The organism is Rhizobium sp. KDH_Rht_773_N (genome assembly GCF_052946295.1).
Window position 1 is genome coordinate 112,865 of sequence record NZ_CM129525.1, and the last position, 55,940, is coordinate 168,804.

53 protein-coding genes and 3 tRNA genes (1 of these 56 cut by a window edge) are annotated in these 55,940 nt (G+C 61.8%); 23 read left to right on the forward strand and 33 right to left on the reverse strand.

Annotated features, from left to right (window positions below):
- Positions 1–5: 5 nt before the first annotated feature.
- The 3 genes from ACU8HS_RS00610 to ACU8HS_RS00620 all read right to left on the reverse strand — a co-directional run bounded on the left by ACU8HS_RS00610 (position 6) and on the right by ACU8HS_RS00620 (position 1,934).
- Positions 6–90: transfer RNA gene (locus tag ACU8HS_RS00610), tRNA-Leu, on the reverse strand.
- Between the two features lie 153 nt (positions 91–243).
- On the reverse strand, positions 244–834 hold the full coding sequence (locus ACU8HS_RS00615; protein WP_112754329.1) for a GDYXXLXY domain-containing protein: 591 nt from the start codon (positions 832–834) through the stop codon (positions 244–246).
- Positions 831–1,934 carry a DUF2157 domain-containing protein gene (locus tag ACU8HS_RS00620; RefSeq protein WP_112754327.1) on the reverse strand — a complete coding sequence of 368 codons (1,104 nt, stop codon included), beginning with the start codon at positions 1,932–1,934 and terminating at the stop codon, positions 831–833. Before ACU8HS_RS00620 ends, ACU8HS_RS00615 begins: the two co-directional genes overlap by 4 nt.
- Positions 1,935–2,787: 853 nt before the next feature.
- Between ACU8HS_RS00620 and ACU8HS_RS00625 the strand changes: the two genes are divergently transcribed.
- From ACU8HS_RS00625 to trmFO, 3 genes are all read left to right on the forward strand, one after another.
- Entirely contained in the window at positions 2,788–2,934 is a 147-nt protein-coding gene (locus ACU8HS_RS00625) for a DUF1127 domain-containing protein (protein ID WP_112568189.1), read from the forward strand.
- A gap of 293 nt (positions 2,935–3,227) precedes the next feature.
- The gene (locus ACU8HS_RS00630) at positions 3,228–3,371 is read left to right on the forward strand and encodes a DUF1127 domain-containing protein (protein WP_112568191.1); all 144 of its coding nucleotides are present in this window, start codon (positions 3,228–3,230) and stop codon (positions 3,369–3,371) included.
- Positions 3,372–3,569: 198 nt separating this feature from the next.
- Positions 3,570–5,003, forward strand: coding sequence for a methylenetetrahydrofolate--tRNA-(uracil(54)-C(5))-methyltransferase (FADH(2)-oxidizing) TrmFO (gene trmFO / locus ACU8HS_RS00635; RefSeq protein WP_113413900.1), 1,434 nt, complete (start codon positions 3,570–3,572; stop codon positions 5,001–5,003).
- A gap of 29 nt (positions 5,004–5,032) precedes the next feature.
- Here trmFO and ACU8HS_RS00640 read toward each other — a convergent pair whose 3' ends face one another.
- The 5 genes from ACU8HS_RS00640 to yajC form a co-directional block, all read right to left on the reverse strand.
- Positions 5,033–5,500, reverse strand: a complete 468-nt coding sequence (locus ACU8HS_RS00640; RefSeq protein ID WP_112568195.1) for a hypothetical protein — start codon at positions 5,498–5,500, stop codon at positions 5,033–5,035.
- Positions 5,501–5,569: 69 nt separating this feature from the next.
- Positions 5,570–6,418: a phytoene/squalene synthase family protein gene (locus tag ACU8HS_RS00645; protein WP_113413899.1), complete on the reverse strand. Its 849-nt coding sequence runs from the start codon at positions 6,416–6,418 to the stop codon at positions 5,570–5,572.
- A 3-nt stretch (positions 6,419–6,421) separates the two neighbouring features.
- Positions 6,422–6,808, reverse strand: coding sequence for an Mth938-like domain-containing protein (locus ACU8HS_RS00650; protein ID WP_112568199.1), 387 nt, complete (start codon positions 6,806–6,808; stop codon positions 6,422–6,424).
- Positions 6,809–6,812: 4 nt separating this feature from the next.
- Entirely contained in the window at positions 6,813–9,332 is a 2,520-nt protein-coding gene (gene secDF, locus ACU8HS_RS00655) for a protein translocase subunit SecDF (protein ID WP_447015222.1), read from the reverse strand.
- Positions 9,333–9,375: 43 nt separating this feature from the next.
- Positions 9,376–9,723, reverse strand: coding sequence for a preprotein translocase subunit YajC (yajC, locus tag ACU8HS_RS00660; protein WP_007813582.1), 348 nt, complete (start codon positions 9,721–9,723; stop codon positions 9,376–9,378).
- Positions 9,724–9,930: 207 nt separating this feature from the next.
- Between yajC and ACU8HS_RS00665 the strand changes: the two genes are divergently transcribed.
- Complete coding sequence (locus ACU8HS_RS00665) at positions 9,931–10,803, forward strand: ATP-binding protein (protein ID WP_112704891.1); 873 nt, start codon at positions 9,931–9,933, stop codon at positions 10,801–10,803.
- 110 nt (positions 10,804–10,913) lie between these two features.
- Here ACU8HS_RS00665 and ACU8HS_RS00670 read toward each other — a convergent pair whose 3' ends face one another.
- From ACU8HS_RS00670 to ACU8HS_RS00730, 13 genes are all read right to left on the reverse strand, one after another.
- Positions 10,914–12,527 (reverse strand): peptidoglycan DD-metalloendopeptidase family protein, encoded by a 1,614-nt coding sequence (locus tag ACU8HS_RS00670; RefSeq protein WP_447015223.1) that lies wholly within the window; start codon positions 12,525–12,527, stop codon positions 10,914–10,916.
- Positions 12,528–12,689: 162 nt separating this feature from the next.
- Positions 12,690–13,343 carry a protein-L-isoaspartate(D-aspartate) O-methyltransferase gene (locus tag ACU8HS_RS00675; RefSeq protein ID WP_112568207.1) on the reverse strand — a complete coding sequence of 218 codons (654 nt, stop codon included), beginning with the start codon at positions 13,341–13,343 and terminating at the stop codon, positions 12,690–12,692.
- Entirely contained in the window at positions 13,340–14,113 is a 774-nt protein-coding gene (gene surE / locus ACU8HS_RS00680) for a 5'/3'-nucleotidase SurE (protein WP_112568209.1), read from the reverse strand. Before surE ends, ACU8HS_RS00675 begins: the two co-directional genes overlap by 4 nt.
- A 4-nt stretch (positions 14,114–14,117) precedes the next feature.
- Positions 14,118–15,401: a serine--tRNA ligase gene (gene serS, locus ACU8HS_RS00685; RefSeq protein ID WP_447015224.1), complete on the reverse strand. Its 1,284-nt coding sequence runs from the start codon at positions 15,399–15,401 to the stop codon at positions 14,118–14,120.
- A gap of 93 nt (positions 15,402–15,494) precedes the next feature.
- Positions 15,495–16,322: a twin-arginine translocase subunit TatC gene (gene tatC, locus ACU8HS_RS00690; protein ID WP_112568213.1), complete on the reverse strand. Its 828-nt coding sequence runs from the start codon at positions 16,320–16,322 to the stop codon at positions 15,495–15,497.
- Positions 16,319–16,945: a Sec-independent protein translocase protein TatB gene (tatB, locus tag ACU8HS_RS00695; protein WP_112758182.1), complete on the reverse strand. Its 627-nt coding sequence runs from the start codon at positions 16,943–16,945 to the stop codon at positions 16,319–16,321. Before tatB ends, tatC begins: the two co-directional genes overlap by 4 nt.
- Before the next feature lie 51 nt (positions 16,946–16,996).
- Complete coding sequence (locus ACU8HS_RS00700) at positions 16,997–17,188, reverse strand: twin-arginine translocase TatA/TatE family subunit (protein WP_112568217.1); 192 nt, start codon at positions 17,186–17,188, stop codon at positions 16,997–16,999.
- Between the two features lie 183 nt (positions 17,189–17,371).
- A complete protein-coding gene (gene scpB / locus ACU8HS_RS00705; RefSeq protein WP_447015935.1) occupies positions 17,372–18,091 on the reverse strand; it encodes an SMC-Scp complex subunit ScpB in 720 nt (239 codons plus the stop codon).
- Positions 18,092–18,096: 5 nt separating this feature from the next.
- Positions 18,097–18,957: a segregation and condensation protein A gene (locus ACU8HS_RS00710; RefSeq protein ID WP_447015225.1), complete on the reverse strand. Its 861-nt coding sequence runs from the start codon at positions 18,955–18,957 to the stop codon at positions 18,097–18,099.
- Between the two features lie 25 nt (positions 18,958–18,982).
- Positions 18,983–19,996, reverse strand: a complete 1,014-nt coding sequence (nagZ, locus tag ACU8HS_RS00715) for a beta-N-acetylhexosaminidase (protein WP_112758184.1) — start codon at positions 19,994–19,996, stop codon at positions 18,983–18,985.
- A gap of 108 nt (positions 19,997–20,104) precedes the next feature.
- Positions 20,105–23,431, reverse strand: coding sequence for an SPOR domain-containing protein (locus tag ACU8HS_RS00720; RefSeq protein ID WP_447015226.1), 3,327 nt, complete (start codon positions 23,429–23,431; stop codon positions 20,105–20,107).
- Between the two features lie 61 nt (positions 23,432–23,492).
- Complete coding sequence (gene argS, locus ACU8HS_RS00725; protein ID WP_112568223.1) at positions 23,493–25,250, reverse strand: arginine--tRNA ligase; 1,758 nt, start codon at positions 25,248–25,250, stop codon at positions 23,493–23,495.
- Positions 25,251–25,312: 62 nt separating this feature from the next.
- A complete protein-coding gene (locus tag ACU8HS_RS00730; protein WP_112758186.1) occupies positions 25,313–26,530 on the reverse strand; it encodes a deoxyguanosinetriphosphate triphosphohydrolase in 1,218 nt (405 codons plus the stop codon).
- A gap of 220 nt (positions 26,531–26,750) precedes the next feature.
- On the opposite strand from ACU8HS_RS00730, the gene erpA reads away from it, so the two are divergent.
- Entirely contained in the window at positions 26,751–27,083 is a 333-nt protein-coding gene (gene erpA, locus ACU8HS_RS00735; protein WP_112568227.1) for an iron-sulfur cluster insertion protein ErpA, read from the forward strand.
- Between the two features lie 119 nt (positions 27,084–27,202).
- Positions 27,203–27,994, forward strand: a complete 792-nt coding sequence (gene xth, locus ACU8HS_RS00740; RefSeq protein ID WP_112568229.1) for an exodeoxyribonuclease III — start codon at positions 27,203–27,205, stop codon at positions 27,992–27,994.
- 10 nt (positions 27,995–28,004) lie between these two features.
- On the opposite strand, the gene exoR is transcribed toward xth, so the two are convergent.
- The 5 genes from exoR to ACU8HS_RS00765 all read right to left on the reverse strand — a co-directional run bounded on the left by exoR (position 28,005) and on the right by ACU8HS_RS00765 (position 35,862).
- Positions 28,005–28,808, reverse strand: a complete 804-nt coding sequence (gene exoR, locus ACU8HS_RS00745) for an exopolysaccharide production regulator ExoR (RefSeq protein ID WP_112568231.1) — start codon at positions 28,806–28,808, stop codon at positions 28,005–28,007.
- 714 nt (positions 28,809–29,522) lie between these two features.
- Complete coding sequence (locus tag ACU8HS_RS00750) at positions 29,523–30,773, reverse strand: OmpP1/FadL family transporter (RefSeq protein ID WP_447015227.1); 1,251 nt, start codon at positions 30,771–30,773, stop codon at positions 29,523–29,525.
- Between the two features lie 390 nt (positions 30,774–31,163).
- Positions 31,164–34,007: a valine--tRNA ligase gene (locus ACU8HS_RS00755; RefSeq protein ID WP_112758189.1), complete on the reverse strand. Its 2,844-nt coding sequence runs from the start codon at positions 34,005–34,007 to the stop codon at positions 31,164–31,166.
- A 118-nt stretch (positions 34,008–34,125) separates the two neighbouring features.
- Positions 34,126–34,965: a DUF2497 domain-containing protein gene (locus ACU8HS_RS00760; RefSeq protein ID WP_447015228.1), complete on the reverse strand. Its 840-nt coding sequence runs from the start codon at positions 34,963–34,965 to the stop codon at positions 34,126–34,128.
- A 231-nt stretch (positions 34,966–35,196) separates the two neighbouring features.
- Positions 35,197–35,862, reverse strand: coding sequence for a protein-L-isoaspartate O-methyltransferase family protein (locus ACU8HS_RS00765; protein ID WP_377310158.1), 666 nt, complete (start codon positions 35,860–35,862; stop codon positions 35,197–35,199).
- Between the two features lie 468 nt (positions 35,863–36,330).
- Between ACU8HS_RS00765 and ACU8HS_RS00770 the strand changes: the two genes are divergently transcribed.
- Complete coding sequence (locus tag ACU8HS_RS00770) at positions 36,331–36,621, forward strand: hypothetical protein (protein ID WP_447015229.1); 291 nt, start codon at positions 36,331–36,333, stop codon at positions 36,619–36,621.
- Positions 36,622–36,661: 40 nt separating this feature from the next.
- Here the strand turns inward: ACU8HS_RS00770 and ACU8HS_RS00775 are convergent.
- A tRNA-Cys gene (locus ACU8HS_RS00775) sits at positions 36,662–36,735 on the reverse strand.
- A 461-nt stretch (positions 36,736–37,196) separates the two neighbouring features.
- Here ACU8HS_RS00775 and ACU8HS_RS00780 point away from each other — a divergent pair.
- Positions 37,197–37,586 carry a KTSC domain-containing protein gene (locus tag ACU8HS_RS00780; protein ID WP_112754300.1) on the forward strand — a complete coding sequence of 130 codons (390 nt, stop codon included), beginning with the start codon at positions 37,197–37,199 and terminating at the stop codon, positions 37,584–37,586.
- Positions 37,587–37,687: 101 nt separating this feature from the next.
- Here the strand turns inward: ACU8HS_RS00780 and ACU8HS_RS00785 are convergent, their stop codons facing one another.
- Complete coding sequence (locus tag ACU8HS_RS00785; protein ID WP_112704967.1) at positions 37,688–37,981, reverse strand: hypothetical protein; 294 nt, start codon at positions 37,979–37,981, stop codon at positions 37,688–37,690.
- A gap of 118 nt (positions 37,982–38,099) precedes the next feature.
- Between ACU8HS_RS00785 and ACU8HS_RS00790 the strand changes: the two genes are divergently transcribed.
- From ACU8HS_RS00790 to ACU8HS_RS00810, 5 genes are all read left to right on the forward strand, one after another.
- Positions 38,100–38,174: transfer RNA gene (locus ACU8HS_RS00790), tRNA-Asn, on the forward strand.
- A gap of 392 nt (positions 38,175–38,566) precedes the next feature.
- A complete protein-coding gene (locus tag ACU8HS_RS00795) occupies positions 38,567–39,454 on the forward strand; it encodes a helix-turn-helix domain-containing protein (protein WP_447015230.1) in 888 nt (295 codons plus the stop codon).
- Between the two features lie 164 nt (positions 39,455–39,618).
- A complete protein-coding gene (locus ACU8HS_RS00800) occupies positions 39,619–40,023 on the forward strand; it encodes a GlcG/HbpS family heme-binding protein (RefSeq protein ID WP_447015231.1) in 405 nt (134 codons plus the stop codon).
- A gap of 41 nt (positions 40,024–40,064) precedes the next feature.
- Positions 40,065–40,868, forward strand: coding sequence for an SDR family oxidoreductase (locus tag ACU8HS_RS00805; RefSeq protein ID WP_447015232.1), 804 nt, complete (start codon positions 40,065–40,067; stop codon positions 40,866–40,868).
- A 70-nt stretch (positions 40,869–40,938) separates the two neighbouring features.
- Positions 40,939–41,487, forward strand: a complete 549-nt coding sequence (locus tag ACU8HS_RS00810; RefSeq protein ID WP_447015233.1) for a nuclear transport factor 2 family protein — start codon at positions 40,939–40,941, stop codon at positions 41,485–41,487.
- 286 nt (positions 41,488–41,773) lie between these two features.
- Here ACU8HS_RS00810 and ACU8HS_RS00815 read toward each other — a convergent pair whose 3' ends face one another.
- Positions 41,774–42,433: a peroxiredoxin gene (locus tag ACU8HS_RS00815; protein ID WP_113413451.1), complete on the reverse strand. Its 660-nt coding sequence runs from the start codon at positions 42,431–42,433 to the stop codon at positions 41,774–41,776.
- A 285-nt stretch (positions 42,434–42,718) separates the two neighbouring features.
- Between ACU8HS_RS00815 and ACU8HS_RS00820 the strand changes: the two genes are divergently transcribed.
- The gene (locus ACU8HS_RS00820; RefSeq protein ID WP_447015234.1) at positions 42,719–43,516 is read left to right on the forward strand and encodes a creatininase family protein; all 798 of its coding nucleotides are present in this window, start codon (positions 42,719–42,721) and stop codon (positions 43,514–43,516) included.
- Here ACU8HS_RS00820 and ACU8HS_RS00825 read toward each other — a convergent pair whose 3' ends face one another.
- Positions 43,517–44,467: a LysR substrate-binding domain-containing protein gene (locus tag ACU8HS_RS00825; protein ID WP_447015235.1), complete on the reverse strand. Its 951-nt coding sequence runs from the start codon at positions 44,465–44,467 to the stop codon at positions 43,517–43,519.
- A 183-nt stretch (positions 44,468–44,650) separates the two neighbouring features.
- Here ACU8HS_RS00825 and ACU8HS_RS00830 point away from each other — a divergent pair, with 183 nt between their 5' ends.
- From ACU8HS_RS00830 to ACU8HS_RS00855, 6 genes are all read left to right on the forward strand, one after another.
- A complete protein-coding gene (locus ACU8HS_RS00830) occupies positions 44,651–45,667 on the forward strand; it encodes an ABC transporter substrate-binding protein (protein WP_447015236.1) in 1,017 nt (338 codons plus the stop codon).
- A 67-nt stretch (positions 45,668–45,734) separates the two neighbouring features.
- Positions 45,735–46,559 (forward strand): ABC transporter ATP-binding protein, encoded by an 825-nt coding sequence (locus ACU8HS_RS00835; protein ID WP_447015237.1) that lies wholly within the window; start codon positions 45,735–45,737, stop codon positions 46,557–46,559.
- Complete coding sequence (locus tag ACU8HS_RS00840) at positions 46,559–47,413, forward strand: ABC transporter permease (RefSeq protein WP_447015238.1); 855 nt, start codon at positions 46,559–46,561, stop codon at positions 47,411–47,413. The genes ACU8HS_RS00835 and ACU8HS_RS00840 overlap by 1 nt, the downstream gene beginning before the upstream one ends.
- Positions 47,413–48,723 (forward strand): cytosine deaminase, encoded by a 1,311-nt coding sequence (locus ACU8HS_RS00845; RefSeq protein WP_447015239.1) that lies wholly within the window; start codon positions 47,413–47,415, stop codon positions 48,721–48,723. Before ACU8HS_RS00840 ends, ACU8HS_RS00845 begins: the two co-directional genes overlap by 1 nt.
- Position 48,724: 1 nt before the next feature.
- Positions 48,725–50,134 carry an FAD-binding oxidoreductase gene (locus tag ACU8HS_RS00850; protein WP_112704918.1) on the forward strand — a complete coding sequence of 470 codons (1,410 nt, stop codon included), beginning with the start codon at positions 48,725–48,727 and terminating at the stop codon, positions 50,132–50,134.
- A complete protein-coding gene (locus tag ACU8HS_RS00855) occupies positions 50,131–50,712 on the forward strand; it encodes an NAD(P)H-dependent oxidoreductase (protein ID WP_447015240.1) in 582 nt (193 codons plus the stop codon). Before ACU8HS_RS00850 ends, ACU8HS_RS00855 begins: the two co-directional genes overlap by 4 nt.
- A gap of 110 nt (positions 50,713–50,822) precedes the next feature.
- Here ACU8HS_RS00855 and ACU8HS_RS00860 read toward each other — a convergent pair whose 3' ends face one another.
- The 3 genes from ACU8HS_RS00860 to ACU8HS_RS00870 all read right to left on the reverse strand — a co-directional run bounded on the left by ACU8HS_RS00860 (position 50,823) and on the right by ACU8HS_RS00870 (position 52,526).
- On the reverse strand, positions 50,823–51,212 hold the full coding sequence (locus ACU8HS_RS00860) for a RidA family protein (RefSeq protein WP_112572177.1): 390 nt from the start codon (positions 51,210–51,212) through the stop codon (positions 50,823–50,825).
- A 75-nt stretch (positions 51,213–51,287) separates the two neighbouring features.
- On the reverse strand, positions 51,288–51,851 hold the full coding sequence (locus ACU8HS_RS00865) for a methylated-DNA--[protein]-cysteine S-methyltransferase (protein WP_112572179.1): 564 nt from the start codon (positions 51,849–51,851) through the stop codon (positions 51,288–51,290).
- Positions 51,852–51,938: 87 nt separating this feature from the next.
- On the reverse strand, positions 51,939–52,526 hold the full coding sequence (locus ACU8HS_RS00870) for an RBBP9/YdeN family alpha/beta hydrolase (RefSeq protein ID WP_447015241.1): 588 nt from the start codon (positions 52,524–52,526) through the stop codon (positions 51,939–51,941).
- 298 nt (positions 52,527–52,824) lie between these two features.
- Here ACU8HS_RS00870 and ACU8HS_RS00875 point away from each other — a divergent pair, with 298 nt between their 5' ends.
- The 3 genes in view from ACU8HS_RS00875 to ACU8HS_RS00885 are tightly spaced (each overlapping or abutting the next) and all read left to right on the forward strand, a layout consistent with a single transcriptional unit that may run on beyond the window.
- Positions 52,825–54,279, forward strand: a complete 1,455-nt coding sequence (locus ACU8HS_RS00875; protein ID WP_447015242.1) for a cryptochrome/photolyase family protein — start codon at positions 52,825–52,827, stop codon at positions 54,277–54,279.
- Positions 54,276–55,607: an NAD(P)/FAD-dependent oxidoreductase gene (locus ACU8HS_RS00880; protein WP_447015243.1), complete on the forward strand. Its 1,332-nt coding sequence runs from the start codon at positions 54,276–54,278 to the stop codon at positions 55,605–55,607. The genes ACU8HS_RS00875 and ACU8HS_RS00880 overlap by 4 nt, the downstream gene beginning before the upstream one ends.
- Positions 55,604–55,940 carry the beginning of a DUF1365 domain-containing protein gene (locus ACU8HS_RS00885; RefSeq protein ID WP_447015244.1) on the forward strand. 512 nt of this gene lie beyond the right edge of the window, so only the first 337 of its 849 coding nucleotides appear in the window; the start codon lies at positions 55,604–55,606; its stop codon lies beyond the right edge, outside the window. Before ACU8HS_RS00880 ends, ACU8HS_RS00885 begins: the two co-directional genes overlap by 4 nt.

Sequence of the window (55,940 nt, forward strand, 5' to 3'; positions counted from 1 at the left end):
CAGTCTGGTGCGGGTAGAGAGACTTGAACTCCCACGCCTTGCGGCACCAGAACCTAAATCTGGCGTGTCTACCAATTTCACCATACCCGCGTTCGCGAAACCGCATGCATATGCCTGCGCATGAGGCCTTCCGAGCGCGGCGTCTCTATATCACCCGATTTAGAACAGGCAAAGGAAAAATGAACGGCAAATGACAGGGATTTGCGGCCCAAAGCGCGACCTTCCCGCCAGCCGCGCGGGGTCTCAATAGAGAGGCTCCTCATAGGCCGGCTTGCCGTCCACCACGAGGCTGCGGATCTGCGCGGCACCGGAGGAAGACACGCTGGCGGCAATGGAAACGTCGCCCTCGTTGCGGGCCTCCTCCAGCGGCTTGCCCTCGCCTTCCGGCACGTAATAACGCTCTATCCCGTATTCGACCCGGATGGTATCGCCGCTATCGGGACCATAGCTGTAAAAGGGCAGGCTGCGCAGCACGACCGTATCCGCGGCTGCCGGCAGCGGCCCGAACGACGATTCGACGATGCCCCAGAAGCCGTCCTGCTGGCGCCTGAGGCGTACCCACAGGGTCTGTTCGCCGGCCTGCGCCGGAATGCCACCGATGATCGTCGAGACCGGGACCGACGATATGTCGTAGTTCAGCACCACATAGTCGCCACGCAGGAAATCGCGCGGATCGACCGGGGCCGTCTTGAGCAGAACTTCCGTACCGTTTGCCAGGATCGATGCCCTGCTCTGGATCACGTAACCGAGGATCAGCGTCTGCAGCCCGGCGACGAGGATCGCGGCAAGAATATAGAAGCGGCCGGGTTGCGGTCTTGCGAAGGCAAAGCTCATGCGCGTTCCTCCACGCGGCCTGCGGCGAAGCGTTTTTCAAGGCGGATGACGACCCAGGCGACGGCTGCGACCACCAGGCCCGAAAACAGGAAGAGGCTCGACGTGCCGAGGATCGTGCCGACCGTCACCGAGGCCAGATAGAGCATCTCGGCGGCGAAGGCGCCATAGGCCAGATAGCGGACGGCACCATTGTCGCGGCCGTGCAGCACGATCGCCGCAACAGCGGCGGCAAGCGTCAGCAGGCCGATTACGACCATGGGGGCGCCTTCGTCCAATTCCGTATGAAGCAGGAGCAGTCCCATGATTGCGACGAGGAAACTATAGAATGCCGGCGCGGCACCCGCGGTTCCGACGAGCGCGGAAATCGGGCGGACAGGCAAGGCGGTCAGCAGGAAGGCCAGCATGCCGAGGGCCGCGAAGGCGATCGCTACGGAAATCTCGTCAACAACGACGTAGAGCCAGGCAAGCCAGCCGACGACGAGCAGATAGGCAAGATGGCGCGCCCGATCCGCGCCGGTGAAACGCACGAGCCCGATGACGACAGCTGCCATGACAAGCGGCACATAGGGGCCGAAGCCGAACCAGCGGGTATCGAAATTCTCGAGATAGACCGCGAAGGAGGCCCAGGAAAGAAAGCCGGCGACGACGGTCACGGCCGCAGAGCGGAACAGAATTGCCGAAACGGTGGCGACGGCAAACCAGAGATACATGACCGCCTGCTCGTCGCCGGACAGGTGATACATCTGGCCGACAAGGGAGATGGCACCGCCGAAACTGAGCGCGCCGATGACGAGCAGGCCGCCGGCCGTTGCGAGCGCGCCACGCAGGAGAAGGAGCGCCGCGCCGATGTGAACGGCCCAGATCAGCGCCAGCATCAGGCCGACACGGACAAGGCGTGGGATATATTCCCAATTGGAGGCGACAAGCAGCAACAGCGCCGCGCCGAGCAGCACGGCTGCCAGCCCCATCAATACGCGGCCGAGGCTGAAACTTGCCGGACGCGCATCATATTCGGCAAGCAGAGCTTCAGCCGCCTTCGCCTCAAGAAGTCCCTTCTCCACCCAGAGCGAGAGATCCCGCTCCAACCTGCCGCGATACATGCCCACCCCCGCATCGTTCCGTCATTATCGGCTTTCGCCTTTATAGCGCAGGATCGGCCCGCGGAAACGCCAGCCTTGCAAATATGCAATTTCCTCATTGGCCTAATTCGCATCAGGCGTTAACGAAACACTAACCGCAATATTGGCAATATATAAGGGCCGGCGAAGAGGCATGCATGAACCGCATAGCCCTCATGAAGATATTGCACTGCAAAATCATCAAAAGTCATACTATTTACCTGCATGTCGAAGCACGGGGATGGCGCCCCGGCCCGGTTTTCCGGATGCCTGCGGACCATATGTCCGTGACGAGATTCGCAGACGCGCACTCCTCCTCCCAGCGCCCTGCGATAGACTGGCAACACTCCTCCTCCCAGTTGCCAGTCACCATCATGACGCCCACCGGATCCTCCCCCGGTGGGCGTTTTGCTTAACGGGTGATTAAACGATTAGCGCCCCGCCTTTCCGGGCTTTCCCGCGAGTTATGGTGAAGCCTTCGTTAAGCCGTATCGGCTGCCGGCGCGACCTTGCCGCAACCGCCGGCCCGCTCACGTTCTGCAAAACGCACCGCGAAAAGGCATGTGCAGGAAAACGCTCTTCACGGACCCGGAAGCCGGCCAAATATTGCTTCGCGAAAACACCCGTTCGCGAAAAAATCATTCTGCCTATTCGTTGACCAGAAAACGGCCAAAGCGTGTAAATCGAGGGCTGAGCTTTGCGAATCACGCATAGGTGGCTTGAAATCTTGGCTCTGTTAGTTCTTCGCGCCGCAACATATATTCTGGTCATCAAATAGAGGTCAGAGCCGAAGACAGGCTGCTGGCAGGATCAAGCCCTAGGAAAGGGGATTAACATGAACTTCTCTCGCTCGTTCAACAACTGGCGCAAGTATCGTCAGACCGTTACCGAACTCGGCCGCATGACCAACCGCGAATTGCATGACCTCGGCATCGACCGCTCGGACATCCATCGCGTTGCTCGCGAAGCTGCCGCCCGCTAAGTACAGGTAATCGCTGCTCCTCCCAAGCAGATTGCCTTCCCAAAACGCCTGCTGCCCTCGCAGCGGGCGTTTTCTTTTTCCCGGTCGCCCAGATTGCCGCAAAGGTTGCGGAACCGTTAATTCTTAGCCCGCTCAAAAATCGCGCTCTGCATATTTACCGGGCATCAGATTGCACATTTGCATAGCAGACGCCTCTTATTTGCACTGCACAATTTCGGGGACCGCGACTATATAGAGGTCAACCGCAGAGACGGCGATCCTGCCGCCTGCGCAAGACATCTGAGGAAGAGACCATGAACCCGATCCGCATTGCAAAGAGCTGGATTAGCTACCGCCGCACGCTCAACGAACTTGGCAACCTGTCCAACCAGACGCTTGCCGACATCGGCGTCAGCCGCTACGACATCCGCAACATCGCATCGCGTTCGTTCCGCTAATAAACGCGAACGAGACGTTCCCCAAGACGGCGCCATCGGGCGCCGTTTTCGTTTTCAGGTCCTGATCGCAGCAATCGCAACCACGGCAAACCGGCCCGATGCCGGTTCAGTGGGCCGAGCCGATCACGTTACGGTGCCGGAAGCGCCGTTTTTGATTCTGCTGTTGGATCGTGTGGGCTGGCGTGATATCAGCCGCCAATGAGCAAGAACTCCTCCTATTCCCCTATTCATGTCATCGGCGGCGGACTGGCCGGTTCCGAAGCCGCCTGGCAGATCGCCAACGCCGGCGTGCCGGTGATCCTGCACGAAATGCGCGGCGTGCGCGGCACCGATGCCCACAAGACCGACGGGCTTGCCGAGCTCGTCTGTTCCAATTCCTTCCGCTCGGACGATGCGACCAGCAATGCCGTCGGCGTCATCCATGCGGAAATGCGCATGGCCGGCTCGCTGATCATGGCTTCGGCCGACAGACATCAGGTGCCGGCGGGCGGCGCGCTGGCCGTCGACCGCGACGGCTTCTCCGATGCCGTGACCAAGGCGATCCACGAGCATCCGCTGATCACGGTCGTGCGCGAAGAAATCTCCGGTCTGCCGCCCAAAGAGTGGGATCTCGCCATTATCGCCACCGGGCCGTTGACGGCGCCGTCGCTTGCGAGCGCCATCCAGGCGGAAACGGGCGAGGATTCGCTCGCTTTCTTCGACGCCATCGCGCCCATCGTCTATCGAGACAGCATCGACATGGATACCTGCTGGTATCAGTCGCGTTACGACAAGGTCGGCCCCGGCGGCACCGGCAAGGACTATATCAACTGCCCGATGACCGAAGAGCAGTACAACACCTTCGTCGACGCCCTCATCGCCGGCGATACGGTGGGCTTCAAGGAGTGGGAAGGCACGCCCTATTTCGACGGCTGCCTGCCGATCGAGGTGATGGCCGAGCGCGGACGCGAAACGCTGCGCCACGGGCCGATGAAGCCGATGGGCCTGACCAACGCGCATAACCCCTCCGTGAAGGCCTATGCCGTCGTGCAGCTTCGCCAGGACAATGCGCTCGGCACGCTCTACAACATGGTCGGTTTCCAGACGAAACTGAAATATGGTGCGCAGGCGGAGATCTTCCGCCTGATCCCCGGCCTGGAGAATGCCGAATTCGCCCGCCTCGGCGGCCTGCACCGCAACACCTACATCAACTCTCCGACACTTCTCGACCCGTCGCTGATGCTGAAATCGCGTCCGGGCCTGCGTTTTGCCGGTCAGATCACCGGCTGCGAAGGTTATGTGGAAAGCGCAAGCGTCGGGCTACTGGCCGGCCGCTTTGCGGCTGCTGAGCGCAAGGGCGAGGCGGTTTCGCTTCCGCCGGCAACGACTGCGCTCGGCTCGCTGCTCGGCCACATTACCGGCGGCCATCTCGTCACGGACGAGGAGCCGGGCAAGCGTTCGTTCCAGCCCATGAACATCAATTTCGGCCTGTTTCCGGAATTGCAGCCGGGTTCGATCGTCAAGCCGGAAGGCATCAAGCGCTTCCGCGGCAAGGACAAGACGATCATGAAGCGGCAGCTGATTGCCAAGCGGGCGCTTGCCGATTGCGCCGCCTGGCTGGGCCAGGACGTCAAGCTCGCCGAAAGCGCCTGAGATTACCGCGGTTCCTGAGATTACCGCGGTTAATGCCCGTTTGCCGCCGTGCTGTTCGGCGCAGGCAATTCCTTGTCCGGCTCGGCAACATAGTTGCCGAGCAGCCAGAGCGAGACTTCCGACGCCTCCTTGGCCGAGGCGAACTCATAGGTGCCGTTGTGCGAGGGCGCATTGACAAATTCGATGCTCAGCCCCCGGCCCGTCTCGGAGGCGAGAACCCGCACCGTTCCCGGCTCGATCAGATGGCATGCGAAGTGGCGCGACATGTTGCGCATGAAGCCGGCCTTGTTGTCGTGCAGACGCACGAAGACGGCCTGGCCGTCCACGGTCGCCTGTAGCTGGCGGATCGCTTCGTTGGGAAATGCACGGCCGAATTCGATGATGGCGAGGCCCGTATCGTGCAGGCCATCCTCCTTGTTCTGAGCAGCCATGCGCGTCGCCACGAAGGCGAAGAAGACGACGATGGCGAAAAGAACGCACCAGACGATAATGCCCACGCGATGTCTCCGTTTAAAATGGGGTCGTCGCAGACATAACGCGCGAGACTTGCGCGAGTTTGACCGTCATCAGATTTTCTTGCGCATGCCGGCAAAAGCCATGCGCAGCTGACGGCGCCATTGCGGCTCCTGCAGCGAGACCTCCAGAACGGCCGCACCCCGCTTCTGCGCCTTCACAAGCACCGGTTCCGCAAGCGTTGCCGGCAGGAAGGCAGGCAGCACGGACGGCGGAATGGCAGCCGCCCTCGCCTTGGCAAGATGGTCGCGGCCAAGCCCGGCAAAGGCCTCGATGGCTGCGGAAATACGCAGCTTGTCCGCACCGGCCAGGAAGGTTTCCCGATCGAGACCCGTCGCCTTGAGGATTTCAAGCGGGATATAGAGCTGGCCGCGGCGTCGGTGCAGCGGCATCAGCAGCAGCATGCCGGAAATGGCCTGCGCCACGCCGGCGTGACCGGCGGCATCGGCGCAGTTCATGGCGTCCTCGGGCGAAAGGATCAGGCCCGCAAGCTGGATGAGTGCCGAAGCCGTTTCGCCCGCATAGCCTTCCAGCGAGGTTCGGCTTTCCATCGGGTCGTCGTAGAGATCGAAGATCCTGGCCTCGGTCATATTGACCAGCGTCTGGCGCGGGAGCCGATGCGTCTCGACAGTCGAAAGAAGGGCCGCGGCGAGCGGATTGGCCTCTGTCGAGCCGCGCGCATTGCCCTCCAGAAGGTCGCGCCAATATTGCATGCGGATTTCGCCGGGCAGAGGTTCGTGCACGAGATCGCGGATGCGGGCGAGCTCCGCATTGAATGCATAGAGGGCGGCGAGCGCGCCGCGCTTGTCCTCGGGAGACAGCAGGCACGCAAGGTAGCGGTCGCGATCGGTATCGCGCAGCGTCGCCAGGCTGATCTCCTGGTTCGTCTTCGGATCGGCCATGTTTCAGACCGCGATCAGGGCGGCGGCGACGGCACGCTGTTCGGAAAGCATGATGTTGAAGGTGCGCACGGCGGCACCCGTGCTCATCGGGTCGGAAGAGATGCCGCGCGCCTTGAGCGCCGCGCGCAGTTCTGCAGGCAGGCGGCGCAGCTCCGTGCCGGTGCCGACGAGCAGCACCTCGATATCGGCGGCTTCATCGAGCACGCGGCGGAAATTCTCCACCGACAGCGGCTTCGTCATGTCCATGTCCCAGCCGTGAATGCCCGAGGGCAGGCAGAGGATGGAGCCGCGATGCGACATGTCCGCAAAGCGGAAGCCGCCATTTCCATAGGTGTCGATGGGAGCGCGGCCCGGGAAATGGGCGTCGCGGATTTCAATGCCTTTTGCCATGTATCTATACCGCCGGCTTGCCGGATTTCATGCTGATGTCGCCCTCGTCGCCGTCACCGGTCTCCCGGCGCAGCCGGAAGATGATGAGAACGGGCGCCGCTATATAGATGGAGGAGAATGTTCCAAGCGCAACGCCAAAGAGCATGGTGAAGGTGAAGGAGCGGATGACGGCGCCGCCGAAAACGTAAAGCGCAAGCAGCGCCAGCAGGGTCGTGGCGGCCGTCAGAATGGTGCGCGACAGCGTCTGGTTGATCGCCGCGTCGATCAGGATCGGCAGCGGCATCTTCTTGTAACGCTTCAGGTTTTCGCGCATGCGGTCGTAGACGACCACGGTATCGTTCAGCGAATAGCCGACGACGGTCAGAAGGGCTGCCACGCTCGTCAGGTTGAATTCCATGCCGGTCAGCACAAAGAGGCCGAGCATGATGATGACGTCATGCAGCGTCGCGACGATTGCACCGACCGCGAACTGCCATTCGAAGCGGATCCAGATATAGACGAGGATGGCGAACAGCGAGGCCAGGATGCCCGATGTCGCCAGCATCGTCAGTTCGCCGGAGACGGCCGGCCCCACCACTTCCACGCGGCGGAAATCGTAGTCTTCGGCGAGTTCGCCGCGAATGAACGTCGCAACTGACTGCTCGGCATTTTCGCCGCCGTCCTGCGAGCCGACACGGATCAGGGCGTTGGCGGCATCGCCGATCGGCTCGACACGCACCGGTCCGAGGTTCAGTTCGTTGAGGCGGGCGCTCAGATCGGCAAGACCGGCATTGCCCTGCTTCGCCGTGACCTCGATCAGCGAACCGCCGGTAAAGTCGATGCCGAGCTGGAGGCCGACCGTTGCGAAGGCAAGCATGGCGGCGATGCAAAGTGCTGCCGATGCCGTGAAGACATAGCGGCGGATGCCCATGAAGCGGATATTGGCATGCTCGAACAACCCGGTCAGCGCGCTCTTCGGCAGATGGCGCGGATGGCGCCTTGCAAGCCAAGCGGCCACGAGGCCGCGCGTCGACGTGAAGGCCGTCAGGATGGTCGTGAGGATGCCGACCGCCAGCGTCACGGCAAAGCCGCGGATGGATTCGCTGCCGACGAAAAACAGAATGACCGCCGCGATGAAGATCGTGACATTGGCATCGACAATCGTCGCGAAGGCGCGCGAGAAGCCACGCTCGACCGCCTGGGCGAAGGTGGTATGCGCCACCCTCTCCTCTTCGCGGATACGCTCATAGATCAGCACATTGGAATCCACGGCCATGCCGACGATCAGCACGAGGCCGGCAATGCCCGGAAGCGTCAATATGGCGCCCGAAAGACTGAGCACGGCGACGATCAGCACCAGATTGAAGGCCAGCGACACGACGGCGATGATGCCGAGCATGCGGTAGAGCGCGATCATGAGCGCTGCGACGAGCACAACGGCGACGATGCCGGCGACGAGACCGGAGAAGACGGATTCGGAGCCGAAGACCGGGCTGACGGTGCGTTCCTCCACCGATGTCAGCGTCGCAGGCAATGCGCCGGCCCGCAGCATGACGGCCAGATCCTGAACGCCCTCTTCGGAGAAGTTGGCCGATATTTCGCCACTGCCGTCCGTGATCGGCGCCTCGATTACCGGGTCTGCCATCACCTGGTCGTCGAAGACGATGGCAAGATGTTTTCCGACATTATCTGTCGTTGCCCGCGCCAGACGCTTCGTGGCCTCGTCGTTCAGGCGATAGACGATCGCGCCGTCCTGCGTCTGCGGGTCCGTCTTCGTATCGACCTCGGCAAAATCGGCGCCTGTCGCGATCACCGTGCGATCGACGAGATAGGGAACCGGCGGATCGTCCAGCGAATAGAGCACCTGCGATGTCGCCGGCCAGCGGCCGGCAAGCGCCTGCTGGCCGGTCATGCTTTCATCGATAAGATGGAAGGAGAGCGCGGCGGGCTCGTTCAGCAGGTTCTTCAGTCGTTCGGCATCGACGGCGCCCAGCACCTGGAGGGCGATACGGTCGTCCCCGTCGGGGCGAACGACAAAATCCTGCTTGCCGAAACCGGCGATGCGGCGGGCGACAATATCGAGCGAGCGGGTCCGCGCAACAACGGTGTCGGCATCGATCGCCTTGTCGGAGATCTGCAGCGTCAGTTGGCCGTCATTGCTCTGCTGCAGCGAGATATTGGCCGATGTCAGCGATTTCAGGAGGCCGGCCGCGGCTTCAAGCTGCGCCGTATCCGTGATCTTCACGGTCACGGTCTGCGCGGTCCCGGTAAGGCCGGTATAGCGGATGCCGGCGCCGCGGAGCGCATCACGAACGCTGGCAACAGTTGCCTCGAGCCGATCACGGATGATGTCGGAGCGTTCGAGGCGCAGGACGATATGGGAGCCACCCTGCAAATCGAGACCGAGGGTGACGCGGGCCTGCCGCAACCAGCCCGGCAGGGAGGAGAGCTGCGCCTGGCTGAGAAGATTGGGCGCAGCGACGATAATTGCGGCAATCGCAACCAGCCAGATCAGAAGTGTTTTCAAGCGGGAAAAATGGTGCATTCTCTCGACTATCTTCCGATCCGGCAGGTGTTGCTATCGCATGTTATGCAGCGTCTGCCTTGACCGGCTCGCCCTTCACGCGGACTTCGGAAATGCCGGTACGGACGATGCGCACACGCACGCCTTCGGCGATTTCGACTTCCACTTCCTTCTCATCGACAACCTTCGTAACCTTGCCGACAAGACCGCCGCCGGTGACGATCTGGTCGCCGCGACGGATCGCCTTCAGGGTTTCCTCGCGCTTCTTGGCCTGCGCGCGCTGCGGGCGGATCAGCAGGAAATACCAGACCACCATCAGCGGCACGAACAGGATGATCATTTCGAGGCCTGAGCCGCCGAAAGCGCTCGTGGCGTCGGTTGCGCTCTGGGCAAATGCCGGGGTGATAAACATGCTAAACTCCTCAGGCTGTGGGCGGCGGAACCCCGCCTCTCTTTTCAAGTCGCCGGACTATAGTTGCAGCCTTGATGAATGCAACAAAAACAGCCGGAAACCGTACCGATTCCGCTGCCTCATAACCTTTCCGCTGTGGAAAGGCCATGCTACCCGGCATCAAAAACGAAAGCGGATAATCGCTGCGATCTATCAAGGAGGCACCCGATGGCCGAGGAAATCAATAGCGTTCTTCTTCAGGAGCTGAAGAGACTTGCTGATGCGGTCGAACGGCTGGCCGGCCCGGCAGCCGCCGCCAACGACTGGGACGCCGCCGACTGTTTCGTCTGGTCCCCTGCCCGGCAGTATCTGCAGCCCGTCCAGCGCCCCAATCGCGTGGCGCTGAAGCTCATCCGCGGCGTCGATCACGTACGCGACATCCTGCATGAAAACACCGTGCGTTTTGCCGAGGGCTATGCGGCCAACAACGTGCTGCTCTGGGGTGCGCGCGGCATGGGCAAGTCCTCGCTGGTCAAGGCCGTGCATGAAGACGTGCGCCGCGAGAGCGGCGTGTCGCTGAAGCTCGTCGAGGTCCATCGTGAGGATATTGCCAGCCTGCCGACGCTCCTCGACCTGCTCAAGGACACGCCGCATCGCGTCATCGTCTTCTGCGACGACCTATCCTTCGACCATGACGATACCGCCTACAAGTCGCTGAAGGCGGCGCTCGACGGCGGTGTCGAAGGTCGCCCGGACAATGTGCTGTTCTACGCAACCTCCAACCGGCGCCACCTGCTGCCGCGCCACATGATGGAAAACGAGCAGTCGACAGCCATCAATCCGTCCGAGGCCGTCGAGGAGAAAGTGTCTCTGTCGGATCGTTTCGGCCTGTGGCTCGGCTTCCACAAGTGCAGCCAAGAAGATTATCTGACGATGATCGACGGTTATGCCGAGCACTTCAAGCTCGGCCTGGAGCGCGAGAAAATGCATGCCGAGGCGCTGGAATGGGCCACCACCCGCGGCGCCCGCTCCGGCCGTGTGGCCTGGCAGTATATCCAGGATCTTGCCGGCCGCATGCGCGTCCATCTCGACCGCGCCTGAACCGCCGCATATTTTCGCGATAGCTTCAAAACGACAAAAGCCCGGCGGCTGGCCGGGCTTTTGCATGTTCCTGGGACGCTCTACCTGCTCAGGAAATCTACGCTCTTCGACTATTCCAGGAAGGTCATGGGGTTGACCGGAGAGGCATCCTTGCGAACCTCGAAGTGGACCTGCGGCTGCTTGACGTTGCCGCTCATGCCCGAGACGGCGACCGTCTGGCCGCGCTGGATCTTCTGGCCGCGGGCGACGCTCAGCGTATCGGCATTGCCGTAGACGGTGACGGTGCCATCGTCGTGGCGGACGAGAACCGTGTTGCCGAGTTCCTTCAGGCCGTTGCCGGCATAGATGACGACGCCGTTTTCGGCAGCCTTGATCGGCGTGCCCTGCGGAACCGAGATATCGATACCGTCGTTGCGGCTGCCGTTGACGTTGGCGCCGTAAGCGGCGATCACCTGACCGCGAACCGGCCAGCGATATTTGCCGATACCCGTGGCTTCCGGTGCGGCGGCGCTAACGTCGGACTTCTTCTCGACATCGTCGACCGTCTGCGTGGCGGCAGGAGCCTTGTAGGGCGCCGGCTGCGCGGAGGCCGCCTGGACCGGAGCGGCGGCAGGCTGGGCGGGCTTGGCCGGCTCGACCTTCTGCGCCGGGATGGAGGCGGTCTTGATCGTATCGGCAGAGGCCGCGCCGTTCGGGATCTTCAGTTCCTGCCCGATGCGGATCGAGCTTGCCGACAGATTGTTGGCCGCCTTGATATCGTCGATATCGGCGCCTGTCGCCTTGGCGATCTTGGCAAGCGAGTCACCCTGCTTGACCGTATAGGTGCCTGCAGCGCCATTCGGATTCTTGCCGCCGCCGGCCGGTGCCTTGCCCAGCGGGTCTGCGCTTGCGACGGCCTTGTCGCGGGCGGAGTTGGCGCCGGGAACCACGGCAACCTTCTGCTCCTGGCCCTTCGTCGGCTGCGGCAGGTTGCCGGGCTTGGAAAGATCGGCAGACTGGGCCGCGGCCTTGGCGGCATTGTTGCCGCCATTGAAGGTCGGGATGAGGATCGACTGGCCGGGCTGGGCGGCAGACGCCGTCTTCAGATTGTTGACACGCAGGATTTCCTTTTCCGGAACACCGTAGCGGCGGGAAAGGACGGCGATATTTTCACCGGGACGCAGCGTGACGGAGGGCGCATTGGTCGCCGACCAGCCGGAAACCTTCGGCGTCGTGCCCGTCGTCAGCGTATCGGGAACGACCTTCGGCGCATTTGCACCTGCCGAAGCGATGCGATCGGGCTTCGGAGCGGCCGGGAACGGCTGGGCGAGAGCGACGTCCCTTTCCCGCTGACGGGGCGAGACGGACCCTGCGCTCGGCGGCGCAAGTTCGGAGCGCTGAATGGAAACCGGTGCGGATGCCATCCGCGCAGCGGAGCCGGAGCCGACGGCCGGATCATAGCTCGGACGACCCGGATAGGGCTGGCTCATCGCATCGTTGCGGGCGTAAGCCGGCTGCATGGCCGAGCCGCCGAGATCGGCGCGCGGCACCGGGTCGCCCTGCGGCCCGTTGAAACTCCTGCGCGGGATCGAATTCGTCGTCATCTGATCCTGCCCGGAGGAGGAAAAGAGACTGCCGAAACGTGTTACATCGGAGCTGCAGCTCGTAGCCGCACTCGCCAGCAAGGCGACGACCAGAAAATTGCCGGCCGATTTCCCGAACTTCGGCGAAAGACTGAAACGCATGACTCGACCCACTTAGAACGCAACCATTTGTGAATCTATTAAAGCGCGTTAGTGTTACCATGCGGTTAAGGCGCTGGAATCAGGGCTATATTTTTGAGAACTTGATAACCATAAGTTTGCGGGCGAAAAATCGTAGCCCGCCGGGCCTTGCCGCCTGCAGATCTAAAGCTGCGAAGCAAGCCGTGGCACAATCGGCAGATAGGGAGCATCGAAAAGCTCTTCCCGCTCGAAGCGGCTGCCGGTTTTCGTCAGCCGCACCATGCGGCATTCGTTCTCGGAGATCATCAGCGGCGCGATCATGGAGCCGCCGGAGACGAGCTGATCGGCGTAGAAGCGCGGCATGGAATTGAAGGCTGCCGTGACCAGGATGCGGTCGAACGTGCCCTCGCCCTGCATGCCGTTGCTGCCATCGGCCTGACGGATGATGACGCTGCGCAGGCTGAGGGCTTCCATGCGGCGCTGGGCCGAGAGCGTCAGCGTCTTGTAGCGATCGACCGTCAGCACGCGTTCCGCAATGCGACCGATGACCGCCGCCGTGAAGCCGCTGCCTGTGCCGATTTCGAGCACGCGCTGGCCGGGACGGACCTTCAGATGATGCAGGAGACGGACGGCGAAATCGACGCCTTCCAGAAAGGAGCCGCATTCGATCGGGATCGTGCGGCTGGAATAGGCATTCTCGATAAATTGCGGCGGCACAAACAGCGAGCGCGGCGTCTGCTCGACAGCCGTCAGCAGATCGATGTCGGAAATGCCTTCCGCGCGCAGTCTGAGGACCAGCGCTGCGAAGCCTTCCTTCTCGGCCAGTTTTGCCGTCAAGCCTTTACTCCGTTTCCGAGGACCTGCGCCACGCGGTCCGTCACGGAATAATCGGTCAGATCCAGTTTCAAAGGTGTTACCGAAATCTTATTATGCTTGAGGGCGTGGATATCGCTGCCCTCGGTAAAGGCGCCGGCCCGTTCGCCGAATTTCAGCCAGTAATAGGGAAAACCGCGGCCATCCGTGCGCGCATCGACCTGCAGGTTGAAGGCGAGCTTGCCCTGCGACGTCACTTCGACACCTTCGACGTCTTCGGGACGACAGTTCGGGAAGTTGAGGTTGAGGAAGGTGCCCTCGGGCAGATCGACCGTCATCAGCTTCTCGAGCAGCGCAGGCGCGTGCGCCTCGCACACTTCCCAGGGCAGAAGCCGGGCGCCATTGTCGTAAACATAGGCCTGGCTGAGCGCGAAGGAGCGTACGCCTTGCATCGTGCCTTCGATGGCACCGGCGATCGTGCCGGAATAGGTGACGTCGTCGGCAACGTTGGAACCGGAATTGACGCCTGACAGCACGAGATCCGGCTTGATGTCGAGCACCTGCTTGATGCCCATGATGACGCAATCGGTCGGCGTGCCGCGCAGCGCATAGTGCTTGTCGGAAATCTTCCGGAGCCTCAGCGGCTCCGAAAGGCTGAGCGAATGGGCAAGGCCGCTCTGGTCGGTTTCAGGGGCGACGATCCAGACATCGTCGGAAAGCGCCCTTGCGATCCGTTCCAGCGCAGCCAGGCCTTCGGCATGAATACCGTCGTCATTCGTCAGCAGGATGCGCATTCTCTCAGGCCGCCCGTTCGATCTTCGTCAGGCCGCCCATATAGGGCAGCAAAACGTCCGGAATCGTGACGGAACCATCCTCGTTCAGATAATTTTCGAGAACGGCGATCAGGCAGCGGCCGACAGCCGTGCCGGAGCCGTTCAGCGTGTGAACGAACTTCGTCGCCTTGTCGTCCTTGCCGCGGTAGCGGGCGTTCATGCGCCGCGCCTGGAAATCGCCGCAGACGGAGCAGGACGAAATTTCGCGGAAGGTGTTCTGACCCGGCAGCCAGACTTCGAGGTCGTAGGTCTTGCGCGAGCCGAAACCCATATCGCCCGTGCAGAGCGTCATCGTGCGGAAATGCAGGCCGAGGCGCTTCAGCACTTCCTCGGCGCAGGCCGTCATCCGCTCGTGCTCGGCGAGCGAACTCTCTGCGTCGGTGATGGAGACCAGCTCGCATTTCCAGAACTGGTGCTGGCGCAGCATGCCACGGGTATCGCGGCCGGCGGAACCTGCCTCCGAACGGAAGGAGGGAGTGAGCGCGGTGAAGCGCAGCGGCAACTTCTCCTGCTCGAGGATTTCCTCACGCACCAGGTTCGTCAGCGTCACTTCCGCAGTCGGAATGAGATATCGGCCATCCGTCGTCTTGAAGAGATCTTCCTCAAACTTCGGCAAGTTGCCGGTGCCGAACAGCGCCTCGCTGCGCACCATCAGCGGCGAGGAAACTTCGGTATAACCATGCTCTTTCGTATGCAGGTCGATCATGAACTGACCGAGCGCGCGTTCCAGCCTGGCCAGAGGCCCGGTGAGGACCGTGAAGCGCGCACCGGAAAGCTTGGCGGCGCGTTCGAAATCCATATAGCCAAGCGCTTCGCCGATTTCGAAATGCTCCTTCGGCGCATGGTTCCAGCGCGGCCTTTCGCCGACGATGCGGGTCACGACATTGTCGTGCTCGTCCTTGCCGACAGGCACGTCGTCGTGCGGCACGTTCGGGATACGCGAGAGCTGGTCGTTGAGCTCGGCGGACAACGCGCGCTCTTCCTCTTCGGCGGCCGGCAGCGTTTCCTTGATCTCTGCGACCTCGGCCTTCAGCTTGTCGGCAAGCTCGGTGTTCTTCTGCGCCATGGCGGCGCCGATCTCCTTGGAGGCGGCGTTGCGGCGGGAGAGCAGGTCCTGCGCCTTCTGCACGGCGGAGCGGCGCTTTTCGTCAAGGGCGATGAGAGATTGCGACAGAGGTTCCGCGCCGCGCTTTGCAAGGGCGGCATCGAGAGCCTCGGGATTCTCACGGATCCATTTGATATCGAGCATCGTCGTTCCAGATCGTTTCAACAGACATGAACCGGTCGGGAAAAACCCGACCGGATGGGAAACGGCAGAACTCGGAGAAATGTCGTGACGCGCTCAGACGCTGTCCGTCTTGGCGACCTCGGAGGATTCACTGGCCTCTTCAAGCGCCTGTTTGGAACGCTGACGCTCCACGAGTCGTGCCGCGTAGATGGAAATCTCGTAGAGAAGGATCGTCGGCAGCGCAAGACCGATCTGGGACATGGGATCGGGCGGCGTCAGCACCGCGGCGACCACGAAGGCAAGCACGATCGCGAACTTGCGCTTTTCGGCGAGCCACTGCGACGTCAGAAGGCCGACGCGGGCCAGAAGCGTGGTGATGACCGGCAGCTGGAAGACGAGGCCGAAGGAGAAGACCAGCGTCATGATCAGGCTCAGATATTCCGAAACCTTCGGCAGAAGCGAGATCGCCACTTCATCATGGCCGGGCGCCTGCTGCATGGACAGGAAGAACCACATGACCATGGGCGTGAAGAAGAAATAGACCAGCGCACCGCCCATGAGGAACAGGATCGGCGAGGCGATCAGGAACGGCAGGAAGGCCTGACGTTCGTTCTTGTAGAGGCCGGGCGCCACGAACTTGTAGATCTGCGCGGCAATGATCGGGAACGCGATGACAAGACCGCCGAACATGGCGACCTTGACCTGCGTGAAGAAGAATTCCTGCGGCGCCGTATAGATCAGCTGTGCCTTGTCGACATCGAGATGCGCCCAGCTGACAGCCAGCTTGTAGGGATAGACGAGGTAGTTGAAGATGTGCTTGGCAAAGATGAAGCACGCGATAAAGGCGAGGAAGAACGCGCCGATCGACCAGATCAGCCGCGTGCGCAGCTCCATCAGGTGCTCGATCAACGGCTGCGGCTTGTCTTCGATATCACCGCTCATGCCTCATCCTTCTTCTTTTTGGCCGCCGGCTTTTTGACTTCGGTCGGCTTCCTGGCCGCAGCGACCCGCTTCGGCTTTTCGGCCGGCGCGGCCACCAGTGCGGCGGCATCGGCCTTGTCCGCCGCCTTCACGCGCGGCTTGCGCACGGGCTTCGGCTTTTCCGCCACGGCAACGGGCGCGACGGTTGCGGCGGCGACCGGCTGCGGCGCGGGCACGACCGGCGGCGTTTCCGGCAGGCTCAGAGACGGCGCCGGCGCCGATACGTCCGCGGGCGGGACTTCCGTCTTGTTCTGCGCGGCCTGCTCTGCCGGCTTGTCGACCCTTGTCGCGTTCTGCAGATCGGCCTTGATCTCGTTGCCCATCTGGCGCAGCGGGTTCATCGCCTCGCGCAGGCTGTTGACCGGATTGAGCTGCTGGGCGTCGCTGATCGTGCGGCGCACGTCGTCAAGTTCGGCTTCGCGCAGCGCTTCGTCGAATTGCGCGCGAAACTCGCCCGCCACCTTGCGGGCACGTGCCGTCATCTTGCCGAAAGCGCGCAGCATCGGCGGCAGATCCTTCGGACCGACAACCACGATCAGAACGACCGCGATAACCAAGAGCTCGGTCCAGCCAATATCGAACATGCAAGGCTCCTGAACGGGCGGCGCGGGGGCTGCGCCCTTTCCCGTACGTGGTTATTTCGTTTCGTCGGCCTTGTGATCGACGGTCTTTGCGGCTTCCGGCGCGTCCTCGTCGTTCATGCCCTTCTTGAAGCTCTTGATGCCCTTGGCAACGTCGCCCATCAGTTCCGGGATCTTGCCGCGACCGAACAACAACAGCACGATGACCAGGACGATCAGCCAGTGCCACATGCTAAAAGAACCCATTACGCATACTCCCTGTTGCGGTGTTCCCTCGATGTAAGAATTTCCGATACGGTTTCCAACATCAATCCTTCTGGATTGAGCTTAATGTCACGGTATCGGCCTTTGTGACAAGCCATTCATCCATCGAAAAGTAGTGATTGACATTGTTTTGCGCGCGCATGGCAAAAGCAAGACCAACCTTCGCTAGTCTTCCGCGGCACCGCCCGGGGCGAGCAGTCCAAGCTCTTCAAGGTCCAGTTGTGTAATCGGATCCTCGTCCTCGGTCAGTTCGTCGTTCATGAGGGGGGACGGTATGTTGAAATTGGCGGGGATGCGGCCGGAGAGCAGGCCGGCGCCCTTGAGTTCTTCGAGGCCCGGCAGGTCACGCAGTTCCTCAAGGCCGAAATGGTCGAGGAAATCCCGCGTCGTGCCGAGCGTAACGGGCCGGCCCGGCGTGCGGCGACGGCCGCGGAAACGCACCCAGCCCGCCTCCATCAGCACGTCAAGCGTGCCGCGCGAAGTCTGGACGCCTCTGATATCCTCGATTTCGGCGCGCGTCACCGGCTGGTGATAGGCAATGATCGCCAGCACTTCGAGGGCGGCGCGGGAAAGCTTCTTCACCTCGTTTTCGTCACGGCGGATGACGAAGGAGAGATCGGCAGCCGTGCGGAAGGCCCAGGCATCGTCGACCTGCACGAGATTGACGCCGCGCGGCGCGTACTGGTCCTTCAGGCGCAGCATGACCGTGTGCGCGTCGAATCCTTTCGGCAGGCGATCGGTGATGAAAGCTTCCGATACAGGCTGGGCGGAGGCGAAAACCAAAGCTTCGGCTATGCGCTCCGCCTCTATCTCGGCCTGCAGATCGCGGGCAATGCCCTCGCCCTCGCCTTCCTCGTCCTCGCCCTCGAAATCATCGTCTCGCACGTCGATCAATCCGACTGCTCCTGTTCGACCACCTGCAAGGTGGCATGTTTCGGGCCGCGACGCATATAGATCGGCTGGAAGGCGCCGTCCTGGCGGATTTCGAGCTTGCCTTCGCGCACCAGCTCAAGCGAAGCGGCAAAGGCGCTGGCGACGGCGGTAACGCGCTCGGCAGGGCTTGCAAGGTAGCGCAGCAGGTATTGTTCGAGCGCGGTCCAATCGACGATGTCGCCGATCATCTGGGTCAGCAGTTCGCGGGCATCGGTCAGCGACCAGACATTGCGCCGCTCGATCGTCACCTGCGTGATCGCATGGCGCTGGCGCAAGGCCGCGTAGGCACTCAGGAGATCGTAGAGATTGGCGTCATAATCGGACTGGTGGCGGGCCGGGATGTGTTCAGGCGCACCGCGGGCGAAAATGTCGCGTCCGAGCCGGTTGCGATTGACGAGGCCGTCGGCCACCTGACGCATCGCTTCCAGCCGCTTGAGGCGGAAGGCCAGCGTCGCGGCCATCTCCTCGCCCGAGGGGCCGTCGTCCTTGGCCTGCTGCGGGATCAGCAGCCGCGATTTCAGGTAGGCAAGCCAGGCGGCCATCACAAGATAATCGGCGGCAAGCTCGATGCGGATACGCCGCGCGCTTTCGATGAACTGCAGATATTGCTCGGCAAGGGCAAGGACGGAAATGCGCGACAGATCGACCTTCTGGTTGCGGGCAAGGTAAAGCAGCAGGTCGAGGGGGCCTTCGAAGCCGGCGACATCGATCACGAGCGCGGGTTCATGGGTGGCACGTTCCGAGCCGTTCTCCTGCCACAGCTTGTCCATCGGCGTGGACGCTGCCTTTGACCGCTCTGTGCCCTTGATCGTGTTCACCCTGACCCTGCCTTTCCGGCCGCCGTCACGCCGTTGCAAACATGGCGTCGAATTCTGCCCTTATCGCCGCCTCGTCCGTCGCGTCCGGCGCCGGGAACCCGTCCTCGACGATCCGTGCCCGCTTTCGGGCAGCACCCGTCAGCGGCGGAACATTTGCCACGACCTCACGCATCTCGTCCATATGGCCGTTGCAATGCAGCACGATATCGCAGCCGCCTGCAATGATATTCGCAGCACGTTCGCCGATCGTGCCCGAAAGCGCATTCATCGACGTATCGTCGGAAAGCAGCAACCCCTGGAAGCCGATCTCGGTGCGGATCACCTGATCGATCACCTTGCGGGAGGTCGTCGCCGGATTGTCCGGATCGATGGCCGTAAAGACGACATGGCAGGTCATCGCCATCAGCTCATCCTTCATGGCGACGAAGGGCGGGAAGTCATGCGCCTGCAATTCCTCGCGAGAGACGGTGACGACGGGCAGCTCGAGATGCGAATCCGCAAAACCGCGCCCGTGGCCCGGCATGTGCTTCATGACCGGCAGCAGGCCGCCGGCTTTCAAGCCCTCCGCGGCCGCCCGTCCCATCGCCGTGACGGTTGCGGGATCGCCGCCATAGGCTCTGTTGCCAATGACATTGCTGCTGCCTTCGACCGGAACGTCGAGCACCGGCAGGCAATCGACATTGATGCCGAACCTCCGCAGATCGAAGGCATGCAGGCGCGACATCAGCCAGGCGGCGCGCAGGCCAAGGGCACGGTCGCGGCGATAGAGATCGCCGAGCGCCTGCCCCGGCGGATAGTGCTGCAGGATCGGCGGGCGGATACGCTGGACGCGGCCACCCTCCTGATCGATCAGCACCGGCGCATGCCAGCCGACGCATTCACGCAGCTCGGCAACGAGATCGGCGATCTGCGGCGCTTCGGAAATGTTTCGCCCGAAGAGAATGAAGCCCCACGGGCGCTCCGCCCTGTAGAAGGCCCTCTCTTCGTCGGTCAGCGTGAGGCCGCTGCAGCCAAGGATCATTGCTTTTGATTCGCTCATACCCGAATCATAAGGGCCGCACGGCGAATTGCGAGCGAGGTCAAGCGCGATCCCACAAAAAAGAACGGCGGGACAGGCCCGCCGCTCCGATCAGACAGTCGAGAAAGCTCAGCGCGAGATGAGGCAGCTTCCGCCGGCCGCGCGATACTGCTCGCAAAGCGCGGCAGCTTCATCCTTGGAACCGGCCGGGATACGGACGCGGTAGAACGTGCCCTTGCCGGCAATATCGGCCTTGCGGATTTCATAGGCACGGCCACCGAGCACGCCTGCGAATTTCTTCGACAGGCTGGCATAGGACTTCTTCGCTTCATCCTCCGACGGCAAGGATGCGATCTGGATGCCGTAGCCACCGCTTGCGGCGGCCGGAGCCTGCTGTGCCGGCTGGGCGGCGGCGGCCGGCGCAGAGGCAACCTGGGTCGGTTTCTGCGGGGCTGTCGGGCGAACATTGCCGTTTTCCGTTACGGTGCCGACGACATTGACGGGCTGCTCGGCCGGACGGGCGATCGGCACGGGTGCCGTATCCGTCGGCGCAGCGGATGTGGATGCGGCATCGGTGATCGCAGTCGTCGCGACTTCGCGAACCGGCGGATCGACCTGGCCGGCGTTGGCGGCGTTCACTTCGGCCGCCTTGGCCGCGGTCTGAGCCGGCTCGGCCGCAGGTGCCGTTTCGGCAGAGGGAAGCGCCGAGGACGCAGCCTGATTGCCGTTCTGATTGCCGGCGCTGGCCGGGAAGCTTACGGCAGACGGTGTTGCGGCAGGCTGACCTGCAGGCGCGGCCGAAGCGACTTCGTCGGCCGGTGCGGATTGCCCGGCAGGCGCCGGCTCTTCGCGGGCAACAAGCGTGCCATCCGGCTTGACGATCATCGTGCGGACCTTGCGCGGAGAAACGGACGATGCGGCACCGTCATCGGCAGCGGAGGCATCCGCGGTCGCATTGTGGTCAGGCAGCAGGCGCGGATCCTGCGTCTCGCCGACGGCGGTCGGCAGAACCGGATCGGCGCCGCCCTCATCGTCATCGGGCGAGACTTCCGGCGTCAGGGTTCGCTGGACGACATCGACCGGCTGTTCGTCGGAGGAGACGAGAGCCTTCTGCTTCGGCTCTTCGGCAGCACCCGCAACGCGGTCATAGACGGCCTTGTCCTGGTTCGGCACGGTCTTGCCGCCCGGATTTTCGGGCACGACCTTGACCGGGTCCTTATCGGCGGCAATGACGCGCGGCTCGCCCGAGCCGACGATGCCGAGGCCGGGACCGTTGGACAGCCAGCTGTAGACGCCGTAAGCGCCGCCGGCAAAGACGACCAGCATGGCGGCCGCCGCGAGGAGACGGCGCATGGAGCGGGCGCGATTGAAATCCGCCGTCTGGCTTGCGGATTCGATATGGACTTCGGAAACATTTTCGCGGCGCTCGACCGGCTCACGGACGCTGCGGCGGAAATCCTCCTCCAGCGCGCGTTCGAAATCATCAAGACCGTCGGCGAAGGCGTTGCCCGCCGGCTTGGCCGCAGCGGCGGCCGTTGCAGCAGCAGCCGGGGGCGCCCAGGCAGGGGCAGCCGGCGCCTTCTCCTGCCGCTTGGCAGGCTCGAAGAAGCTTGCGATCTCGGCATCGAGATCGAAATCGAAATCGGCGGTCTTGGCGACCGGTTCCGGGTGCTCGACAGGCGGCAGCGTCGGGACATGCATGTCCTCGACCGTTTCCGGACGATCTTCCGGATCGGAGATCATCGAGGGGTCGAAGGGCAGGTCGTCGGTGGTTTCGCCTGCCGGCGCCGGCTTGGCGCGGCTCACCGGAGCAGGCTGCGGCTCCGGCGCGAAAACCGGCGCAGGCTGCGGACGCGGAGCAGGCTGCGCCGCAGCCACGGGTGCCGCAGCACGCGCGGGCTCGGGCTTCGGCTGCGGAGCCGGTTCGGAAAAGTCGAGATCGGCGAGTTCCAGCTCGATGCCGGCAAGGTCCAGCTCGAAATCATGGCCGGCAAAGGGGTCTTCGGCTTCCGGCTCCGGCTGACGCGCGACGACAGGTGCGGGCGCAATAGGCTGCGAGACCGGCTCGACCGGTTCGCGAACGACGGGCCTCGGTGCTTCCGGCTGGCGAAGAACCGGCGTCGCACGGCTCATCGGCACCGGCGCGATCACCGTCGGCTGCGCAGGCGCGCGAGCGACAGGCGCTTCGAACACGGGTGCCTCGAACACGGGGGCCTCAAAGACGGGCGCCTGGAAAACAGGCGCGGCCGGCTGCGGCGCAGCAGGCTCGGGCGCGGCGGCAACAGGCTCCGATACGATGGGGGCAGCGGCACGCTGCGGCACCGGATAACGCGATACGTCCGCCAGGAGATCGTCGAGATCGAAGGCATCCGCATCGAAGACCGGCTCCGGCGGCGCTTCCGTCAGGGCCGCATCGGCGTGAACATCGCCTTCGGCGGCAGCCGCAAGCAGATCGAAACCGGCATTGTCGGGCTCGGACGGCTTCTCCAAAGCAGCGACATCATCAAGGGTTGCGACGGGCTCTTGCGGACGGGCGATGTCTTCGTGGCGGTCAATCTCGGCCGGGAAACCGAAGGAGGCCGCAGCCGGCTCGAAATCCGCCGCTTCAACCGCAGCAACAGCCGGAGCCTCTTCAGCCACATCAGGCGCAACAAGCTCGGGCTCGACCGTCAATTCCGGCTCGGCCACAAACGCGTCGGCGACGGCGAAGGTTTCCACCGCAGACTGAGCCGGCTCAACAACGGGCACCTCGGCAACCGGCAGTTCGGCGACCGGCTCCGAAAGAACCGGCTCTTCGCGACGCGGCGCATGAAAATTGGCAAGCGGCAGGCGAATGCTGGCGGCCGACCACTGCGGCGCCTTCGCCGGCGGCTGGACGACCGGAGCGGCAGGAAGAGCGCTGCCGATCGAAAGCTCCAGCTCCTCGATCAGGTCGCGAGCACCACCATAGGCCGTGAAAGTCACCGGAGGCTCCGCGGAAACGGCGACAGGCTTCGAGGGAGCCGGAGCCCAGCCGGCGGCGGCAGGCGCCTCCCATTCGGCGGCAACCGGTTCCGGCGCAGCCACCTCGGGAGCGGCAGCAACCTCTTCAGGAAATACGGGCTCGACGACAGGCGTCTCGAAATGGGCCAGAACCGAAGGGACGAGCTCTTCGCCGATGGAGGGCACATCTTCCTGAACCGGCTCGACATAGTCGTAAGCATCACCATCCTGAGCGACCTGCTCAGCCGGATGATCGAGGGCAGCCAGGGGACGCGGCGCATCGTAACGCTCGAACTCGCGCAAAAGCTCGTCCTCGAGATCGAGGGCGGGCTCCTGTCGTTCGGGATCACTTACGGTATTGGCGGCAACACGAGGCTCAAAGCCGACGATACGAGCGAGTTCTGCCAACGGATCGTCGTCGGCAAACATATCGTCTTTTCCACGCGTATCATACGCAAGTCGTTTATCAGCCATGCCCATCCCACTCAAAAACGCAAACACTTCAATGCCAGCGCATTGTGGGGAAATGGTGACGTTATCGCATTTCGTCCGGTGCGGCAGTGCCCGTAATGGCAAGTCCCGACTTCAAAACCGACGCGACGGCGTACACCAGCCCAAGTCTGGCAATACTCGATTCTCGGTTCTTATCGTTAACAAATCGTAATTCGGTCTGATCTTTACCTTTGTTCCAGTGGGCGTGGAAGGCGCTGGCAAGATCATAGAGGTAAAAAGCGATGCGATGCGGCTCCTGGGACTGGGCCGCGCTTTCGACGACGCGCGGGAATTCCGCGGCCTTGGCAATGAGCTGCAATTCGGCCGAATCCGTAATGCCTGCAACGGATTGCGCCAAAAGCTCGGGCGTCGGGGCAAGATCGGGGAAGGCTTCCTTCGCCTGCCGGAAGACGGACATGCAGCGGGCATGCGCATACTGCACGTAAAAGACCGGATTATCTTTCGATTGCTCCGTTACTTTTGCGAAATCGAAGTCCAACGGTTCGGAATTCTTGCGGTAAAGCATCATGAAGCGGACCGAATCACGCCCGACTTCATCAACCACGTCGCGCAATGTGACAAAATCGCCCGAACGCTTCGACATCTTAACCGGCTCACCATTGCGGAAGAGCTTGACGAGCTGGCAGAGCAGCACGGTCAGCTTGGCCTTACCGTCGGAAACGCCGCGCGCGACAGCCTCCAGCCGCTTCACGTAGCCGCCGTGATCGGCGCCGAGCACATAGATCATCTCGTCGAAGCCGCGGTCGAACTTGTTCTTGAAATAGGCCACGTCAGCGGCGAAATAGGTATAGGAGCCGTCCGACTTGATGAGCGGACGGTCGATGTCGTCACCGACCTCGGTCGAGCGGAAAAGCGTCTGCTCGCGGTCTTCCCAGTCCTCGGGCAACTGGCCCTTCGGCGGCGGCAGCGTGCCCTTGTAGACATAGCCCTTGAAGGTCAGATCGTTGATGGCGGTGCGGATGGCGGCCGCGCCATTGGCATGCAGCGTACGCTCCGAGAAGAAGATGTCGTGATGGACGTTGAGGGCGGCAAGATCCTCGCGGATCATCGCCATCATCATCTCGATCGCCCGATCCTTGACGATCGGCATCCACTGCTCTTCCGGCATGTTGTGCAGGCGCACGCCATATTCGCCGGCAAGCGATTCCCCGACCGGGACCAGATAGTCGCCGGGATAGAGGCCGGACGGGATTTCGCCGATCTTTTCGCCGAGCGCTTCGCGGTAACGCAGGAAGACGGAGCGGGCGAGCACGTCGATCTGCGAACCGGCGTCGTTGATGTAATATTCCTTGACGACATCATAGCCGGCAAAGGCAAGCAGGTTCGCCAGCGCATCGCCGACGACGGCGCCACGGCAATGGCCGACATGCATGGGGCCGGTCGGATTGGCCGAGACATATTCGACATTGACCTTCCTGCCCTGCCCCAGGCCCGAGCGGCCGTAAGCGGTGCCCGACTGGATCATAGAGGCAAGCAGGCGCTGCCAGTAACCGACGGAGAGCCGGATGTTGATGAAACCGGGGCCGGCGACCGAGACCTCGGCGACATCGGCGTCTTCCTGCAGCTTGGCGATGATGATTTCGGCAAGCGCACGCGGATTGGTGCCAAGTGGCTTGGCAAGCACCATGGCGGCGTTGGTCGCGACATCGCCGTGGCTCGCATCGCGCGGCGGCTCGACGGCAATGCGGCCGAAATCGAGCTCGGATCGCTTTTCCTTGACCAGATCGAGCTGTTCAAGGGCGTTTTTAATCCTGGCTTCAAAATCGGTAAAAAGGTTCATCGCACTCTTCCATGCACAGGCTGTGCCAACAGGTTTGCCGGCGGCTGCCGGGCGCCCGCTGCCTATCGCAAATCCGGAGTGTGGTCAAACAATCGCCTGTGGGCACTGATGGCATAGGTATCCGTCATGCCGGCCAGATAATCGCCGACATGCCGCGCCTTGGGCGCATCCGAAAGGCCGGCGATATGGTCTACCCAGTAATGGCTCTGCATCTCCTTGGGATTGGCCATATAGGCGCCGAAGAGATCCTTGACGATCTGGGCGGCACCGGCGCGGATGCGCATGATATCGGCATTGCGGTAGATGCGCTTGAAGAGCATCGCCTTGATCTGCATGTCGGTTTCGGCCATCTCATCCGAAAAGGTCGCAATCACGTGATCCGCCCTGCGGATATCGTCGGCGCTTTGCGGCTGCAGCGCCGCAAGGCGCTTCTGCGCCACACCGATCACATCCTCGACCATGCGCGTGATCTGGCGGCGCATGATCTCATGCGTGAAGCGACTCGGCTCCAGATGCGGGTAACGCTCCCTCACCTCGGCCATCAGTCCGGCGAGGAAGGGAATCTCCTCCAGCATCTCGAAATTCAGGTAGCCCGAGCGCAGGCCGTCGTCGATGTCATGGGTATTGTAGGCGATGTCATCGGCAATTGCCGCCACCTGGGCCTCCAGGCTCGCATAGCTCGCAAGCTCCAGATCGTGCAGCTCGCAATAGTCGAGAATCGGCTGGGGCACCGGTCCGCGCGTGCCCACACCATCGGCCGTCAGCAGCGGTCCGTTGTGCTTGACGAGGCCTTCCAGGCTTTCCCAGGTCAGGTTGATGCCGTCGAATTCGGCATAACGCCGCTCGAGCTTGGTGACGATGCGCAAGGATTGGGCATTGTGATCGAAGCCGCCATAGGGCAGCAGTTCCTCATGCAGCGCATCCTCGCCGGTATGGCCGAAGGGGGTGTGGCCGAAATCGTGGACGAGCGCCACACCCTCGGCGAGATCCTCATCGGCCTTCAGGGCGCGGGCGAGCGCGCGGGCAATCTGCGCCACCTCGATCGTATGTGTCAGGCGCGTGCGGTAATGGTCGCCGTCCTGGGCGATAAAAACCTGAGTCTTGTGTTTCAGCCGGCGAAAGGCCGTCGTATGGACGATGCGGTCACGGTCGCGCTGGAAATCGGAACGCGTCGGGCTGCCGCTTTCCGGATAGAGACGCCCGCGCGAATTCCACGGATCCGCCGCATAGACCGCGCGTTCGCCATAACCGAAACCCAATGCATGCCTGTCGAAGCTCATTCTTCACCGTCACCAACGCGTTGCGGCCTTGCCCATTGACGCCGCTTTCCGCTCTTCATACCTATAGCTTGCAGAAACGGCAAAGAGGCGCTTTGTCGACCGCTTCGCCAAATCCTGTCCTTTACGGAAGGATCATGATAAGTTTCTTTGATATCATGCGTTTGAACATCAAACGTGCAAATCGGATTCTCTCCGGATCTTGACCCCGGCAGGAGGAAAAATGACTGAAGCGAATGTAACCCTTTCCGATGCCGCGGCAAAGCGTATTGCCGCCATAGTCGGCAGCGATCCCGGCAAGAGCGCCTTGCGCGTCTCCGTGGAAGGCGGCGGCTGTTCCGGCTTTTCCTACAAGTTCGATCTCGTGGACGCTGCCGCCGAGGACGATGTCATCGTCGAAAAGAACGACGCCAAGGTGCTGATCGACAGCCTCTCGCTGGTCTATATGGCCGGCTCCGAGATCGATTTCGTCGACAACCTGCTCGGCCAGTCCTTCCAGATCAAGAATCCGAATGCGGTGGCAAGCTGCGGCTGCGGCACCAGCTTCGCAATCTGACGCGATACCTGCTTTCCACCGATAACCGGCCGAAGATTGCCTTCCGGCCGGTTTCCCGTCTTGTCCGCCGGCGCCGGAGCGCGATAGAAGGACATTCCGGACAGACACAGGACAGAGCCATGAAGATCGCGACCTGGAACATCAACGGCGTCAAGGCGCGCATCGATAATCTCACGCAATGGCTGAAAGATTCCAATCCTGACATCGTCTGCCTGCAGGAAATCAAGACGGTCGACGAAGGCTTTCCGCGTCTCGAAATCGAAGCACTCGGCTACCATGTGGAAACGCACGGGCAGAAGGGCTTCAACGGCGTCGCCATTCTTTCCAAGAGCTCGCCTTCCGAAGTCAATCGCGGCCTGCCGGGCGATCCGCTCGATGAGCAGGCGCGATTCCTCGAAGCCGTCTTCTCCCTCCCCGGCAACAAGGTGGCACGCGTCTGCTGCCTTTACCTGCCGAACGGCAACCCGCCGGAAACGGAAAAGTATCCCTACAAGCTCGCCTGGATGGAACGTCTGCGCAAATTCGCGACGGAACGCCTCGAATACGAGGAAATTCTTATCCTCGCCGGTGATTATAACGTCATTCCCGAGCCGCATGACTGCTTCGACCCGAAGGTCTGGGCAAGCGACGCGCTCTTCCTGCCGCAGACGCGCGCATCCTTCCGCCGCCTGGAAAACCTCGGCCTCGTCGATGCCGTGCGCTCGGCAACCGATGCGACGGCACTCTATTCCTTCTGGGATTATCAGGCCGGCGCATGGCCGAAGAACAACGGCATCCGCATCGACCATCTGATGCTATCGCCGGAGGCTGCCGACCACATGACCTCGGTGGCGATCGAAAAACATGTGCGCGCCTGGGAAAAGCCATCCGACCACGTGCCGGTCGTGGCTTATTTCGATTTTGCCGCCTGAGATTTAGAAATCAGTCGTCAGAACCGCTCGCAATCGTATGCGACAGGGAAACGGCCGTGCGCCGGTCCGCTTCGCTGGCGACGGAGAAGGCATCTTCCTGCAGCGACTGCATCCAGCCGCAATCCTTCGGCTTGCAGCGGTCGAGGGCGGCCGTCATCAGCGCCAGACCGCGGGCAGACTGGCCCTCATCGAAGAGGATGTTGCCGAAGACCGCCATGGCGCCGGGATGGCCGCTCTTGCGGGCCTGATTGAGCCATTTCTTGGCCTGGTTGATGTTGGCGCTGCCGCCCTCGCCCGCGAGCATCATCTGCGCGAGCTGGAACTGCGCCTCGGGAACACCGAAGGTGGAAGCGACCTGGAAATAGAGCTGCCGGGCCTGGTTGAGGTCGATCTTCACCGGGCTGCCGGCAATGCCGTGCTTGTAGTAGTTGGCCAGCGACAGCAGCGCGTTGATGAAGAAGCCGGTATCCTCCGAGCCGGGCTCCACGCCCTGCTGGGCAATCTCGCTGTAGATCTTGAAGGCTTCGAAATCGTCCTGCGCCACGCCGTCGCCATCGGCATACATGTTGGCGAGCGCCCAGCGCGAACCGGTGTGGCCCTTCTCGGCGGCGTATTTATAGGCCTCTACCGCCTCTTCCTTCTGACCGTTCTTGTAAGCCTTGAAACCGAACTTGAAGAGATCGAAGGGTCCCGATTCCTTCGTCACGCCCGTCTTGATGTCAAATGCCAGGACCGGACAGGCCAGGGCCAGCGAAACGGCCATCGACATGCTGAGCAGCGTGAATTTGAACAGTCTGAACTCGGACGTTACCATCTTTACCGGTTTCTTTCGTTCATCACAGACGCCTGGCGGCGGCTTTTTGGGCCGCTCTGCCCGCGTGGATGCATTCCTTCCAGGCGAGCGATCCCGCGGCGGGCTCCAAGGCCCCTTTGCCCGCGTCGCTTCCAGCCCCATGCCCCTCTTTCAAAACCAGCACACCCTTGTGAACCATCCGGCTTCCGGCACGGCCCACCTGCGATGCCTGTGGCACTCTCCTCGCGATCCGAGTCCTCACCCGACCGCCTTTATCGTCTTCGTAAACAGCAAATGTGACCAAACCGGTATCGCTACCGTCCGTGGAGGACGAAGCCTCATTCCGGCGAAGTGAAAATGATTGAAACGAGTAAATCTGCAACACTACCGAAGGGGTGGATTTCCGGCCGGAAACGCCTTTGGCGAAAAGCGAAACGGCCGCTGCCGCTGGCTTTTCGCCGCTGCTCCCGCGATATCTGGCGTTGCCGGAAAAAATTCGACCCATGCTAATGCTTACGCACACCTTACGCTTGTCATCTCCTCGCCCGCCAATAGCGCTGCGCCCTCTTTGTGGCGGGAAATGGACAAATTCGCCCCGCCGCCACCATACGCGAACCGTCGTAAAAAAGTGTTGCTGAATCGTCACAAAACGAGACGAGAAGATGGGATGATTAAGAGAGGTCAACAAAGAAGAGCCCGGCGCTGCCGGACTCCTCAATTCTTCAAAGCAGGGAATTAAAACTTGACCTTTATGCTGGTCGACAGCGCGGCAACCAGATCGTTGCCGAAGGAATAATGGACATCGTCGCCGTAGGTAATGCCGTCAGAAACAACGGTTCCTGACGATCCGCTTGTCAGGACGCCGAGTGCGCCCGCCAGACGCCATTCAATATTGTCCGTCGGCGTATAGGCGGCACCAAGGCCGATGGTCCAGCTATCTGTCTGGGAACCGTATCCCTGGCTGGTACCGCGATCCCAAGTGAGGCTGACAGCACCGGCCCATTGATCATTAAACTTGTGACCGATGCCTCCGGTAATTGTCCAGCCATCGCGATAGTGAAGGTCCAGCGAAGCCAGACCACCTGCTGGGCACGGAAGGAGAGTATTCGTGGGGCAGAACTGAACAGACTGCAGCACACTCCAGTTCGTCCATTTTACCGAGCCAAATGCTAGCCAATCTGGAGCGATGCCCGACTGCAGCTTAAACTCGAGCGAATCCGGAGCCTGGGCAGCGCCGGAAACATCGGTAATGACACCGCCATATAGCGGCACAAGCGCGGCAGGAACCTGACGAAGATCGACTGTGCCAGTCAGATTGTCGTAATCGACGCGGCTGTTATAGACGAGGCTCGCGCGGAAGGCGTATTCGGGAATCTCATAAGAGACACCTGCCCGCCAGCCCCAGCTTTCATCACTCAGGTCCAGCCGCCCGGTTCTGTTGCCGGGGCCGAAAAGAGCCGGGTTCGCCACATAGCGTTCTTTGAAACCTTCCACTTCCTGATAGAAGGCGCCACCGATAATGCGCAATTGCCCCTGGCCTACATCGAACTTGTAGGAGCAGGTGGCGCCGTAATTGTCGGTGGTGATCTTCGTTTCGATATTGCTCTGAGCACCGACCCAGCCCGCACCTGGATCGGAATGGCCGCCGAACGGCTGCGAATAGTCGACAAGGCAGTCGACCGGCCCGTAGCCGCCTTTAATACCAACATAGGGAATGGCGTAATCGTCGGTCTCGTCTGCGGAAGTCGAACCGCCGCCAAGGCCGTTATTGCCCAATCCATTCGAAGGATCGACATCCTGTGCGTTCTTCAGCTTGCGTTGGGGCATGACATAGGTAACGCCCGATTGGAACGAGAAGGGCGAGGTATCGAACAGCTGATCGATATTGTAGCCGCCGCGCTCCAGACCACCCGCAAAGGAGGGTGAGGCGACTGCCGAAAGGATGATGAGCGATGTTACGCCCCTGGAAAACATACGCGCTGCCATTGTGTCTCCCCCACTCAAGCAATTGAAGTAGGCACACTGTGCTAGGGAGCTTAACAAATCGCAACGAGACGCCCGGCGGCGTCGCGAAGTTGCATCATGACTAATTTACGTAAGGAATTGACGGGCACGTCAAAAAATCAGATAGATAAAATTCTATTCTTCTATCTGTTGATTTTTAGGGGTCTGTTAGATTCCCATTCCACTAAGGGTGGCAGCTGTATCAAACTGACAACAGTGGTAGTTTTCGCGCACGCCATCCCCCAAACGGGTGATATCCACAGGCGGAAACGGCAAAATGGCCCGTTTTCCGTGGAATCGTCATACTTTCTAACGCAAAAGGCGCGCTCCAACGGAACGCGCCTCCAGAAACGTTATACTCGTCAGCCGCGATTATCCCGCTTCGCTAACTCGCGCCAGAGCAGTCCTCAGGCTTGCGATCTGGCTCGTCAGTTCCGCATGGCGCTCACGCTCGGCCTCCACCACTTCCGGATTGGCGTTGGCGACGAACTTCTCGTTCGACAGCTTGCCGTCGATGCGCGCGACTTCGCCTTCGGCCTTGGCAATCGCCTTTTCGAGACGGCTCTTTTCGGCGGCAAGATCGATCAGGTTGCCGAGCGGCAGGCATGCGGTCGCCTCTCCCACGACGATCTGGGCGGCCCCCTTGGGTGCGGATTCGGCAAGCGAAATGGCCTCGACACGTGCCAGCCGCTTGATGGCCGCGTCGTGGCGGAACAGGCGCTCGCGCGTCAGGCTGTTGGCACCAACGACGACGAGCGGCGCGGTGGCCGACGGCGGAACGTTCATTTCCGAGCGGACGGAGCGGATGCCGGAAACGAGGTCGATGAGCCAGTTGATCTCATCGGCCGCCGCATTGTCGGCATAGGACGGCGACGGCCACTCGGCGTGGCAGAGCAGCCCGTCGCGTTCGGCGCCATCACCTGCCGTGTGCGCCCACAGTTCTTCGGTCATGAAGGGCATGAAGGGATGCAGCAGCTTGTAGATCTCTTCCAGAACATAGGCGCTGCAGGCCTGGGCTTCGGCCTTGGCGCCTTCATCCTCGCCGCTGAAGACCGGCTTCAGGAGTTCGAGATACCAGTCGCAGAACTGGTTCCAGACGAAACGGTAGAGCGCGCCGGCAGCATCGTTGAAACGGTAGGCTTCGAGCGCTTCCGTTACGTCACGTTCCGCACGGGCAAGCTCCGTCAGGATCCAGCGGTTGATGGTCAGTTCAGCGGCTTCCGGCACAAAATGCGGATCGCTCTTTGCGCCGTTCATTTCGGCAAAGCGCGTGGCGTTCCAGAGCTTGGTGCCGAAATTGCGGTAGCCGGCGATGCGGGCCGGGTCGAGCTTCACGTCGCGGCCCTGCGCGGCCATGATCGCCAGGGTGAATCGCAGCGCATCCGCACCGTATTCGTCGATCAGTTCCAGCGGATCGATGACGTTGCCCTTGGACTTCGACATCTTCTGACCGTTCTTGTCGCGCACCAGGGCATGAACATAGACGGTGTGGAACGGCTCGACCGGATTGTCGTCCTCATCCTTCATGAAGTGCAGCGACATCATCATCATGCGGGCGACCCAGAAGAAGATGATATCGAAGCCGGTGACGAGAACGCTGGTCGGATAGTAGCGCTCGAGCTCCGGCGTCTTGTCCGGCCAGCCGAGCGTCGAGAACGGCCACAGCGCCGAAGAGAACCAGGTGTCGAGCACATCCTCGTCGCGTGTCAGGATCTCGCCTGGCTGGAAGTTTTCCAGCTTGTCCTGAACGAAGGCCTTCATCGGCCCTTCATGCGAAAGATAGTGCTGGATAGCCGCCTGCAGAGCCTCTTCTTCGGTCTTCTCGACGAAGACCTGCCCGTCCGGGCCGTACCAGGCCGGGATCTGATGGCCCCACCAGAGCTGGCGCGAGACACACCAGGGCTGGATGTTTTCCATCCACTCGTAGTAGGTCTTTTCCCAGTTCTTCGGGACGAAATTGGTGCGGCCTTCGCGAACGGAGGCGATCGCCGGCTCGGCCAGCGTCTTGGCATCGACATACCATTGCTCGGTCAGGCGCGGCTCGATCGGCACACCGCCGCGATCACCATGCGGAACCATGTGCTTGTGCGGCTCGATCTTGTCGAGCAGGCCGGCTTCCTCGAAGATCTCGACGATGACCTTGCGGGCGTGAAAACGATCCTGCCCTTCAAGGCGATCCCAGGCGCCGTGGAGCGCTGCCGGATGATCGAGGCCTTCGAGGAAATCCTCGTTGTCCTTGATGGTGATCGTGCCGTCGATATTCATAATGTTGATGGCGCGCAGACCTGCCCGCTTGCCGACTTCGAAGTCGTTGAAATCATGCGCCGGCGTGATCTTGACCGCGCCGGTACCGGCCGTCGGATCGGCATAGTTGTCGGCAACGATCGGAATGCGGCGGCCGACGATCGGCAGAATGACATGCTTGCCGACAATCGACTTGTAACGCTCGTCCTGCGGATTGACGGCAATGCCGGTATCGCCAAGCATGGTTTCCGGGCGGGTGGTGGCGACGACCAGATAGTCGCGGGTTTCCCATTCGGTCGGCTTGCCTTCCTCGTTGAAAGCGACCGGATACTGATAGGTGACACCCGGTTCCAGCGGATAACGCAGGTGCCAGAGATTGCCCTTGATCTCGTGCTGTTCGACTTCGAGATCGGAGATTGCCGTCAACAGCTTCGGATCCCAGTTGACGAGGCGCTTGTCCTTGTAGATCAGGCCTTCCTTGTAGAGCGTGACGAAAACTTCGAGCACGGCCTTGGACAGGCCCTCGTCCATGGTGAAGCGCTCGCGCGACCAGTCGCAGGACGCGCCGAGACGCTTCAGCTGGTTGAAGATCAGGCCGCCCGATTCAGCCTTCCACTCCCAGACCTTTTCGATGAAGGCATCGCGGCCCATGTCGCGGCGGCCGGGAAGCTGCTGTTCCATCAGCTTGCGCTCGACAACCATCTGCGTGGCGATGCCGGCATGATCCATGCCCGGCTGCCACAGCACATCCTTGCCGCGCATGCGCTCGAACCGCACCATGATGTCCTGCAGCGTATTGTTGAGCGCGTGGCCCATGTGCAGCGAACCGGTGACATTCGGCGGCGGGATGACGATGGTGAAGCTTTCCGCACCCGGCTTGGCGTTGGCGCCGGCGCGGAAGGCATCCGCCTCATCCCATTTCGCGGCGATTTTCGGTTCGACGGCGGCGGAATCGTAGGTCTTTTCGAGCATTTTCTGACCAATTCGAGGTTCGAGGATGGGCGTTTTGTAAATAGGATGGCTACGGCCAAGTCAATAAAAAAGCCGCCCCGGAGACCGGAGCGGCTCTTGTGTAAAAAAGCGGTTCCGATCAGCGGCGCGGGCCGCGCGCCACACGTTCGATTTCTTCCCGCACGAGACGTTCGACGAGCGTCGGCAGGTTGTCGTCGAGCCATTCGCGCAGCATCGGCCGAAGCATGTCTTCGGCGATTTCGTCGAGCGAGCGACGCTCGGCAGCGCCGTCGATGGCGGCGGCAAGCTCTTCGAAGGAGCGGGCGACCTGCAGGCCGGTGTTCTGCGACAGAAGAGACGGCTGAATGTCTTCCGCAGCGCGCGCGGGCGCGGCCTCGGCGGGCTGGTGGGCGGCGACAGAAACAGACGCCGCCTCTACGATCGCAGGCTGCTGAACCTCGGGCAGGCGCTGCTCGGCAAAGACCGGCGCGGGCTCCGGCGCATATTGGGCAACAGGGGCAATCGGGGCAACGCGGGGCGCCTGGGCCGGCTCGACCGGGCGCGACGCGGCCGCTGCACGCGGCTCGAATTGCGGCTCCGGTTCGCGGAACTGCTGGGGCATATCACGGGGCGTTTGCACCGCGCTGCGCTCGGAAGCGGCACGGACGCGGGCTGCAACGTCGGCAAGCGACATGGCGCGCGCCGGCATTTCCGGCTCGGGTGCCGTGCCGGCGGAATTGGCAGCGACGAAACGCGGATCAGGGCGCAGCGCCGGCGACTCCGGGAACTCGACACCGGCATAGGTATCGTCAACCGTCAGATGAATTTCGGAATCGTTTTCTTCCTCCGCACCGTAGACGGGAGGAAGCGAGGCGGAAATCGCCTTTCCGGCGCCTGGCTCATTGCTCTCGATGATCTGGCGAATGGAGGCCAGAATCTCTTCCATGGACGGTTCACGCGCTACACCTGGCTGAGCCATATCTATCCCCGTTATCCCTTAAACAACGACCGGACGGCGTGGAGCATGCATCCGAATCACCGTGACCTTAGAATACCCCATGAGGGAAAAAAATCAGCGCGAATCAAACAAATGCAGCCATGCACAGTTTTATTACCCAAGCGTAAGCGAAGTCTGTGAAGGCTATTCGGACAGCCGGAACGAAAACGGGCGCCCGTGGCGCCCGCTCGAAAAAACGGCAGCGGAAACGGCCTAGAATACGAATTCGCGAGCCTTGGCAAAACCGGGCAGCGGCTTGACCGAAGCGTTGAAGAAGACGTTTTCGGAAACAGCGCCGCGCTCGCTGACAAAGACCTTCGCGCGGGCAGCGTTGCCGTAGCCCTGCACGGCAACAAGACGGCCGCCTTCCTGCAGCTGGCCGAGAAGTGCGGCAGGAACCTCCTCCACCGAACCGTTGATGAAGATCAGGTCATAGGGAGCGCCGGCGGCATTGCCCTTTTCAAGCGGGCCGGTCGCCACCTGCACATTTGCATAACCGGCAAGATTTGCCTTGGCCTGAGCAGCAAGGGTCTCGTCCGATTCGAGCGCGACCACGGAGCCCGCGATCAGCGACAGCAGTGCGGACGTATAGCCCGTGCCGGCGCCGACTTCGAGAACGGCATCGTCCTTGGAGATGGCGGCGAGCTGCAGCAGCTTGGCGAGCGGCGACGGCTCCATCAGGAAACGGCCCGGATTGCCGGCGGCGGCCGGAGCAATCTCAATGTCATAATCGACATAGGCAAGCGCCTTTGCCTTTTCCGGCACGAATGCCTCGCGCGGCACGTCCAGGAAGGCCGTCAGCACGGAATGCGAGGTAACGTCCGTGGTACGGATCTGGTTATCGACCATCTTTACGCGTGCTGCTTCGAAATCCATCATATCCTCTCGCCGATGAAAGCGGTTCTTGTCCTCCGTCTCTTAATCTCCGGCACGGATGCTTTCAAGGCTTGCCGGCAGTCGGTTTGCAGAATCCCGCCCGCCCTTCCCCGCATGCAACAGGTGAAGACCGGAAGCTGCAACTCCTGCGTGGAACAAATGAGCGTTTGGTGATATGATCGCAGGCGGAGGAAATGAGGAGGAGCAGGCGATGTCTGCCATTCTGGAATATTTGACGCTGTTCGACTTTTTCATCCTCGCAGCGCTCGTCGGCATATTCTGCTGCGGCCTGCTGGACGGCGAAAAGACCTGAACAGATCGCCGCCTCGGGCGAACATCTCCGGGCGCCGGCACGGTGTCCGACAACAGCTCGACGCCCCCTCGCGGATCAATAAGGCACGCCGGTCCGCGCCATTAACTTTATGTCAACCATATTGTTGCGCCGGCTGCGGCTTTCGATAGGTTGGCCGCATGCAAACATTCGCCATTCAATCGCCGGATATCGAAGCGCTCCACTACAATGCGCAGGCGCGGCTGCTGCTCGTGAAATTCAAAAGCGGCGCCATCTGCAGCTTCACGCGCATTCCGGCGCAGGCGCTGCAGCGCCTGCTCGGCCCTAACGTGCGGATAGAGAACGAAACGGCAGAAGACGATGCCGACTATCTGGCGGGCCTGCGCAGCGGCGGATTGCGGGCGCTCTATGCCCTGACGGGCATCAAGCCGGCGCAATTCGATTTCGCCGCGGTTCCCGGCATCTGGTGATGCGGAACTGCGGGCCGATTTACATGTCAGTGGAAATATTTGGAGGCCTCGCCCGGAATTGAACCGGGGTACAAGGATTTGCAGTCCTCTGCGTCACCACTCCGCCACGAGGCCTCACAGGCTGTCATGTTAGCCGTGGCGAGCGTTTAGAATGATCGTAAGGAAATCGCAAGAGGGCTTTCCAAAAACATTTCCTGCAATTTCAAACTCCGGCCACATCGCGCGCCTACAGAGGCGGGACCGATCCAACCCGGAAAGGCGCTGCCACCGCAGCGGGCGCGGCTGATGTCAAAAGGCTCATTCTGCCGAAAGTTCGCGCTTGCCTGAACAACAATTAGGCTAATAGCTGCTCAGACAGGCCATCACATTACCCCGTCCGCGCAATTGGCAGGTGTCAGCGAGTTTATCCCGTTGCCTATACTCACTCAATGGGTGTGTTCTGCAATCGAGACAACGCTTTCATCGACTTTATATTAGATATATCGAAATATAAGCCCTAATATCGACAATAAATTCTTAACTTGACTTTCAGAATCCTCGTTCCATCCTAACCTCTGGGAGAGACAGGAGCAGACATGAATTGGGTGCCTTTGAATTCCAGACAGATTCGCGCTGTCTCCTACGATCCCGAGACCCAGGTTCTGTATGCCAAATTCGCCGGGCGCGGCGCAGTCCGGCATGTCGGGGTGCCGCAGCATATTTACGACAATCTCGTCGAAACCAGCGATCCGGAATTCTACTATAAATATTATCTGGAGCCTTCGCGTATCCAGACCAGCTGGTGGCAGAAAGCCAATCTCGGCTCCCATGCGGTGAAGGTCCTGATATTGCTCATCGGCGCACTGGTGATCACGGCGACGGCGCTTGAGGAAAATGGCGAGCTGCCAATCCATCTGTCGGAGATCACCGGGGCCGGAACGGCGGCCGCAGGCTCCGGCGAAAATCCCGCCCTCTCCCAGCAGTGACGGGAGCCCGGCCCAAGCCGCAACGTGCCGGTCCTGCGTCAAGGCAATTTAACCGGCGCCCGCCGTGCCCGGCATTGCCGCCTGCAGCGTCTTTGACGATTTCAGACCGGTCGCTTTCGGCGATGCCACCAGACCGCGACACGGCGGCGCCACCTGCGGGCTACCGACAGGTCGTGAGACAGGACAAGGAAACCCAGCGGCAGCATCCAGAAGCCGAGAATGGGTAAAAAACCGAGGACGCCACCAAAAATAAGCAGCGTTCCGGTGGTCATGCGGGCGATGCGCGAACGCGGCATCGGCAGCCGCAGCGAGCCGAGAACCAGCTTGCCATCCCTGTGATCGATCCCGAAACGCGTCTCTCCGGCCTTTTTCGGCCCATTTTTCCTGCTAGTCATCCACAAGAGATGGGCGCAAGCGCCGCGAATACAAGCTGATTTCATTTTTTTGAAAAAACTGCTTGGCAAATCGGGAAAGCATTTGTATTACCCCGCTCACGCCGCGGCCAAGCGGTGATCCCTGGTAGCTCAGCGGTAGAGCATTCGACTGTTAATCGACAGGTCGCCGGTTCGAATCCGGCCCGGGGAGCCAGTTTCTCGCTAGAGCGCGCCAAAGGCGCGCTCTAGTCGTTTAAGGCCTCTTCTCAGCATAGTCGATCCCGGTTTGCCGTCGTTTCGGCGCCCGATGTCCAGGCATGTCGCCGGGCCACGGCAAGATCGATGCGGGCTTGCCCCCTCCAGGCGCTGACGTCGCCAAGTCGGCGGCGATAATCCTTGAGGGTTACGGCACTTGAACTCGCCGGCGTTTTTGTCAAAATCCCGATCCCGATGCGCAGGACCCCGAAGGCAGCACGGACTGCTTCGGGAAACATTCATTGATATATCCAACAGGACTGCCGATTGGCGGCAGCGTGGCACCGGCAAGCGGCAGCCGGCACCGAACAATTCAAATTTTCAGCCCCATCTTCATGGCGAGGATGCGACATGGATTTCGAAGCATCGCAGGGGGACAGGAAATATCGCACCAGCGAGCGGGTGGGCGGGCTTGTCGAATGCTCGTCGCTGCAGGTCGAACTCAGGCGTTTCGATCCGGGCTGGCAGGTCGACCTTACGCTCGAATGCACGGAAATAGCCGTCCTGCTCTCGGGCCAGTCGAAGATCAGGTGGACAGGCGACGGCCACAGGCGGGAAGCGATTGCCCGTCCCGGCGTCGCATGGGTATGTCCGGCCGGCGTGCATGAGAGCGATGTGGAAATCGTCGGCACCATGCCCGAATCCCTGCACATCTTCCTGCCGCCCTCGCTCGTTGCCGAGAACGCGCTTTCGAACTTCGACATCGACCCGGCCAGGGTGCAGCTCGCCTATGCCGGGGCCGTCCCCGATCCGGTTGTCCTGCAGCTTGGGGAACTTTTCCGGGGGGTGCTCAATCGAAAACTGGAGCCGACGGACCGGCTGTTCCTCGACGGGATCCAGCTGGCGCTCGCGGCACATTTGCTCGGCACCTATTCGTCCGCCCGTTGGCGCCCGCCCGTGCGCAAGCCGGCCATCGATCCCAAAAGGCTGCGGCGCGTGCTCGATTTCATCGAGGCTCGCATCGCCGCGGAGATAACGCTTGAAGATCTCGCCGCCGAGGCCTGCCTCAGCCCGTTTCACTTTTCCCGCCAGTTCCGCGCGGCCACCGGTTTTGCTCCGCATCGCTACGTTACCGAACGCCGGATCGAGGCGGCCAAGGAGAAGCTTCGCTTCGCGCAGTCCTCGCTCGTGGAGATCGCCATCGATACCGGCTTCGGCTCGCAGGCAAACTTCACCCGCGTCTTCCGCAAGAGGACCGGCCTGACGCCCGGCCAGTACCGCGCACTCTTCACCGCTTAGCAACATTCGCCGGACGTGGGCGTTCGCCCTCTCCCTTTGTGCCGTCCGAGCGCAAGATCTGCACATAGTGCAGCAAGAGATGGAAATACGAAAACGCGCCTTGCGGCCTACACCTGTCTCGTCGAACGGGGAGCATTCCTCGAACGAAAAGAGGAGACAGGGACATGATTACCATTGAAGACGCTCGCAGGATCATTGCCGCCGGCGAGGCGCGGGCGAAAGAAATCGGTGTTCCGGCCAATATCGCGGTCCTCGACGCCGGCGCCCATATGAAAGCCTTTGTCCGCATGGACGGCGCGCTGCTGGGCTCCATCGATATCGCCGTCAGCAAGGCCCGGACGGCGGCGCTGTTTTCCATGCGCACAGAAGCGATCGGTGAATTCTGCAAACCCGGCGGCACCTCGTTCGGCCTGGAGCAGACCAATGGCGGCCTCGTCGTCTTTGCCGGCGGCATTCCCCTCACCGACAGCAGCAACATCGTGATCGGGGCGGTCGGCGTGTCCGGAGGGGCTGTCGCCCAGGACCGCGCGATCGCCGAGGCCGCCGCAGCGGCGGCCACCACCGTTTGAACGCGTTTTTTCAACCGCAGGCACATCGAAGGGACATTGTCATGAGCAAGACCATCCTCATCACCGGCGCAGGCTCCGGCTTCGGCAAGGCCGCCGGTATCGGCATGGCCAGGAACGGCCACAGCATCATCGCCACCACGCAGGTTTCGTCCCAGGTCACGCCCTTGCGTGAAGAGGCGGCCGCCCTTGGCCTGAAGAATTTTCGTGTCGAGCGCCTCGATCTCACCGACCCCTACGACATCAAACAGGCGCAGGGTTGGGATTTCGACGTGCTCTGGAACAATGCCGGCATGGGCGAAGCCGGTCCTGTCTGGGAAATCCCGGTCGATCTCGTGCGCAAGAACTATGAAGTCAACGTCTTCCTGCCGCTCACGCTGACCCAGGGCGTCGTCCAGAAATGGGTCCGCGAAGGCAAGAAGGGCAAGGTGGTCTTCACCTCCTCCATGGGCGGCCTGTTCACGCCCGCCAACTGGGGCACTTACGTCTCCACCAAGCACGCGCTCGAATCCATCGCCGAAGCCCTGCAGCAGGAACTCGGCCCCTACGGCATCAAGATCCAGACGATCAATCCCGGCGCCTATTACACCGGCTACAATGAGACGATGGCCGACAATCCGTTCCGCTGGCTGGACGACAGCAAGAACTTCACCAAGCGCGCCGACCTGCGCAGGGGCTTCGACGAATTCTTTGCCACACCGGAAGGCAAGATGGACCCGAAGGAAATGATCGACCGGATGATCGAGATCGTCCCTGCCGATAGCGGCCGGTTCCGCAACGTCGTTCCGAAGGTCATCGAAGACATGCTGAAGGACCATCAGCTCAAGGCCTGGGAAAACCAGATCTGACCGGCGACGAACCCGCAAACGGCACCCGCTCGGCGGGTGCCGCACCAGCACCCCACCCCTGGAGGAAGCCATGTCCATGACCGCAAGCGCGACCGTCCGCAGCCCAGCATCCCTCGGCCGCCGCATTTTCCACGCCGCCCTCGGCATTGCCGCCGCCATCCTGGCCCTCGGCGGGCTCGAAACCCGTGCCGCAGCGCAGGCGTTGACCGAAACCGAACGTCGCAACAAGGCCGCCGTCGAGGCCGGCTTCGAAGCCTGGGCGAACGGCACCGGCAGCCCCTACGACCTGCTTGCCGACGACGCCCGCTGGACGATCGAGGGCTATTCGCTGGCATCGAAGACCTATCCCAGCCGCGAGGCGTTCCTGCGTGAAGTGATCCGCCCGTTCAATGCGCGGATGAAGGCGCCGCTGAAGCCCGCGATCCGCAACGTCTATGCCGACGGCGATACCGTGATCGTGTTTTTCGACGCCCGCGGCATTGCCCGCGACGGGAAGCCCTACGTCAATACCTATGCCTGGTTTCTCGACATGCGCGACGACCGCATCGTCCGCGCCTCGGCCTTCTTCGATTCGGTCGCGTTCAACGACTTCTGGACCCGCGTGACGCCGTCCGAATAGGCCGGCCCATTTGACTTCGCTCAAACGACCGGGACTGAAAGCACCGTAATCTCCGTCGGCAATCGACGGAGATTATCATGCCAACGGATACCATCATCATCGTAGCAGGCGTTGTCGCAGCATTTGCGTTTTTCGCAGCCGGCCTCGCCTACGCGAGCATCACGTCCAGCAAATAGAGAACATAAAGCCCATACGCTCAAAATACGGGGCTTGGCAGCAGGTCAGAAAAACGCCCCGCGGACGGGGCGTCTATTGATTCCATCACTCGGTCAGCGCCGCGGCGATTTCAGGCCGTCGGCTGCCTGGTCTTGCGCAGATACGGCAGAACCGTATCGAAGGAGCCGAAGCGGGCAATGGCGTCTTCGTTGGAGACGGCGGCGGTGATGATGACGTCGTCGCCCTGGTTCCAGTTGGCCGGCGTTGCAACCTGATGCCTGGCGGTCAGCTGGATGGAATCGATGGCGCGCAGGATCTCGTTGAAATTGCGGCCCGTCGTCATCGGGTAGGTGAGGATCAGCTTGATCTTCTTGTCCGGGCCGATGACGAAGACCGAGCGCACGGTGGCGTTATCGGCGGGCGTGCGGCCTTCGGAGCTTTCGCCGGCGCCGGCCGGCAGCATGTCGTAGAGCTTGGCGACCTTGAGATCCTTGTCGCCGATCAGCGGATATTCGACATCGAAGCCGGTTGCCGTCTTGATGTCGTTCTTCCATTTGCCGTGGCTTTCGACCGGATCGACGGAAATGCCGATGATCTTGACGCCACGCTTGGTGAACTCGCCTTCGAGACCGGCCATGGTGCCGAGCTCGGTCGTGCAGACCGGGGTGAAATTCTTCGGATGCGAGAAGAGGACGGCCCAGCCGCCACCGATCCAGTCGTGAAACTGAATGGGGCCTTGGGTCGTGTCCGCAGTGAAATCGGGAGCGATATCGTTGATACGTAGACTCATGGTCGGCCCTCCAGTTGCCAATCGTTTATTTCGAACACTTGCAGGCATGCCTGCATGCTGGTGACTATCTACAGACCTGTGCCAAGCGCGGTCAAACCAAAGCCTTCCCCGAAAAGGGCGGCGGCGAAATATTATTTCCCGCCGGCGACCCTGCGTGACAGCGAGCCAGAGACACGATGAGACATCATGCGCGCAAAAAGGCAACGGCGCGCACGCAAATCGATGCTTTTCGCATGCCGCGTTATTGCCTACTCACTCTCCAATAACGACAAGAGAGACGCGGCGATGGCGACACCATTCTACTGGAACGAACTGAACACCTACGATTTTGCCGCGCTTTCCGCCGATACGACCATCGCCATCCTGCCGATCGCTTCGACCGAACAGCACGGCCCGCACCTGCCCATCGCAACCGATGTCGCAATCGCCAACGGCATGCTGGCGGAACTGCGCCGGCAGCGGCCCGGCGACCTCGACATCCTCGTCCTGCCGACCCAGGAAATCGGCAAGGCCAACGAGCATGTCTACGGTCCGGGCACGCTTTCCCTCGGCGCCGAACTGCTGATCCCTGTCTGGACGGCGATCGGCGCGAAAGTGGCGGAAGCCGGCCTGCGCAAGCTCGTCATCGTCAATTCGCATGGCGGCAACGTCGATATCATGAGCATCGTCGCCCGCGAGTTGCGCGTGCGCCACCAGATGGCCGTCGTTTCCACGCAATGGGGACGTTTCGGCAATCCCGACGGCATGATCAGCGAGCACGAGACGCGTTACGGCATTCATGGCGGCGAGGTGGAGACATCCCTGATGCTGCATTTCCGGCCGGACCTGGTGCGGATGGAGAAGGCCCAGAATTTTGCCTCGAAGGCCGAATGGATGCGTGAGCAATCCCGCCATATCCAGCCGCTGCCGCCGCATTCGCTGGCCTGGATCGCCCACGACCTCAATCCGAACGGTGTCGTCGGCGATGCCTCGAAGGGCACGGCCGAAAAGGGTGAAGCGATCTGCCGCCATCAGGTGAAGGGCTTTATCGAGTTGCTCCAAGACCTGAAGCGCTATCCGCTCGCCAACCTTTATTCACAGTAGTCAGGAGCTAACAGGCCGCTCCAGCGGAATGTGCCCCTTGGCCTGCAGTTCCTGAACGAGGCCGGCGAGTTCGGCCAGCAGATATTCGACGAAAAGGCTCGTGGCGGAATCGAGCGGCGCACGAGCGCGGGCAAAGAGTTTCATCGGCTGATGGCGGCTGTGCGGCTCGGCAATCGGGCGGAACACCAGTTCGCCCTGCCGGCATTCGGTGATGACGTCGAGCGGGTTCAGCATGGAGAGCCCTGCCCCGCATTTGACGAGTTTCTTCAGCATTTCCGAAGCATTGGTTTCCAGAACCGGCTCGACGGAAACGTCGAGTCGCGCCATGGCAAGGTTGATGACCTCCCGCAGGCTGGTGCCCTGCTGGGCAAGCACCAGCCGTTCCTGCACGACATCGGCGAGATTGATCGGACCCGGCCCGATCAGGGGGTGGCCGGGCGGCAGGATGACGCCGATCGGGATATCGAAATTGCCGAGCGTGCGGATACCGGGTGTCGCGGGAATGTTGAAACCGAGGCCGATATCCACTTCCCCCGAAAGCACCGGGTTGACGGTCGTCGTGCCGGCATCGTTGCGCAGCTGGATGAAGACGCGCGGATGCTCCGACTGGAAGCGGGCGATGATTTCCGGCAACGGGCCGGAGGCAAGGCCGACGGTCGTGACCAGCCGCACCTTGCCGGCCTGCTGCATCTTCAGGCTTCGGATGCGCCCCTCCAGCCGCTCGTAGTTCTTCAGAACCTCGCGAATATGCTCGATGCAGAGTTCGCCGGCAGCCGTCAGGCGCAGCCCCCTCGGCAGGCGCTCGAAGAGCGGTGCGCCCATTTCCTCCTCCAGCGCCAGGATCTGGCGGTTGATGGCCGAAGACGCGACGTTGAGGCGCGCCGCGGCCTTGCGGATCGACCCCGTGCGGGCGATCTCGTTGATGTAGAGAAGCTTTCTGGAGTGCAGCATTCCGGCCTCGTTGCATTGTTTTTAAGCACGGCGCCCAATTTAGGCACAGACCGCGGATGGGATGCCAAAAAGGCATCGTTGCGCACGAATTTTGATGCTTTTCAAAGAGCGAAGCAACCGCTCAAATGAAGAAAATCGGGGGCCGAAAACGAGCTTCCGGGGCACCAGAAGGGGAACGCCGCCATGTCCAACAGATTGAAAACATCCGTCTTTTCTGCAGTCCTTGGGCTTGGCGGCATGCTTGCCGCCAGCGTACCCGGCTATGCGCTCGACAAGGTCAGCTATGGCACCAACTGGCTGGCGCAGGCCGAGCATGGCGGCTTCTATCAGGCCGTGGCCGACGGGACCTATGCCAAATACGGCCTGGACGTTTCCATTGTGCAGGGCGGGCCGAACGCGGCCAACAGCGCACTGCTGATCTCCGGCAAGATCGATTTCTATATGGGCGGGCCGCAGGGCGAGCTTTCGGCCGTCGAGCAGGGCATTCCGCTCGTCGATGTCGCGGCGATCTTCCAGAAGGATCCGCAGATCCTGATCGCCCATCCCGATGCCGGCGTCGACACGTTCGCCGATCTTGCCAAGCTGAAGACGCTGTTTCTCAGCAAGGACGGCTACCTCACCTATTTCGAGTGGATGAAGGCGAATTTCCCGGGCTTCAAGGACGAGCAGTACAAGCCCTATAATTTCAATCCGGGTCCGTTCCTTGCCGACAAGCACTCCGCGCAGCAGGGCTACCTGACCTCGGAACCCTACGAGATCCAGAAGCAGACCGGCTGGGAGCCGAAGGTCTTCCTGCTCGCCGACAACGGCTATTCGCCCTATTCGACGATGATCACCACGACGCAGCAGATGATCGACAGCAAGCCTGATGTCGTCCAGCGCTTCGTCGATGCCTCGATCGAAGGCTGGTACAACTATCTCTACGGCGACAACAGCAAGGCCAACGAGCTGATCAAGAAGGACAATCCGGAAATGACGGATGGCCAGATCGCCTATTCGATCGCCAAGATGAAGGAATACGGCATCATCGAATCCGGCGAGGGCCTGGACAAGGGCATCGGCTGCATCACCGACGCGCATTACAAGAAGTTCTTCGACGAGATGGTGGCGATCAAGGTCGTCAAGGCCGACACCGATTACACCAAGGCCTTCACGACGAAATTCGTCTGCAAGAATGTCGGCGCGTCGCTGAAGAAGTAAGCCTCCCAAGGCGGGCCCGTCGCGCTTCAGCGGCGGGCCGCATCCCCTTCGATCAAAGAGCGAGAGAATGTCCCTAGCCGAAACCAAGGCGGCGCCTTCGAAGGAGACACGCAAGCGGCCGCTGGTCGTCATGCAGTCGGTCTCGAAGGTCTTTTCCAGCGGCACGATCGCGCTTTCGGGCATGTCGCTGACGGTCGAAAGCGGCGAGTTCATCAGCCTTCTCGGTCCCTCCGGCTGCGGAAAATCCACGGCCTTGCGCATCATCGCCGGTCTCGGCGATGTCTCCGCGGGCAAGATCGACTGGCCGAGTTCGCGCATCAATTCGAAGGGCCTGCCGGAAGGCGATATCGGCTTCGTCTTCCAGGAACCGACACTGATGCCGTGGAAGACGGTTTTCGGCAATGTCTACCTGCCGCTGAAGCTGCGCGGCGTTTCCAAGGCGGACGCCAGGGAGCGGATCATGGAGGTGCTGGCAACGGTCGGCCTCGCAGATTTCGCCGATGCCTTCCCGCGCGAACTGTCGGGCGGCATGAAGATGCGCGTTTCGATCGCCCGTGCGCTGGTGACGAAGCCGAAGCTGCTGCTGATGGACGAACCGTTCGCGGCGCTTGACGAGATCACCCGTCAGAGGCTCAACGACGACGTGCTGCGGCTGTGGAAGGCGACGGGCATCACGGTGATTTTCGTGACGCATTCCGTCTTCGAATCCGCCTATCTCTCCAACCGCATCGTCGTCATGAAGGCGCGGCCGGGCCGCGTTCACGCGGATTTTCCGCTGACGACCAGCCTCGAGCGGGATTCGCACTACCGAACCTCGGAAGAATACCGGCAGGCCTGCGAGACGGCGTCGCGTTCGCTGATCGAGGCGATGGGCGGAGCGGAGGACCATTGATGAGCGTCGAGAGTATCGAAACGGCCGAGGTCTTGCCCCCGCCCCTTCCCAATCCGATCAATGCCGGCAGGCGCGATCTGGCGCTGCGCATCGCCGTGCCTTTTCTCGTCATCGGCGTGCTGATCGTCATCTGGGAAATCTATGTCGTGATGTCGGGCGTGCCGCCCTATATCCTGCCCGGCCCCGGCGCCGTCGCGGCCGCCTTCGTCAATGATTGGGGCACGCTTGCCCCTGCCCTCTGGGTGACGACCCAGATCACCTTCATATCGCTTGCGCTGGCGCTGATCGGCGGCGTCGGTTTTGCGATCTTCCTGGTGCAATCGCGCTGGATCGAAATCGCCTTCTATCCGCTCGCGGTCATCCTGCAGGTCACGCCGATCGTCGCGATCTCGCCGCTGATCCTGATCTATGCGCCGTCGACGCAGGTCGCGCTTCTGATCTGCGCCTTCCTCGTCGCCTTCTTTCCGATCCTGTCGAACATGGTGCAGGGCCTGAAGAGCGTCGATCACAACCTGATCAACCTCTTCGAACTCTATGGCGCCTCGCGCTGGCAGACGCTGATCTATCTGAAGATCCCCGCCGCCCAGCCCTATTTCATGACCGGGCTTCGCATCGGCGGCGGCTTGGCGCTGATTGCAGCCGTGGTTGCGGAATTCGCCGCGGGTTCGGCGGGTGCGGGTTCCGGCCTCGCCTTCCGCCTGCTGGAATCGCAATACCGCATGAATATCCCCCGCCTCTTTGCAGCGCTCTTCATGCTGTCGATGCTCGGCGTCGCGATCTTTGCCATCACCTCCTTCATTTCATGGCTCAGCCTGCATCGCTGGCATGAGAGCAGCCTGAAGCGGGAAAACTGATGACCTATTCCTTCATGTCTCCTCCCAATGCGGGCCGCTTCGTGCTGGCCAATGCGACGCTTCCGGCTGTCGCGACCGGCTACGCGGCCCCGGCAACGGAAGGGCTCGTCAAGGCCGATATCGTGATTGCGGATGGCCTCATCGCGGCAATCCTGCCGCCGGGCACGGCGCCGGCGGAATTTGCCAAATCGGACATGAAGGAAGGCATGGTCTGGCCCTGCTTTGCCGACATCCATACGCATCTGGACAAGGGCCATATCTGGCCGCGCAAACCCAATCCGGACGGCACGTTCATGGGCGCGCTCGAAGCCGTCGGCAGGGACCGCGAGGCCAACTGGTCGGCCGCCGATGTGCGCAAGCGCATGGAATTCTCGCTGCGCTCGGCCTATGCGCACGGCACCGGCCTGATCCGCACGCATCTGGATTCGCTCGCTCCCCAGCACCGCATTTCCTTCGAGGTGTTTGCCGACATACGCGACGAGTGGAAAGAGAGGATCGCCCTGCAGGCGGTCGCTCTGTTCCCGCTCGACAATATGGCCGACGAAGCCTTCTTCGCCGATCTCGTCGCCGTCGTGAAGGACACGGGCGGCCTGCTCGGCGGTGTCACCAGGATGGGACCGGCACTCGACTGGCAGCTCGATACGCTTTTGCGGGCGGCAGCGGAGAACGGCCTCGATATCGATCTGCATGTCGACGAGACGGACGATCCGGGTGCCGAGACATTGAAGGCGATCGCCGAGGCCGTGCTGCGCAACCGGTTCGAAGGCAAGGTGACGGCGGGCCATTGCTGCTCGCTGGCGCGGCAGGATGACGATGTTGCGCAGCGGACGGTGGAACTGGTTCAAAAGGCGGGGATCGCGGTCATCTCACTGCCGATGTGCAACATGTACCTGCAGGACCGCTATCCCGGCCGCACGCCGCGCTGGCGCGGCGTCACGCTGTTCAAGGAACTGGCGGCGGCCGGTGTCGAGACGGCCGTTTCCTCCGACAATACGCGCGACCCCTTTTATGCCTACGGCGATCTCGACCCTGTCGAAGTGTTTCGCGAGGCGGTGCGCATCCTGCATCTCGACCATCCGCTCGACACCGCGGCGCGCGTCGTCACGACGTCACCGGCCAGGATCGCCGGCAGGCCGCAGATGGGGCGCATTGCCATCGGCAACCCCGCCGATCTCGTGCTCTTCAGCGCAAGGCGCTGGAGCGAATTCCTTTCCCGTCCGCAGTCTGACCGCGTCGTGCTTCGCCGCGGCAAGGTGATCGACCGCAGCCTGCCGGATTACCGTGAACTCGACAGCGTCGTTGGAGCCTGACATGGCCGATTATCAGAAGATCAAAAAAGAACTCGAAGGCATCGCGATCGAGGACAATCCGGCGCTCGTTCGCCAGAAGAGCCGGGATTTCTACTGGTATTCGCCGATCCTGAAGGCGCAGCTCGACAATGTGACGGCCGATATCGTCGTCACGCCGAAAAACGAGGCCGAGGTCATCCAGACGCTCAAGGTCGCCTTCGCCCATGGCGTGCCCGTCACGCCACGTGGTGCGGGCACCGGCAATTACGGCCAGGCCATGCCTCTATCAGGCGGCATCGTGCTCAATCTGGCGGCCATGGACAGGATCAAGGAAATCCATCCGGGCCGCGTGATCTGCGAACCCGGCATCGTGATCGCCCAGCTCGACAAGCAGACCAAGGCCCATTCCGGCCAGGAACTGCGCTTCCACCCCTCGACCGCGCAGACGGCGACGGTCGGCGGTTTCATCGCCGGCGGTTCGGGCGGTGTCGGCTCGATCACCTGGGGCGGCTTGCGCGATCTCGGCAATATCCTGCGCCTGCGGGTCGTGACCATGGAGGCGGAGCCGCGGGTGCTCGACCTCACCGGCTGGGACCTGCAGAAGGTCAGCCATGCCTATGGCACCAACGGCATCATCACGGAAATCGAGATGCCGCTCGCACCCGCCTATGACTGGGTGGACGTTCTGGTCGGCTATGACGACTTCATGGATGCGGTGCGCTATTCCGATGCGCTGGCGAAGTGCAACGGCATTCTCGTCAAGGAAATCGCGCCGATCGCCGCTCCCATTCCGCATGACTATTTCACCCGCCACAAGCCCTATATCCGCCAGGGCCAGTCGATCGTCGTGCTGATGATCGCGCCGCACTCGATGGATGCCTTCCTGGCGTTCACGGCAGCGCAGAAGGGCGAGATCATGTTCCGCTCCGACAAGGTCGAGAGCATGCGCGGCATCCCGCATGCCTACGAGCTTGCCTGGAACCACACGACGCTGCGTGCGCTCAAGGTCGATCCCAATTTCACCTATCTGCAGGTGCAGTATCCGGGGCCGGATCATGTCGCCAAGGTGCAGAAGATGGTGGAGATTTTCGGTGACGAGGTGCCCGGCCATCTCGAATTCATCAAGTTCGACGGGCAGATCCAGTGCTCGGGCCTGCCGCTGGTGCGCTACACGAGCGAGGAGCGGCTGGAAGAGATCATCAGGATCCATCAGGATCATGGCTGCCCGATCTTCAACCCGCACCGCTATACGCTGGAAGAGGGCGGCATGAAGCGCACCGACAAGGTGCAGCTTGCCTTCAAGCATGAGACCGATCCGAAGGGGCTGCTCAATCCCGGCAAGATGATCGCCTGGGAAAATCCCAATTTCGATTTCAATGCCGGCAAGAATTATCTTTTCCCGGGCCTCGCCGCCGTCATGGAGGCTTCATGAGGGTTCTTGTCCTCCACTCGCACCCGGTCGAGGAAAGCTACGGCAAGGCACTCTACAGGCAGACCCTGGAGAGCCTCGCCAAGGCCGGGCACGAGGTGGATGCCTGCGATCTCTACGCGGAAAATTTCGATCCCGTTCTCTCACGGCATGACCGGCTCGTCTACCACGACTACCCGGACAATACATCGCTGGTGAAACCCTATGTGGAAAGGCTGAAGCAGGCCGAGGCGCTGGTCATCTGTACGCCGGTGTGGAATTTCGGTTTTCCCGCCATCCTCAAGGGCTATTTCGACCGGGTCTGGCTTCCCGGCGTCTCCTTCGAACTGGTGGACGGCAAGGTCGAATCCCGGCTGCGGCACATCAGGAAGCTCGGGGCGGTGCTGACCTATGGCGCGACACCTTTCCGCGCCTTCGTTGCCGGCAATCCGCCGAAGAAGATCGTCAAGCGGGTCTTGCGGGCGCAAATCAACCCGCTCAACCCCGTCACCTTCCTCGCCCACTACGATATGAACAATTGCACGCCGGAGACGCGAGCGGCGTTTCTGGCGAAAGTGAAGTGCGCGATGGAACGCTTCTGAAGCAGATCGCTCCAAACTGCGCGCCTTTTCCGCGGCAGGCTTGTCGCGCAAGATGTGCCGTGGTCTTGAGACCACGGCATGGCGATCGCAGCAGCGCCTGAAATCAGACCTCAGAAAACCTTCGCGGCCGTCACTTCCACTTCGACCAGGAATTCCGGCCGGGTAAAGCCGTTGACGATAATGAGCGTCGAAACGGGTTTCGGGTCGAGTGTGAAGCGGTCGCGCACGGCCATATAGGCCGGGAAATCCTCCCGCTTCGTCACGAAGCCGGAAATGCGGATGACATCGGCAAAGCTCATGTCGGCCGCCGCGAGGATCGCCTTGATCGCCTCGAAGCAGAGTTCGGCCTGGGCCGTCACATCCTCGGGGACTGTTTCATCAAGGCCGATGCCGAGCTGACCGGAGGTGACGAGCAGAGAGGCGCCGGGCGGCACGAGAAGGCCGTGGCTGTAATTTCCGAAGGGGCGGCGGACGGAAGGCGGATTGAAAATCTTCTTCATGAAAAACCTCGCTGCAAACAGGGATTTATAGCGAGGAATTTCGGTGCGTTCCAAGCACCTGCTGCCGGTTTCCGGTCAGAAATCCAGAGATTGCTGGGCCGGCGCGGGCGGGCCGACATGCACGCCTTCAAGCTCCAGCATATGCAGCTTGGCATTCGAACCGCCGGGCGCCGAAAAGCCGCCGATCTTGCCGCCTGCGGCCAACACGCGATGGCAGGGAATGATAAGCGCGACAGGGTTTTTCGCCATTGCCTGGCCGACGTCGCGGGCAGCTTCCGGCCCCGCGCCAAGCTCCCTGGCGAGCGTGCCGTAAGTGGTCGTGCGTCCCCAGCCGACACGGCGGGCCGCGGCATAGATATCGCGGAAGAATGCGTCCTGGCCGTCGAGGTCAACGACCACGGTGGAGAAATCGACTTCCTCCCCTTCGAAATAGCGCTTCACCGCGGCAACGGCCTCGAGAATCTGCGGCGTCGGCCTGCCCGGTTCGGCAGCCGGCAAGCGGCGCAGCAACAGGCGTTCGGTCGCCTCGGCGCTCCTGGTCGGCAACTGGAACCGCGTCACGCCGGCATTGCTCCAGGCAATGCCGCAAAAGCCGCCGGCGGTTTCGAAGATCAGGTATTGGTGCAGTTTCTGAGCCATGGTGAAGCCCTCACATTCCGTCAGGCAGCAGAATCGTACCGCAAGGGCTCAAGTTCAACCCGTTTCTTGCGCAGTCCCGGCAAAATGTCAGGCCGATGCGGCAGTTGCCGATAGCGTGGGCATCTGCGGCCGCTTCGCTTTCGCCTTGCCTTTGACCGCATCGAACAACGCATAGCCCCCGGTCCAGCGGCCGAAGCCGCTGGCGATGTTGATATGGCCCGCCAGCCCTATGTTGCGGACCTCGGTTTTCCAGAGGCGGGCGTAGAAACTCAGGCGGTCGAGCGACATGTATTTGTCGTCGAGGCTGCCGACGGTAAGGCTCGGAAAGGGAAACGGGCTCGTCGGCATGGGGCCGAAGGCGAGCGAACCGGAATGCAGCCTTTCCGTTGCCGGCAAATCGCACGGCGCGACCAGAAGCGCTCCCTTCACCCGGCGGGCCAGCGGCCGGTCGGCGAGCCTCGCCGTCAGGATGCAGCCGAGGCTATGGGCAACGATATAGGCTTCCCCCGCCTCCTGAAGCGCCTGCTCCAGCCGTTCCATCCAGTGGTCAAGGCGGGCGTGATTCCACTCGGCCTGGGCGACAAGCCGGCTCTGCGGCACATCATCAAGCCAATAGTGCTGCCAATGCCCCTCGCCGGAGCCGAACAGGCCCGGCACGATCAGGATTTTCGTCATCGCTGCCTCCTGGCGCACGCGCAGCAGATTGCTGCGGCGCATGCCCGCCAGAATTATCCATAAATTTTATGGACTAAAGAAACGAAGCTCCAAAACCCGCAGGAAAGCTGGAAAATCCATCGCTGGGGCCAAAGGCTGCCGCTCGGCGAAGCATGCCGATAGGACAGCGGACCGGGCAAAGACCCTTCACCGAGACAGATCGGCTCGACCGGCCTTTTTCATGCGCGCCGGGTGAAACTGTTGATCCGGTTGCCTCGTACTTCCGTAACAAGCCCAGAGGCAAGACAGGGAGCAGCCAGTGGCACGCGAGACTGTTGCAAGAGCGGTAATCGTCTGGTTTCGCAAGGATCTGCGCCTTGACGACAACAGGGCTCTCCATGCGGCATGCGCATCGGGGCGGCCGGTCATTCCGCTCTACATCCGGGAACCCGGTGAAGACGGCACCGGACCGCTTGGCGCCGCTCAAGCCTGGTGGCTGCACCATTCGCTGCATGGGCTCGATGCCACCATCAGGAGACATGGCGGCAAGCTCGTCCTTGCCAGCGGCCATGCCCGAAACGTGCTCGCCGACATCATCAGGCGAAGCGGTGCGGAGGCGATATTCTGGAACCGCCGCTATGATCCGCCGGGGACCGCAATCGATACGCGCCTCAGGCACGAACTGGAAAAACAGGCAATCGAGGTGCGCAGCTTTAGCGGCCAGTTGCTGCACGAGCCGACGATACTGAAGACAACGAGCGGCACGTCCTATCGCGTCTATGGGCCGTTCTGGCGCGCCCTCGAAGAAAGTGGGGAGCCGGAGGCGCCCGTCGATCTGCCCCAGCGCTTCCGCTTCCCCCAACAGTTTCCCGCATCCGAAACGCTCGCCTCCTGGAATCTTCTGCCGCAGAAACCGGACTGGGCGAAATCCTTTCCCGACATGTGGACGCCGGGCGAAGCGGCCGCCCACGAAAAGCTCCGGGATTTCATCGAAAACGGGCTTCATGGCTATTCGAGCGACCGGGATTTCCCCGGCAAGACGGCAACCTCCCTGCTCTCCCCGCATCTGGCGTTCGGCGAGATTTCGCCGGCGCGCGTCTGGGAGGCGACAAAGGGTCTTTCCCGCCGCATCCCATCCGACGATCTCGTGCGCTTCCGCAGGGAACTGGCATGGCGGGAATTCTCCTACCACCTGCTCTTCCATTTTCCGGAACTTGCCAGGGCCAACTGGAACGACAGTTTCGACGGCTTCGGCTGGCGCAAGGATGAAGACGGATTCCATGCCTGGTGCAACGGCCAGACGGGCTATCCCATTGTCGATGCCGGCATGCGCCAGCTGTGGCGTCATGGCTGGATGCACAATCGCGTGCGGATGATAACGGCCTCGTTTCTCGTCAAGGACCTGCTGATCGACTGGCGGCGAGGCGAAGCCTGGTTCCGCGATACGCTGGTCGATGCGGACCCGGCCAACAATGCCGCCGGGTGGCAGTGGGTGGCCGGATCGGGCGCCGATGCCTCGCCCTTTTTCCGCATCTTCAATCCCGTGCTGCAAGGCGAGAAATTCGATGCCGCCGGCGGCTATATCAGGCAATTCGTGCCGGAGATCGCAAAGCTCGAGGACAGATATATCCACCGCCCCTTCGATGCCCCCGAAAGCGTGCTGGAAAGGGCCGGCATCAGGCTCGGCGAAACCTACCCCAACCCGATCGTCGATCACGCCATGGCGCGCCGGCGGGCGCTCAAGGTCTTCAACGCCATAAAGGATGCAGCATGAACGCGCATGTTCCTTGCCTGCCGCGCCGCCTCAAGGTCGCCGTCATAGGGTCGGGCATATCGGGCGCATCCGCGGCCTGGGCGCTCAACCCCGTCCATGACGTGACACTCTACGAGAAGAACGCCCGGCCGGGCGGCCATACGGCAACGGTCGATGTCGATTATGACGGGCTGAACATTGCCGTCGATACCGGCTTCATCGTCTATAACGAGCACAATTATCCCAATCTGACCGCGCTCTTTGCCGAACTTGGCGTGTCCACGCATGCCAGCGACATGAGTTTTTCGCTGTCGCTCGATCAGGGCCGGCTGGAATGGAGCGGCGGCGGGCTGTCGGCTATATTCGCGCAGAAGCGCAACCTGCTCAGCCCCTCCTTTCTCTGGATGATCCGCGAGATCCTTCGCTTCAACCGCACCTGCCTGGAAGATCGCGCGGCAGGGCATCTCGCCTCGCGCTCGATCGGCGATTATCTCGACTGGCGCGGCTTCTCGCCGGGTTTCACCAACAACTATCTGGTGCCGATGGCCGCGGCGATCTGGTCGACGCCGTCAGCGCGGATGCTGCAGTTTCCCGCCGAACATTTCGTCAACTTCTTCGACAATCACCGGCTGATCTATCGCCGGCAGCATCAATGGCGCACCGTCAGCGGCGGCAGCCGCAACTATCTGAAAAGGCTTCTGTCTCCACTCGGTGATAGAGTAAAGCTCGGCTGCGGCGTGCGCGGCGTGATCCGCAGCGACAAGGGCGTCACGCTGATCGACCAGACCGGCGACGAAGCCTTTTTCGACAAGGTGGTCCTTGCCTGCCACAGCGATCAGACGGCACGGCTGCTGATGGACGCGACGGATCAGGAAAAGCGCCTGCTCGCCGCCGTCCCCTATCAGCCCAACCGCGTCATCCTGCACCGTGACGCCAGTCTGATGCCGACACGGCGAAAGATATGGGCCTCGTGGAACTACCTGCGTTCGAGCCATGCCGACGGCAGGGCCGGCGTGGCCGTGACCTACTGGATGAACAGGCTGCAGGGCATAGAGCAGGGCTTTCCGCTCTTCGTCACGCTCAATCCGGATCGTGAGCCGGAGGGCCATAAGGTCTTTGCCGAATTCACCTATGAGCACCCGCAGTTTTCCGCGGAGGCGATGGCAGCGCAAGGCGCGATCGCAGCCATTCAGGGAAGGAACAACTGTTATTTCGCGGGCGCCTGGACGGGATACGGTTTCCACGAGGACGGGCTCGTTTCCGGCCTTGCGGCGGCCGAAGCGCTGGGCGGGATCGCCCCCTGGCGGAACGCCTGCCCCCGCGGAAACATGCTGGAGACGCTGGCATGACGGCATCCCGCGCATCGAAGCCTGGCGTCAGCATGACGCGCAACGGCCCTCCGCCGGAGGCAGCGGCGGTGCTCTATGCGGGCGAAGTCATGCACCAGCGCATGAGGCCGTTCGGCCATCGCTTCCGGTACCGGGTCTTTTCGCTCTCCATCGATCTCGACCGGCTCAAGGAGGCCGACAGGCAATCGGCGCTGTTTTCGGTCAACCGCGGCAATCTCGTCTCGTTCCATGAAGGGGACCATGCGGCAGGCGGAAGCCTGCGCTCTTATGCCGACCGCCTGCTTGCGGAGGCCTGCGTCGAGCGACCGGCCAAAATCCTGCTCGTCTGCTATC

What these genes read in the sequence shown, in the direction of transcription:
- secDF (WP_447015222.1), bottom strand. Translation starts at nt 9,332, where the DNA reads ATGCACCATTTTTCCCGCTTGAAAACACTTCTGATCTGGCTGGTTGCG.
- ACU8HS_RS00780 (WP_112754300.1), top strand. Translation starts at nt 37,197, where the DNA reads ATGAATTGGGTGCCTTTGAATTCCAGACAGATTCGCGCTGTCTCCTAC.
- ACU8HS_RS00730 (WP_112758186.1), bottom strand. Translation starts at nt 26,530, where the DNA reads ATGAGCTTCGACAGGCATGCATTGGGTTTCGGTTATGGCGAACGCGCG.
- surE (WP_112568209.1), bottom strand. Translation starts at nt 14,113, where the DNA reads ATGCGCATCCTGCTGACGAATGACGACGGTATTCATGCCGAAGGCCTG.
- ACU8HS_RS00830 (WP_447015236.1), top strand. Translation starts at nt 44,651, where the DNA reads ATGTCCAACAGATTGAAAACATCCGTCTTTTCTGCAGTCCTTGGGCTT.
- ACU8HS_RS00760 (WP_447015228.1), bottom strand. Translation starts at nt 34,965, where the DNA reads ATGGCTCAGCCAGGTGTAGCGCGTGAACCGTCCATGGAAGAGATTCTG.
- ACU8HS_RS00750 (WP_447015227.1), bottom strand. Translation starts at nt 30,773, where the DNA reads ATGGCAGCGCGTATGTTTTCCAGGGGCGTAACATCGCTCATCATCCTT.
- nagZ (WP_112758184.1), bottom strand. Translation starts at nt 19,996, where the DNA reads ATGAGCGAATCAAAAGCAATGATCCTTGGCTGCAGCGGCCTCACGCTG.
- ACU8HS_RS00840 (WP_447015238.1), top strand. Translation starts at nt 46,559, where the DNA reads ATGAGCGTCGAGAGTATCGAAACGGCCGAGGTCTTGCCCCCGCCCCTT.
- ACU8HS_RS00845 (WP_447015239.1), top strand. Translation starts at nt 47,413, where the DNA reads ATGACCTATTCCTTCATGTCTCCTCCCAATGCGGGCCGCTTCGTGCTG.
- ACU8HS_RS00615 (WP_112754329.1), bottom strand. Translation starts at nt 834, where the DNA reads ATGAGCTTTGCCTTCGCAAGACCGCAACCCGGCCGCTTCTATATTCTT.
- ACU8HS_RS00815 (WP_113413451.1), bottom strand. Translation starts at nt 42,433, where the DNA reads ATGAGTCTACGTATCAACGATATCGCTCCCGATTTCACTGCGGACACG.
- ACU8HS_RS00880 (WP_447015243.1), top strand. Translation starts at nt 54,276, where the DNA reads ATGAACGCGCATGTTCCTTGCCTGCCGCGCCGCCTCAAGGTCGCCGTC.
- ACU8HS_RS00625 (WP_112568189.1), top strand. Translation starts at nt 2,788, where the DNA reads ATGAACTTCTCTCGCTCGTTCAACAACTGGCGCAAGTATCGTCAGACC.
- ACU8HS_RS00650 (WP_112568199.1), bottom strand. Translation starts at nt 6,808, where the DNA reads ATGGCAAAAGGCATTGAAATCCGCGACGCCCATTTCCCGGGCCGCGCT.
- ACU8HS_RS00795 (WP_447015230.1), top strand. Translation starts at nt 38,567, where the DNA reads ATGGATTTCGAAGCATCGCAGGGGGACAGGAAATATCGCACCAGCGAG.
- ACU8HS_RS00785 (WP_112704967.1), bottom strand. Translation starts at nt 37,981, where the DNA reads ATGACTAGCAGGAAAAATGGGCCGAAAAAGGCCGGAGAGACGCGTTTC.
- serS (WP_447015224.1), bottom strand. Translation starts at nt 15,401, where the DNA reads ATGCTCGATATCAAATGGATCCGTGAGAATCCCGAGGCTCTCGATGCC.
- ACU8HS_RS00755 (WP_112758189.1), bottom strand. Translation starts at nt 34,007, where the DNA reads ATGCTCGAAAAGACCTACGATTCCGCCGCCGTCGAACCGAAAATCGCC.
- yajC (WP_007813582.1), bottom strand. Translation starts at nt 9,723, where the DNA reads ATGTTTATCACCCCGGCATTTGCCCAGAGCGCAACCGACGCCACGAGC.
- ACU8HS_RS00835 (WP_447015237.1), top strand. Translation starts at nt 45,735, where the DNA reads ATGTCCCTAGCCGAAACCAAGGCGGCGCCTTCGAAGGAGACACGCAAG.
- ACU8HS_RS00870 (WP_447015241.1), bottom strand. Translation starts at nt 52,526, where the DNA reads ATGACGAAAATCCTGATCGTGCCGGGCCTGTTCGGCTCCGGCGAGGGG.
- ACU8HS_RS00855 (WP_447015240.1), top strand. Translation starts at nt 50,131, where the DNA reads ATGAGGGTTCTTGTCCTCCACTCGCACCCGGTCGAGGAAAGCTACGGC.
- trmFO (WP_113413900.1), top strand. Translation starts at nt 3,570, where the DNA reads ATGAGCAAGAACTCCTCCTATTCCCCTATTCATGTCATCGGCGGCGGA.
- xth (WP_112568229.1), top strand. Translation starts at nt 27,203, where the DNA reads ATGAAGATCGCGACCTGGAACATCAACGGCGTCAAGGCGCGCATCGAT.
- ACU8HS_RS00850 (WP_112704918.1), top strand. Translation starts at nt 48,725, where the DNA reads ATGGCCGATTATCAGAAGATCAAAAAAGAACTCGAAGGCATCGCGATC.
- erpA (WP_112568227.1), top strand. Translation starts at nt 26,751, where the DNA reads ATGACTGAAGCGAATGTAACCCTTTCCGATGCCGCGGCAAAGCGTATT.
- ACU8HS_RS00865 (WP_112572179.1), bottom strand. Translation starts at nt 51,851, where the DNA reads ATGGCTCAGAAACTGCACCAATACCTGATCTTCGAAACCGCCGGCGGC.
- ACU8HS_RS00770 (WP_447015229.1), top strand. Translation starts at nt 36,331, where the DNA reads ATGCAAACATTCGCCATTCAATCGCCGGATATCGAAGCGCTCCACTAC.
- ACU8HS_RS00860 (WP_112572177.1), bottom strand. Translation starts at nt 51,212, where the DNA reads ATGAAGAAGATTTTCAATCCGCCTTCCGTCCGCCGCCCCTTCGGAAAT.
- ACU8HS_RS00620 (WP_112754327.1), bottom strand. Translation starts at nt 1,934, where the DNA reads ATGTATCGCGGCAGGTTGGAGCGGGATCTCTCGCTCTGGGTGGAGAAG.
- ACU8HS_RS00800 (WP_447015231.1), top strand. Translation starts at nt 39,619, where the DNA reads ATGATTACCATTGAAGACGCTCGCAGGATCATTGCCGCCGGCGAGGCG.
- exoR (WP_112568231.1), bottom strand. Translation starts at nt 28,808, where the DNA reads ATGGTAACGTCCGAGTTCAGACTGTTCAAATTCACGCTGCTCAGCATG.
- argS (WP_112568223.1), bottom strand. Translation starts at nt 25,250, where the DNA reads ATGAACCTTTTTACCGATTTTGAAGCCAGGATTAAAAACGCCCTTGAA.
- ACU8HS_RS00665 (WP_112704891.1), top strand. Translation starts at nt 9,931, where the DNA reads ATGGCCGAGGAAATCAATAGCGTTCTTCTTCAGGAGCTGAAGAGACTT.
- ACU8HS_RS00720 (WP_447015226.1), bottom strand. Translation starts at nt 23,431, where the DNA reads ATGGCTGATAAACGACTTGCGTATGATACGCGTGGAAAAGACGATATG.
- ACU8HS_RS00805 (WP_447015232.1), top strand. Translation starts at nt 40,065, where the DNA reads ATGAGCAAGACCATCCTCATCACCGGCGCAGGCTCCGGCTTCGGCAAG.
- ACU8HS_RS00700 (WP_112568217.1), bottom strand. Translation starts at nt 17,188, where the DNA reads ATGGGTTCTTTTAGCATGTGGCACTGGCTGATCGTCCTGGTCATCGTG.
- ACU8HS_RS00765 (WP_377310158.1), bottom strand. Translation starts at nt 35,862, where the DNA reads ATGATGGATTTCGAAGCAGCACGCGTAAAGATGGTCGATAACCAGATC.
- ACU8HS_RS00670 (WP_447015223.1), bottom strand. Translation starts at nt 12,527, where the DNA reads ATGCGTTTCAGTCTTTCGCCGAAGTTCGGGAAATCGGCCGGCAATTTT.
- ACU8HS_RS00630 (WP_112568191.1), top strand. Translation starts at nt 3,228, where the DNA reads ATGAACCCGATCCGCATTGCAAAGAGCTGGATTAGCTACCGCCGCACG.
- tatC (WP_112568213.1), bottom strand. Translation starts at nt 16,322, where the DNA reads ATGAGCGGTGATATCGAAGACAAGCCGCAGCCGTTGATCGAGCACCTG.
- ACU8HS_RS00820 (WP_447015234.1), top strand. Translation starts at nt 42,719, where the DNA reads ATGGCGACACCATTCTACTGGAACGAACTGAACACCTACGATTTTGCC.
- ACU8HS_RS00825 (WP_447015235.1), bottom strand. Translation starts at nt 44,467, where the DNA reads ATGCTGCACTCCAGAAAGCTTCTCTACATCAACGAGATCGCCCGCACG.
- tatB (WP_112758182.1), bottom strand. Translation starts at nt 16,945, where the DNA reads ATGTTCGATATTGGCTGGACCGAGCTCTTGGTTATCGCGGTCGTTCTG.
- ACU8HS_RS00810 (WP_447015233.1), top strand. Translation starts at nt 40,939, where the DNA reads ATGTCCATGACCGCAAGCGCGACCGTCCGCAGCCCAGCATCCCTCGGC.
- ACU8HS_RS00645 (WP_113413899.1), bottom strand. Translation starts at nt 6,418, where the DNA reads ATGGCCGATCCGAAGACGAACCAGGAGATCAGCCTGGCGACGCTGCGC.